This window comes from Erwinia sp. AK-PDG3-5, from assembly GCF_056821705.1.
Map to the genome: position 1 here is coordinate 3,270,081 of NZ_CM165967.1, position 57,671 is coordinate 3,327,751.

52 protein-coding genes, 3 tRNA genes and 3 other RNA genes (1 of these 58 only partly in view) are annotated in these 57,671 nt (G+C 54.4%); 13 read left to right on the top strand and 45 right to left on the bottom strand.

The window, feature by feature from the left end; translation table 11 throughout:
- Positions 1-500: the start of a 3-deoxy-7-phosphoheptulonate synthase AroG gene (gene aroG / locus AC1UKS_RS15130; RefSeq protein WP_482434324.1), read on the bottom strand. 556 nt of this gene lie to the left of the window's left edge; the window shows 500 of its 1,056 coding nt (coding positions 1-500); it begins with the start codon at positions 498-500; the stop codon falls past the left edge of the window.
- A 292-nt stretch (positions 501-792) separates the two neighbouring features.
- Between aroG and AC1UKS_RS15135 the strand changes: the two genes are divergently transcribed.
- The 4 genes from AC1UKS_RS15135 (at position 793) to zitB (ending at position 5,884) form a co-directional block, all read left to right on the top strand.
- Positions 793-1,140 (top strand): YbgS-like family protein, encoded by a 348-nt coding sequence (locus tag AC1UKS_RS15135; protein ID WP_265911764.1) that lies wholly within the window; start codon positions 793-795, stop codon positions 1,138-1,140.
- A gap of 124 nt (positions 1,141-1,264) precedes the next feature.
- Positions 1,265-1,855, top strand: a complete 591-nt coding sequence (locus tag AC1UKS_RS15140; RefSeq protein WP_482434326.1) for a response regulator — start codon at positions 1,265-1,267, stop codon at positions 1,853-1,855.
- A gap of 23 nt (positions 1,856-1,878) precedes the next feature.
- Positions 1,879-4,974 carry a hybrid sensor histidine kinase/response regulator gene (locus AC1UKS_RS15145; protein WP_482437008.1) on the top strand — a complete coding sequence of 1,032 codons (3,096 nt, stop codon included), beginning with the start codon at positions 1,879-1,881 and terminating at the stop codon, positions 4,972-4,974.
- Positions 4,955-5,884, top strand: coding sequence for a CDF family zinc transporter ZitB (gene zitB / locus AC1UKS_RS15150; RefSeq protein ID WP_151037949.1), 930 nt, complete (start codon positions 4,955-4,957; stop codon positions 5,882-5,884). Before AC1UKS_RS15145 ends, zitB begins: the two co-directional genes overlap by 20 nt.
- On the opposite strand, the gene pnuC is transcribed toward zitB, so the two are convergent.
- The 3 genes from pnuC to AC1UKS_RS15165 all read right to left on the bottom strand — a co-directional run bounded on the left by pnuC (position 5,881) and on the right by AC1UKS_RS15165 (position 8,343).
- Positions 5,881-6,600, bottom strand: coding sequence for a nicotinamide riboside transporter PnuC (gene pnuC / locus AC1UKS_RS15155; RefSeq protein ID WP_482434327.1), 720 nt, complete (start codon positions 6,598-6,600; stop codon positions 5,881-5,883). The genes zitB and pnuC overlap by 4 nt on opposite strands.
- 34 nt (positions 6,601-6,634) lie before the next feature.
- The gene (nadA, locus tag AC1UKS_RS15160) at positions 6,635-7,678 is read right to left on the bottom strand and encodes a quinolinate synthase NadA (protein ID WP_265911759.1); all 1,044 of its coding nucleotides are present in this window, start codon (positions 7,676-7,678) and stop codon (positions 6,635-6,637) included.
- Positions 7,679-7,833: 155 nt separating this feature from the next.
- Positions 7,834-8,343: a methylated-DNA--[protein]-cysteine S-methyltransferase gene (locus tag AC1UKS_RS15165; RefSeq protein ID WP_482434330.1), complete on the bottom strand. Its 510-nt coding sequence runs from the start codon at positions 8,341-8,343 to the stop codon at positions 7,834-7,836.
- 178 nt (positions 8,344-8,521) lie between these two features.
- Between AC1UKS_RS15165 and AC1UKS_RS15170 the strand changes: the two genes are divergently transcribed.
- On the top strand, positions 8,522-9,982 hold the full coding sequence (locus tag AC1UKS_RS15170) for an AlkA N-terminal domain-containing protein (RefSeq protein WP_482437009.1): 1,461 nt from the start codon (positions 8,522-8,524) through the stop codon (positions 9,980-9,982).
- Between the two features lie 565 nt (positions 9,983-10,547).
- Here the strand turns inward: AC1UKS_RS15170 and AC1UKS_RS15175 are convergent.
- From AC1UKS_RS15175 to sdhC, 25 genes are all read right to left on the bottom strand, one after another.
- Positions 10,548-10,670: non-coding RNA, RtT sRNA (locus AC1UKS_RS15175), on the bottom strand.
- Between the two features lie 32 nt (positions 10,671-10,702).
- Positions 10,703-10,825: non-coding RNA, RtT sRNA (locus AC1UKS_RS15180), on the bottom strand.
- Between the two features lie 32 nt (positions 10,826-10,857).
- Positions 10,858-10,933: transfer RNA gene (locus AC1UKS_RS15185), tRNA-Lys, on the bottom strand.
- 60 nt (positions 10,934-10,993) lie between these two features.
- A tRNA-Lys gene (locus AC1UKS_RS15190) sits at positions 10,994-11,069 on the bottom strand.
- A 42-nt stretch (positions 11,070-11,111) separates the two neighbouring features.
- A non-coding RNA gene (locus AC1UKS_RS15195) (RtT sRNA) lies at positions 11,112-11,237 on the bottom strand.
- Between the two features lie 13 nt (positions 11,238-11,250).
- Positions 11,251-11,326, bottom strand: a tRNA-Lys gene (locus AC1UKS_RS15200).
- 164 nt (positions 11,327-11,490) lie between these two features.
- Positions 11,491-12,309: a cell division protein CpoB gene (cpoB, locus tag AC1UKS_RS15205; RefSeq protein ID WP_013201337.1), complete on the bottom strand. Its 819-nt coding sequence runs from the start codon at positions 12,307-12,309 to the stop codon at positions 11,491-11,493.
- 9 nt (positions 12,310-12,318) lie between these two features.
- On the bottom strand, positions 12,319-12,837 hold the full coding sequence (gene pal / locus AC1UKS_RS15210) for a peptidoglycan-associated lipoprotein Pal (RefSeq protein ID WP_013201336.1): 519 nt from the start codon (positions 12,835-12,837) through the stop codon (positions 12,319-12,321).
- 44 nt (positions 12,838-12,881) lie between these two features.
- A complete protein-coding gene (tolB, locus tag AC1UKS_RS15215) occupies positions 12,882-14,174 on the bottom strand; it encodes a Tol-Pal system beta propeller repeat protein TolB (protein ID WP_053146064.1) in 1,293 nt (430 codons plus the stop codon).
- A 121-nt stretch (positions 14,175-14,295) separates the two neighbouring features.
- Positions 14,296-15,567: a cell envelope integrity protein TolA gene (tolA, locus tag AC1UKS_RS15220; RefSeq protein ID WP_482434331.1), complete on the bottom strand. Its 1,272-nt coding sequence runs from the start codon at positions 15,565-15,567 to the stop codon at positions 14,296-14,298.
- Between the two features lie 29 nt (positions 15,568-15,596).
- Positions 15,597-16,028 (bottom strand): colicin uptake protein TolR, encoded by a 432-nt coding sequence (gene tolR / locus AC1UKS_RS15225; protein ID WP_013201333.1) that lies wholly within the window; start codon positions 16,026-16,028, stop codon positions 15,597-15,599.
- Positions 16,029-16,042: 14 nt separating this feature from the next.
- Positions 16,043-16,720 (bottom strand): Tol-Pal system protein TolQ, encoded by a 678-nt coding sequence (gene tolQ / locus AC1UKS_RS15230; RefSeq protein ID WP_013201332.1) that lies wholly within the window; start codon positions 16,718-16,720, stop codon positions 16,043-16,045.
- A gap of 5 nt (positions 16,721-16,725) precedes the next feature.
- Positions 16,726-17,130, bottom strand: a complete 405-nt coding sequence (gene ybgC / locus AC1UKS_RS15235) for a tol-pal system-associated acyl-CoA thioesterase (protein ID WP_013201331.1) — start codon at positions 17,128-17,130, stop codon at positions 16,726-16,728.
- Positions 17,131-17,343: 213 nt separating this feature from the next.
- Entirely contained in the window at positions 17,344-17,637 is a 294-nt protein-coding gene (gene ybgE / locus AC1UKS_RS15240; protein ID WP_482434332.1) for a cyd operon protein YbgE, read from the bottom strand.
- On the bottom strand, positions 17,637-17,747 hold the full coding sequence (gene cydX, locus AC1UKS_RS15245; RefSeq protein ID WP_065762065.1) for a cytochrome bd-I oxidase subunit CydX: 111 nt from the start codon (positions 17,745-17,747) through the stop codon (positions 17,637-17,639). Before cydX ends, ybgE begins: the two co-directional genes overlap by 1 nt.
- 15 nt (positions 17,748-17,762) lie before the next feature.
- Positions 17,763-18,902: a cytochrome d ubiquinol oxidase subunit II gene (gene cydB, locus AC1UKS_RS15250; protein ID WP_482434333.1), complete on the bottom strand. Its 1,140-nt coding sequence runs from the start codon at positions 18,900-18,902 to the stop codon at positions 17,763-17,765.
- A complete protein-coding gene (cydA, locus tag AC1UKS_RS15255; protein ID WP_013201328.1) occupies positions 18,899-20,482 on the bottom strand; it encodes a cytochrome ubiquinol oxidase subunit I in 1,584 nt (527 codons plus the stop codon). Before cydA ends, cydB begins: the two co-directional genes overlap by 4 nt.
- 553 nt (positions 20,483-21,035) lie before the next feature.
- Complete coding sequence (gene sucD, locus AC1UKS_RS15260; RefSeq protein ID WP_013201327.1) at positions 21,036-21,908, bottom strand: succinate--CoA ligase subunit alpha; 873 nt, start codon at positions 21,906-21,908, stop codon at positions 21,036-21,038.
- Positions 21,908-23,074: an ADP-forming succinate--CoA ligase subunit beta gene (gene sucC / locus AC1UKS_RS15265; protein WP_013201326.1), complete on the bottom strand. Its 1,167-nt coding sequence runs from the start codon at positions 23,072-23,074 to the stop codon at positions 21,908-21,910. Before sucC ends, sucD begins: the two co-directional genes overlap by 1 nt.
- A 107-nt stretch (positions 23,075-23,181) precedes the next feature.
- Entirely contained in the window at positions 23,182-24,405 is a 1,224-nt protein-coding gene (gene odhB, locus AC1UKS_RS15270) for a 2-oxoglutarate dehydrogenase complex dihydrolipoyllysine-residue succinyltransferase (RefSeq protein WP_013201325.1), read from the bottom strand.
- 14 nt (positions 24,406-24,419) lie between these two features.
- Positions 24,420-27,227: a 2-oxoglutarate dehydrogenase E1 component gene (gene sucA, locus AC1UKS_RS15275; RefSeq protein ID WP_482434335.1), complete on the bottom strand. Its 2,808-nt coding sequence runs from the start codon at positions 27,225-27,227 to the stop codon at positions 24,420-24,422.
- 267 nt (positions 27,228-27,494) lie between these two features.
- Entirely contained in the window at positions 27,495-28,211 is a 717-nt protein-coding gene (locus AC1UKS_RS15280; RefSeq protein ID WP_013201323.1) for a succinate dehydrogenase iron-sulfur subunit, read from the bottom strand.
- Between the two features lie 16 nt (positions 28,212-28,227).
- Positions 28,228-29,994 (bottom strand): succinate dehydrogenase flavoprotein subunit, encoded by a 1,767-nt coding sequence (gene sdhA, locus AC1UKS_RS15285; protein WP_482434337.1) that lies wholly within the window; start codon positions 29,992-29,994, stop codon positions 28,228-28,230.
- Complete coding sequence (gene sdhD / locus AC1UKS_RS15290; RefSeq protein WP_482434339.1) at positions 29,994-30,341, bottom strand: succinate dehydrogenase membrane anchor subunit; 348 nt, start codon at positions 30,339-30,341, stop codon at positions 29,994-29,996. Before sdhD ends, sdhA begins: the two co-directional genes overlap by 1 nt.
- A complete protein-coding gene (gene sdhC, locus AC1UKS_RS15295) occupies positions 30,335-30,724 on the bottom strand; it encodes a succinate dehydrogenase cytochrome b556 subunit (protein WP_013201320.1) in 390 nt (129 codons plus the stop codon). The genes sdhD and sdhC overlap by 7 nt, the downstream gene beginning before the upstream one ends.
- 622 nt (positions 30,725-31,346) lie before the next feature.
- Here sdhC and AC1UKS_RS15300 point away from each other — a divergent pair.
- Positions 31,347-32,627: a citrate synthase gene (locus tag AC1UKS_RS15300; protein ID WP_013201319.1), complete on the top strand. Its 1,281-nt coding sequence runs from the start codon at positions 31,347-31,349 to the stop codon at positions 32,625-32,627.
- A gap of 48 nt (positions 32,628-32,675) precedes the next feature.
- On the opposite strand, the gene nei is transcribed toward AC1UKS_RS15300, so the two are convergent.
- From nei to AC1UKS_RS15340, 8 genes are all read right to left on the bottom strand, one after another.
- On the bottom strand, positions 32,676-33,467 hold the full coding sequence (gene nei, locus AC1UKS_RS15305) for an endonuclease VIII (RefSeq protein ID WP_455864064.1): 792 nt from the start codon (positions 33,465-33,467) through the stop codon (positions 32,676-32,678).
- 17 nt (positions 33,468-33,484) lie between these two features.
- On the bottom strand, positions 33,485-34,150 hold the full coding sequence (gene pcp / locus AC1UKS_RS15310; RefSeq protein WP_265911747.1) for a pyroglutamyl-peptidase I: 666 nt from the start codon (positions 34,148-34,150) through the stop codon (positions 33,485-33,487).
- Positions 34,151-34,157: 7 nt separating this feature from the next.
- Positions 34,158-35,147, bottom strand: coding sequence for a DUF979 domain-containing protein (locus tag AC1UKS_RS15315; RefSeq protein ID WP_013201316.1), 990 nt, complete (start codon positions 35,145-35,147; stop codon positions 34,158-34,160).
- Entirely contained in the window at positions 35,147-35,875 is a 729-nt protein-coding gene (locus tag AC1UKS_RS15320) for a DUF969 domain-containing protein (RefSeq protein WP_482434342.1), read from the bottom strand. The genes AC1UKS_RS15315 and AC1UKS_RS15320 overlap by 1 nt, the downstream gene beginning before the upstream one ends.
- A 76-nt stretch (positions 35,876-35,951) precedes the next feature.
- Positions 35,952-36,689, bottom strand: a complete 738-nt coding sequence (gene pxpA, locus AC1UKS_RS15325; protein ID WP_482434343.1) for a 5-oxoprolinase subunit PxpA — start codon at positions 36,687-36,689, stop codon at positions 35,952-35,954.
- Positions 36,679-37,611, bottom strand: coding sequence for a 5-oxoprolinase subunit PxpC (pxpC, locus tag AC1UKS_RS15330; RefSeq protein WP_482434344.1), 933 nt, complete (start codon positions 37,609-37,611; stop codon positions 36,679-36,681). The genes pxpA and pxpC overlap by 11 nt, the downstream gene beginning before the upstream one ends.
- On the bottom strand, positions 37,605-38,261 hold the full coding sequence (gene pxpB, locus AC1UKS_RS15335) for a 5-oxoprolinase subunit PxpB (protein ID WP_482434346.1): 657 nt from the start codon (positions 38,259-38,261) through the stop codon (positions 37,605-37,607). Before pxpB ends, pxpC begins: the two co-directional genes overlap by 7 nt.
- 121 nt (positions 38,262-38,382) lie before the next feature.
- The gene (locus AC1UKS_RS15340; protein ID WP_482434348.1) at positions 38,383-39,126 is read right to left on the bottom strand and encodes a type 2 GTP cyclohydrolase I; all 744 of its coding nucleotides are present in this window, start codon (positions 39,124-39,126) and stop codon (positions 38,383-38,385) included.
- Positions 39,127-39,441: 315 nt separating this feature from the next.
- Between AC1UKS_RS15340 and AC1UKS_RS15345 the strand changes: the two genes are divergently transcribed.
- Together AC1UKS_RS15345 and AC1UKS_RS15350 are read left to right on the top strand one after the other, a co-directional pair.
- Entirely contained in the window at positions 39,442-40,335 is an 894-nt protein-coding gene (locus AC1UKS_RS15345; protein WP_482434349.1) for an SDR family oxidoreductase, read from the top strand.
- 81 nt (positions 40,336-40,416) lie between these two features.
- The gene (locus AC1UKS_RS15350) at positions 40,417-42,246 is read left to right on the top strand and encodes a glycoside hydrolase family 15 protein (protein ID WP_482434350.1); all 1,830 of its coding nucleotides are present in this window, start codon (positions 40,417-40,419) and stop codon (positions 42,244-42,246) included.
- A gap of 74 nt (positions 42,247-42,320) precedes the next feature.
- Here AC1UKS_RS15350 and phrB read toward each other — a convergent pair whose 3' ends face one another.
- From phrB to AC1UKS_RS15365, 3 genes are all read right to left on the bottom strand, one after another.
- The gene (gene phrB / locus AC1UKS_RS15355) at positions 42,321-43,748 is read right to left on the bottom strand and encodes a deoxyribodipyrimidine photo-lyase (protein WP_482434352.1); all 1,428 of its coding nucleotides are present in this window, start codon (positions 43,746-43,748) and stop codon (positions 42,321-42,323) included.
- 18 nt (positions 43,749-43,766) lie between these two features.
- Positions 43,767-44,723, bottom strand: a complete 957-nt coding sequence (locus AC1UKS_RS15360) for a YbgA family protein (protein WP_013201308.1) — start codon at positions 44,721-44,723, stop codon at positions 43,767-43,769.
- A gap of 111 nt (positions 44,724-44,834) precedes the next feature.
- The gene (locus AC1UKS_RS15365; RefSeq protein WP_482434353.1) at positions 44,835-45,041 is read right to left on the bottom strand and encodes a YbfA family protein; all 207 of its coding nucleotides are present in this window, start codon (positions 45,039-45,041) and stop codon (positions 44,835-44,837) included.
- Between the two features lie 318 nt (positions 45,042-45,359).
- Between AC1UKS_RS15365 and kdpE the strand changes: the two genes are divergently transcribed.
- Positions 45,360-46,043, top strand: coding sequence for a two-component system response regulator KdpE (kdpE, locus tag AC1UKS_RS15370; RefSeq protein WP_482434355.1), 684 nt, complete (start codon positions 45,360-45,362; stop codon positions 46,041-46,043).
- Between the two features lie 69 nt (positions 46,044-46,112).
- On the opposite strand, the gene pgm is transcribed toward kdpE, so the two are convergent.
- On the bottom strand, positions 46,113-47,753 hold the full coding sequence (gene pgm / locus AC1UKS_RS15375; protein ID WP_482434356.1) for a phosphoglucomutase (alpha-D-glucose-1,6-bisphosphate-dependent): 1,641 nt from the start codon (positions 47,751-47,753) through the stop codon (positions 46,113-46,115).
- A gap of 30 nt (positions 47,754-47,783) precedes the next feature.
- Complete coding sequence (gene seqA, locus AC1UKS_RS15380) at positions 47,784-48,338, bottom strand: replication initiation negative regulator SeqA (protein WP_013201304.1); 555 nt, start codon at positions 48,336-48,338, stop codon at positions 47,784-47,786.
- Positions 48,339-48,588: 250 nt separating this feature from the next.
- Between seqA and ybfF the strand changes: the two genes are divergently transcribed.
- From ybfF to fur, 4 genes are all read left to right on the top strand, one after another.
- Positions 48,589-49,353, top strand: a complete 765-nt coding sequence (ybfF, locus tag AC1UKS_RS15385; RefSeq protein WP_265911739.1) for an esterase — start codon at positions 48,589-48,591, stop codon at positions 49,351-49,353.
- A gap of 147 nt (positions 49,354-49,500) precedes the next feature.
- Positions 49,501-49,782 (top strand): LexA regulated protein, encoded by a 282-nt coding sequence (gene ybfE / locus AC1UKS_RS15390; protein WP_265911738.1) that lies wholly within the window; start codon positions 49,501-49,503, stop codon positions 49,780-49,782.
- A gap of 150 nt (positions 49,783-49,932) precedes the next feature.
- A complete protein-coding gene (gene fldA, locus AC1UKS_RS15395; RefSeq protein WP_013201301.1) occupies positions 49,933-50,463 on the top strand; it encodes a flavodoxin FldA in 531 nt (176 codons plus the stop codon).
- Between the two features lie 358 nt (positions 50,464-50,821).
- A complete protein-coding gene (gene fur / locus AC1UKS_RS15400) occupies positions 50,822-51,265 on the top strand; it encodes a ferric iron uptake transcriptional regulator (protein WP_013201300.1) in 444 nt (147 codons plus the stop codon).
- A 60-nt stretch (positions 51,266-51,325) separates the two neighbouring features.
- Here the strand turns inward: fur and AC1UKS_RS15405 are convergent, their stop codons facing one another.
- From AC1UKS_RS15405 to glnS, 3 genes are all read right to left on the bottom strand, one after another.
- Complete coding sequence (locus AC1UKS_RS15405; protein WP_482434358.1) at positions 51,326-53,980, bottom strand: beta-N-acetylhexosaminidase; 2,655 nt, start codon at positions 53,978-53,980, stop codon at positions 51,326-51,328.
- Positions 53,981-54,037: 57 nt separating this feature from the next.
- Entirely contained in the window at positions 54,038-55,441 is a 1,404-nt protein-coding gene (gene chiP / locus AC1UKS_RS15410; RefSeq protein ID WP_482434359.1) for a chitoporin ChiP, read from the bottom strand.
- A gap of 438 nt (positions 55,442-55,879) precedes the next feature.
- Positions 55,880-57,547 carry a glutamine--tRNA ligase gene (glnS, locus tag AC1UKS_RS15415; RefSeq protein ID WP_053146104.1) on the bottom strand — a complete coding sequence of 556 codons (1,668 nt, stop codon included), beginning with the start codon at positions 57,545-57,547 and terminating at the stop codon, positions 55,880-55,882.
- Positions 57,548-57,671 lie beyond the last annotated feature (124 nt).

Here is a 57,671-nt window from a genome sequence, read left to right on the forward strand (position 1 = left end):
GTGGTACGGGCGCCAATGGCTCCCCAGCTCATCAGGTCAGCCATATACTGTGGCGTGATCATATCGAGGAACTCACCGGCGGCAGGCAGGCCGGAATCGTTGATGTCCAGCAGCAGCTTGCGGGCAATGCGCAGGCCGTCGTTGATCTGGTAGCTGTTGTCCATATGCGGATCGTTGATCAGCCCTTTCCAGCCAACGGTGGTACGCGGTTTTTCAAAATACACGCGCATCACCACTTCCAAAGCGTCACTTAACTCTTCACGCAGCGTCACCAAACGCGCGGCATATTCTTTTGCGGCCTGGGTGTCATGAATGGAGCAAGGTCCAATCACCACCAATAAACGATCGTCGGTCTTTTTAAGAATATTATGAATAGCCTGGCGGGAGTCAGAAACGGTTTTCGCCGCCATGTCCGTGGCAGGGTACTTTTCAAGCAGGGCTACAGGGGGAAGAAGTTCTTTTATCTCTTTGATTCTTAAGTCATCATTCTGATAATTCATAATATTTCCAGTATTTTAAAGGCCGTTCTGCACATCAGGCGCATCACGTCCAATTTATCGCGTGCTTACAGTGCTGTAAATCCGCCTTGGTCAACTTCTTGCCATTTAAAGTTGCTGTTTTACGTTCCTGAACTACACTTTTACTTGTTAATACCTAAAAAAAACGCATAAAGATCACCAACTTTATAGGAGTTGATCTTGTGCTGATTGTATTCCGAACTCTTCGAATTATTTATTCAAACCGCATTTTATCGGGTTTGGTTCGGCAATATTCACACCTTAACGGAGCATAATGATGAATAAGTTTGCAATCGTATTCCTGACCGCAGCAATGACCCTCGGCAGCGGCGCGGCAATGGCTGAATCTGGCAACAACGGTACAGCTAACCAGGCAGCAGATGCCGGTGCAGCGGCCGGTGGTGCAGCCCAGAAAATCGCCCCTAATGGCGTGGATAACAGCAAAATCAATAATACCGGTGACGCCACCAGTGGGACGACCCATAAAACCATGAAGCATCACAAAAAAATGAGCGCTGAGCAGATTCACAAAAACAGCGAGTGCAAAGACGGTAAATGTCCGAACATCAACAAAAAAGTCGGACCTGACGCGAATACTAAAACGGATGGCACTACCCAGTAAGTCGCCTGATCACCGTTTTAATGCGTGATTAAAAGGAGAGCTCAGGCTCTCCTTTTTCGTGTCTGTTTGCATACCTGAACCTTTACGCTATTCTTGAAAGCCCTGATTTCCCCCGGATAAATTCATGGTTACGCTGCTGCTGATTGATGACCACCCGCTGGTGCATGTTGCGCTTGAAGCGGCGCTGGCGCGTGCGCCTTTTCCCTTTACCCTGTTGGCAGCCGAAGATGAAAACCGCGCCCATGCGCTGCTGGCCGCACAGCCGGTGGATATCGTGGTACTGGATATCGGGCTGCCGGACAGTGATGGCCTGCAGCTGCTGAAATTTATCCGCCGCCACTTCCCTTCCCTGCCGGTGATCATCTATTCCGCGCAGGAGGAACGTCTGTATCAACGGCTGGCTGAAGCCGCCGGTGCGGCGGGTTATGTTGCGAAACGCCAGCCGATGCCGCAGCTGCTCTCTGCCATTCTGGCGGTACTCGGCGGCCAGCAGGCGTTCCCTGTTAACAACGAGCGTGAAACCACCACGCATATGCTGACCAGCAAAGAGCAGCAGATTTTAGCGCTGCTGGCGCGCGGGCTGTCTAATTTGCAGATTGCTGAACAGCTCAATATCAGTAATAAAACCGTCAGCACCCATAAAAAGAACATCATGGATAAAACCGGGGCCAGCTCGGTGGTTGAACTGGCCGGATTCTGGAAGGCTCAGCAGTGACGCGTCGCCTGTGGCTGGCTGTTATGCTGTTGCTTTGCCTGCCGGTTGCCGCCGCGTTGCGGCCAATCAGCAGCGTGCTGATGCCGCAGGAAATGATGCCGCTGGATCAGTCGTCGCAGTGGCAGGATAAGCCATTACGGGCGGGCATCCTGCGCGACAACAGCACGCCGTGGAATATGGTGGTTGGCCAGGATCTCTACGGTATTAATGCTGACTATCTGGTGGCGCTGACGCAAACCACCGGCATGAAGTTTCAGGTAGAGGATTACCCGGACTGGCAGGCACTGCAGCAGGCACTGCAACACGGTAAGCTGGACATCGCCTTCGGCGTGCCACAGCAAAGGCTGGAAAAAGGCATGAGTGCCACCCAGCCGTGGTTTACCAGCCCGCTGCGCATTTACCGCAGCCGCGAAAATCTGCGGCCGGTGATGTTCAACTCCACTGATGCTCAAATCACCATCAGCAAATCGGCTCTTGCGCTGATCGATCCGGCATTTGCCCGCCAGCATCACTGGCAGGTGGTGGATAACGATCTGCAGGCGCTGTATGCCTTGCTGAATAATAAAAGTGATTATGTGGTCGCCGATGAGACCAGCGCCGGGTTTCTGCTCAATCAGCTGCAACAGGGGCAAATTTATCAACTGGCCTCGCCGCTCGATCCGGGTGAACTGCGTCTGCAGGCCATTACCACCCAGCCAGCATTAACCGAACGGCTGGATATGGCCATCCGTCAGCTCCCGATGGAGGTGATTAACGGCATTCAGGGCCGCTGGAGCAGCCAGTTACCGCGTTATCAGGACACCAACACCGCCCACTTAACCCCGATGGAGCGCAGCTGGATCACGCAACATCCGGTTGTGACCTATGCGGCGATCGGCGATGACTATCCCTGGAGTTACCGGGCGGCCAACGGTCAACCGAGTGGCTACAGCGTCGAGCTGCTGAATATTATCGGTCAGAACACCGGGCTGCGTTTTCAACCCTGGTGGGTGAGCAATGCGCAACAAGCGCAGGCGCTGGTCGATCAGGGACGGGCGATGATTCAGTTGACGCTGCCCCTGACCGGCGACGATGCGATGCGCAGCAATACGCTGCCAATCTGGCGTGCGCTTTGGGGCGTGTATGTGGGGCAGATGTCGCGCCCGGCGACCGGCTGGCAGCAGCTTCAGGGCTTGAAAGTCGGCATCCGTCGCGGGGATATCGCACTGGGGCTGATACCCGCAGGCATCACTGTGGTGCCCTTTGAAGACAGCAAAACGCTGTATGACGCGCTGGCTAACGGACAGATCGATGCGCTGGTAGACAATGTCATTTCGGCCCGCTGGCTGATTCAGTCCCGCTATAGTGACGCGTTACGCCTGGCTTTTGCCGCCAGCGACACCGCCTGGCCAATCACATTGGGCGTCAGCCCGGCGTTCCCGCTGTTAAGAACCCTGTTGAACACCAGCCTGCAGCAAATCCCCACCGATACGCAGCAACGGATGAGAGAGACCTGGAGTAACAACAGTTCGGTGCTTTCGGAAGGCGCTGAAAACAGCATGCGACCCATCTCGTTATTTGTGCTGATCGCCGCGTTATTTGCCATTGTCTTTTTACTTGTGCTGTTGATTCGACGTTATCTGGAACAGCGCCGTGAACGGCTGCAGCGCCGCCAGCTGGAGCTGGAGCGTGAAGAGGCCGAGCGGGCCAATCAGATGAAAAGCCAGTTTCTGGCCACCGTCAGCCACGAGTTGCGCACGCCGATGCAGGCGATTCTGGGTCTGCTGGAAGTGGAAGTGTCCCGCACGCCTGCCAGCAAAAACCTCAACGTGATCCACAGCAGCGCCTCCACACTGCTGACCTTGCTGAACGATCTGCAGGATCACGCCAAGCTGGAGAGCAACAGTTTTACCCTGGTGCCGCAGCCGCTCGATCCGGCCAAATGGCTCAGCCGGCTGGCAGATTTTTATCACCCGTTGATGCGAAATAACGGACCGCTGTTCCGCGTCGAAACCCTTCCGCCGTTACCCGCGCTGATCATGATTGATGGGCAACGGCTGCAGCAGATTGCCAATAACCTGATCAGCAATGCGATCAAATTTACCCGCGAGGGTGAGATTCGCGTCACCCTGGCGACGGAAAACGATCGCCTGCGCTTACAGGTGATCGACAGCGGTAGCGGCATTCCTGCAGAGGAGCAGATAAGGCTGTTTGAGCCCTGGTATCAGACGCCTTCCGGCCGCCAGCTTTCCGTGCAGGGCAGCGGTCTTGGCCTGTCGATTTGCAAAGAGATCGTCGCCAGGATGGGCGGAGAGATCCTACTGGCATCCACACCGCATCAAGGGACCACGCTGACGGTGTTTCTGCCTTTGCAGATCGTCACCAGCGATCCTGCCATTAATGAACCGGCCCCCGTTCGCTCGCCGGGAGGTACGCCAAACGTGCAGCGTGTGGCGGTGGTCGACGATCACCCCACCAATCTGCTGGTGATGCAGCAGCAGCTGGCCTGGTTTGGCATTGAAGCCGACTGCTATCCTGATGGCCGGGCTTTTCTCGCTGCGGGCGGCGTGTATGACCTGCTGTTTATTGACTACAGCATGCCGCACCCGGATGGCATAACGCTGGCAAAAATCATTCGTCGTGGTGAGCGTAACACCGCCCGGCGCTGCCGCATTGTGATGTGTTCGGCCGATGCCGATATCCTGGCCAGCCCACAGGTGGCGGCGCTGACCGATAAGGTGTTGCTGAAACCGGTAACCCTGAACGAAATTGAGCCGCTGCTCACCGCGGGCACCGAGGTCGTATTTGCCGATGTTAGCCAGCGCCTGTGGGATCTGGCCGGTCATGACCACGCCTTCTTCAGCAAATTGCAGAAAACACTGCAGCAGACCCTACGGGAAGACAGCACCAGGCTGGTCACCGCGCTGAAGGAACAAGATTGGGAAAAAGCCGAAAAAGCCGCCCATCGTCTGAAGGGAAGCTGGCAAATGCTAGGCTATGCCGAGGGTGAAAATCGCTGTCAGCACATTATTGGGCAGTGCCGGGCACAGCAACAGCCTGCTACCGAACTGAATCTATTGATATCATTAACAGAAAGTTTACTCACTGAACTGGAATCTTATGGCGCACACCCATTCTGAAGGCACGGGCAACCGTACCCGCCTGCTGGCAGCCTTTCTCGTTACCGCCGTCTTTATGGTGGCTGAAGTGGCCGGCGGCATACTCTCTGGCTCGCTGGCGCTGTTGGCGGACGCCGGACATATGCTTACCGATGCGGCCGCTCTGCTGATGGCCCTGCTGGCGGTACAGTTTGCCCAACGCAAACCCAATGCTCGCCACACCTTTGGCCTGCTTCGTCTGACCACCCTGGCGGCTTTCGTCAACGCCATCGCGCTGGTGGTGATCACCGTGTTGATTGTCTGGGAAGCGATCGTTCGTTTCCGTCATCCGGAACCCGTGGCGGGCGGCTTTATGCTGACCGTTGCCGTGGCGGGTCTGCTGGCCAATCTGCTCTCTTTCTGGCTGTTGCATCGTGGCAGTGAAGAAAAGAACCTCAACGTGCGCGCCGCGGCGCTGCATGTGTTGGGGGATTTGCTGGGTTCTGTCGGCGCCATCGCCGCAGCGTTAATCATCATTTACACCGGCTGGACGCCGATTGACCCGATCCTGTCGATTCTGGTTTCGGTGCTGGTGTTACGCAGTGCCTGGGCGCTGATGAAAGAGAGTATTCATGAGTTGTTGGAAGGCGCGCCTCCTTCACTGGATGTCGACAAGTTGAAGCGGGCGCTGACGCAGGGCATCCCGGAGATCCGCAATGTGCATCATATTCATTTGTGGCAGGTCGGTGAGAAGCCGGTGATGACGCTGCACGTTCACGTCATTCCGCCTTACGATCACGATGCGTTACTGCACCGCATCCACGACTGGCTGCATGACCATTATCAGATTGAACATGCGACGGTGCAGATGGAATATCAGAGTTGTGATGATGGCGACTGTGAACTGAGTTGGGGAAAGGGTGGGCATGAGCATGCCCACCATCATCACTAAGAGGAAAGCGCGCGTGAACCCTGTTCGCGGGCGCTTTTAATCCACAGCCAGCAACCGTTCAGGGCAATCAGCGTCAGGATGGCATATTCCAGCGACATGGCGTAGACGCCCTGGCGCGCGAAGATCATCACGCTAATCACGTTAATAATCACCCACAGCAGCCAGTTCTCGACGTATTTCCGCGTCATCAGGATCATCGCCACAATCGACAACACCATCAGGCAGGAGTCCCAGAACGGGAACGCATCGGGCTGCAATTCCGGCATGGCGACCGACAGACCCACGCCCTGCATTACCGTCACCGCAATTTTCGTCAGCCAGGCAAAGACCGGGTTGATGTACAGCGTCATCAGGCCAATCGCCACCACGCACACCAGCAGCCAGCCAATGGCTTTCGGCAAGCTCATCCAGCGGATTTGCAGCGCCTGTTGGTTATCCGTCGTTTGCCTGCTCCACGCATACCAGCCGTAGATGTTGGCGACAAAGAAGAACAGCTGCAACAGCAGGCTGGCGTAAAGTTGGATCTGGAAGAAAATGACCGCAAACAGCGTGACGTTAATCAGGCCAAAGGCGTAGTTACTGATTTTCTCAAGACTGGCAAGCCAGATACAAAGCAGGCCCGCCACGGTACCAATGGCTTCAATCCACGAAAGATCGTAACCACCGGTCCCAAGGGGGATGTGAACCAGAATATTATGCGTGCTAAAAAAATCCATATTGGCACCTGTGTCCGCAGCAGAAAAGCAACGATTAGCCTTTTAAACTTGCTGCAAAGGTTAGCATACGGTTCAACGAGATCAATGCGCCTTCACGTAGCGCCGCATCGACATGAATTTCATGCTGGCTGCCGCCCTGTTCCAGGCCATCGGCAATGGCCTTCAGGCCATTCATCGCCATCCACGGACAGTGTGCACAGGTGCGGCAGGTTGCGCCCTCGCCCGCTGTTGGCGCTTCCAGCAGCTCTTTGTCCGGGCACGCCTGCTGCATTTTATAAAAGATGCCGCGATCGGTCGCCACAATCATCTGTGGGTTAGGCAGGGTTTTGGCTGCCTGGATCAGCTGGCTGGTCGAGCCAACCGCATCCGCCAGATCCACAATCGCCTGCGGAGATTCCGGGTGAACCAGCACCGCCGCATCTGGATAAAGTGCCTTCATGCGTTGCAAGGCCTGAGTTTTGAACTCGTCATGGACAATACATGCGCCCTGCCAGCACAGGATATCGGCCCCGGTTTGGCGGGTAACGTACTGGCCAAGGTGACGATCCGGTGCCCAGATGATTTTCTCACCCAGGCTATCAAGATGTTCAATCAGTTCTACGGCAATGCTTGAGGTGACCACCCAGTCAGCGCGAGCCTTGACGGCTGCCGAGGTATTGGCATACACCACCACGGTACGGTCGGGATGCTGGTCACAGAAACGGTTGAATTCGTCGATGGGGCAGCCGAGATCGAGGGAACATTCCGCCTGAAGGGTTGGCATCAGGATGGTTTTTTCCGGGCTGAGGATTTTGGCCGTCTCGCCCATAAACCGTACGCCAGCCACCAGCAAGGTGCTGGCAGAGTGCTGGCTGCCAAAGCGGGCCATTTCCAGCGAATCGGCGACGCAGCCGCCGGTCTCTTCTGCCAGCGCCTGAATTTCCGGATCGGTATAGTAATGAGCAACCATCACTGCGTTGCGTTCTTTAAGTAACCGTTTGATTTTCTCCCGATAAATCTGCTTTTCATCCTGGGTGAGACGGGCAGGTTTCGGCGGGAAGGGATAAACAGCGGTTTCGGGATCGAACATCAGGCTCATATCGCGGCTCTCGTTTCTTTAACTTAACCAAATTAGCGGAAAATGGCCTTTCCGCGCCGACCCGTGGTCGGTTTGTTTTATATGCTAAACACGATAGCCGAAATAGTCGCCGGTGTCGCTCAGTTTTTCGCTGAGAACTCAGGATGTGAGCCCGATCACTTCAGGGTGAATTCTGCCTCGCCCTGCTTCGCCGTTTCTATCTTCAGCAGGAAGGCTTTAACCTCAAGACCGCCGGCAAATCCGGTCAGCTTGCCATTCGATCCAATCACCCGATGACAGGGAGCAATAATCGAGATTGGATTTTTACCGTTGGCCGCGCCGACCGCTCTGACCGCCTTCGGGTGGCCAATATCGCGGGCGATATCGGCATAGCTACGCGTTTCCCCAAACGGAATGGCCACCAGCGCCTGCCAGACTTTTTTCTGGAATTCGGTACCGACAAAATCCAGCGTCATGGTGAAGGTGGTGCGCGTCCCGGCAAAATACTCATTCAGCTGACGCTCGGTTTCCACCAGCACCGGATGCGTCGGATCTTCCTGCATAGCCGGTAAACGCACGCGATTTGGGTTGTGATCCTGCCAGAGGATCGCCGTCAGGCCGAGATCGCTGGCAATCAGCGTCAGGGCGCCCACGGGTGAAGGCATTACTTTGCAGAAATAGCTCATCAGTCTTCTTCCTGTATCACGATGTTTTGCTGAGATTACGTCTATTATCCGTGAGAAGAAACGCTACGCTAGCCGTTTTCGGACATCAGGTTGAAATACGTTAGCTGTCCGAAAACGGCTAGCGAGGGCAGCAAATTGCCCTTAACCTGGCATAAAAGCCAGCGAGTCGGGAATGATGATGATTGATAAACAGGTTGCTTACCGGGCACTGACCTCCCGGGATGTGCGTTTTGATGGGGTGTTTTACGTCGGCGTGACGTCTACCGGCATTTATTGTCGGCCTGTCTGTCCGGTTAAGCCGCCGCTTGAGGTGAATTGTCTGTTCTTTGACAGTGCTGAAGCGGCAGAAAAGGCCGCCTTTCGCCCTTGCCTGCGCTGTCGTCCGGAACTGGCGCCGGGGAATGCGCCGGTTGACAGCAGTCACCGGATTGCCGATTTGCTGATCCAGCGGATTGAAGAGGGTTTGGTTGAGGATATCGACAGTCTGGAAGAGATTGCAGCGCAGTTTTCGCTCAGTTCACGTCAGATGCGGCGCATTGTGCAGAAAGAGTTGGGCGTTTCGCCGCTTGAGCTCAGGCAGACCCGTCGTTTACTGCTGGCAAAGCAGCTATTGACCGAAACCACGCTGCCGGTCACTGAGGTGGCATATGCCAGTGGATTTGCCAGTTTGCGCCGCTTCAACGAGGTGTTCAGCCGTCAGTATCGAATGCCGCCGAGCCGGTTACGCAAAGAAGCCAGCGAAACGGGTCATTTTATCAGCAGTGAGACCTCGACGCTGTTGTTGAGCTATCGTCCGCCATTCAACTGGACCGCCCTGTTAGCCTTTCTGCGGCTTCGTGCCATTAAAGGCGTGGAGAGTGTGGATAATCAAAGTTATACGCGTACCGTGCGTCTGGGCGAGCATACCGGATGGGTTCGGGTCACACAGTCTGATAAGAAGCACGGATTACAGGTCGAGTTTACCCATTCGTTGACGCCGGTGTTACCTGCGCTGTTGCGTCGGTTGAAGAATCTTTTTGATCTCGATGCCCACCCCGATCTGATTGCCGCCCATCTTGAGCAGGATCCGCTGTTGCGGGACAGTCTGACGAAAGATGCGGGATTGCGGGTACCTGGCGCATTTGATGGTTTTGAAATGGTGGTCAGGGCCATTCTCGGTCAGCAGATCACCGTGAAAGCTGCCACCACCATTGGTGGTCGTTTTGCAGAGGCCTTTGGCGAGGCGATCAAGACGCCCTTCCCTGAGCTTACTCAGCTGTCACCACAAGCGGCGAGGATAGGGGTGGCGACGCTGGATGAAGTGGCGAGCCTCGGGATCGTCAGCGCACGTTCACGGACGCTGATAGCCATTGCGCAAGCCTACAATCGGGGTGAGCTGAAGTTGGATGCGGGCACCGATCCGGATCGCGCGATCGCATTGTTGGTGGCTCAACCGGGCATCGGGGAGTGGACCGCGCATTATATTGCGATGCGGGCGCTGCGTTGGCCGGACGCATTCCCTGCCGGAGATGTGGTGGTCAGAAAGAATCTGGGTGGCGTAACGGCGAAGGAAGCCGAGCGGTTATCACAGGCCTGGCGCCCGTGGCGAAGTTATGCGGTGATGCATATCTGGAAGAATCTTGCGCCGGGGAAGGCTTGAGGGCTAAAGGGATTGAGGGATTGAGGGATTGAGGTCAAAACCGGAGTTCGGGGGTAAGGCGTCAGCATAGAGCGCCCCAATAACATTTTCGTCGTTGATTGGGCTTGGTGGACGCACAGGTCAAGGGCGAGCGCGGTGGTATGGCGTCAGCATAGAGTGCCTTATCCGAGACGCCGTGAATCCATCCCTGGAGGCTTGGCTGCGGCATCCCTGCCGCAGACACTGGGCTAAGGCACTCTATGCCGCCACCCAATCGCATTGGTGTCGTTGATTGGGCTTGGTGGATGCACAGGTCAAACGCATGTTCATGCAAAGGGTTGTGACCTGTGTGTCCACAATCAAGCAGTCGATACTGAAGCTTAGGGGAAGGGAGAGAAGGTTGATAGCGAGTCTTCGGCGACAGGGATGTCGCCGCTAAGCCCCCAAGGATGGGTTCACGGCGACTTTGCGTTCAACCTTCTCTCCCTGACCGGGATTCCGGGCCACGCAGGCAACCTGCCCTTCAACCTACATTTTTATAAATCGCAGAAAGCAAAAAGGCGCCTTTAGGGCGCCTTCTTAACATTGGTGGGTCGTGCAGGATGACTCGGCTACGCCTCGCCCTTCGGGTCGTTGCTGTCGCAACGCTGTCTCACTGCGTTCGACTCGACCTGCTTCAGGTTCAAATCCTTCACGAATCGCAGAAAGCAAAAAGGCGCCTTTAGGGCGCCTTCTTAACATTGGTGGGTCGTGCAGGATGACTCGGCTACGCCTCGCCCTTCGGGTCGTTGCTGTCGCAACGCTGTCTCACTGCGTTCGACTCGACCTGCTGCAGGTTCAAATCCTTCACGAATCGCAGAAAGCAAAAAGGCGCCTTTAGGGCGCCTTCTTAACATTGGTGGGTCGTGCAGGATTCGAACCTGCGACCAATTGATTAAAAGTCAACTGCTCTACCAACTGAGCTAACGACCCGCTTTCGCGGTAACTCTTCACTTCGATGCCTGCTTAAACACTTGCGCTATTAAGGCTTAATGGTGGGTCGTGCAGGATTCGAACCTGCGACCAATTGATTAAAAGTCAACTGCTCTACCAACTGAGCTAACGACCCGCATCGAGCGGTTACTGCTTGCTACTGGATACTGCTTTAAAGTGGTGGGTCGTGCAGGATAACTCGGCTACGCCTCGGCCTATCGGCCCGTTGCTTATGGCAACGTTGTTTCGCTTCGCTCAACTCGAACCTGCTGCAGGTTCAAATCCCTCACGCTTAACACTTGTTACTACTTTGAAAGTGGTGGGTCGTGCAGGATTCGAACCTGCGACCAATTGATTAAAAGTCAACTGCTCTACCAACTGAGCTAACGACCCACTTTTGCGCTGCCAGAACGTTTTCACATATGTCCCTGCAACGGCGGCATATATTACTGATTTACCGATTCAGCGCAACCACTATTTTCAGATAACTTGTTCAACTGACTACCTTTCGTCCGCAAAGACCAGAAATACGGCAATATCCGGTCAAAGCTGGTCACTTAGAGCGCAGCTGCCCGTTTTGCGGCATTTTTCGCTGCATCACTGTTTGGATAAAGTTTGGACACTTGCTGGTAAACGGCTTTGGCTTTCGCCGTGTCGCCCTTCTCCTGCATGATCACCCCAACCTTATACAACGCATCAGGACTCTTTGGTGATTTCGGGTAGTTTTTGACCACAGTAGCGAAATAATACGCCGCGTCGTCTTTCTTGCCTTTGTTGTAATTCAACTGTCCCAACCAGTAATTGGCATTGGGCTGATAAGTAGAATCCGGATATTTCTTCACAAAAGCCTGAAATGCACTGATTGCCTGTTCGTTCTGTTTCTTTTCAAGAACCAGCGCGACCGCAGCATTGTAATCAGTGTTAGCATCCCCGCTTTGCACAGGTGCCGCAGAGGCCCCTGACGCTGCGCTGTTGCCGTTTGCGGCATTATCGGCTGCAGCACCACCGGCAGCAGCAGCGGCATCACCAGAAGCACCCTGAGCCTGTGCGTTGGCATTGCCACCACCATTGCTTAGCGTATCAATCTGCTGGTACATGCTTTTCTGACGCTCAGTCATCTGATTCATTTGGTACTGATTTTCTTGAATCTGACCACGGAGTGAGTCGACATCGCGCTGTGAGTCGGAGAGCTGTTGCTGAAGTTGCTGAAGAAGTTGCGCCTGAGCATTGGAGATACGCTCAAGAGTTGTGACACGGTCTTCGACCGAGCCTGAGCCAACGTTACTGATTGACGCCTGGGCATTAGCGGCCCAGGGGGCCGCTACGCCAACCAGTAACGACAGACCCAACACGTGAAGTCTGAAGTTACTAATCATGTGATTCTCTTAGTATACCAGTACGGCACGACGGTTTTTAGCATACGCTGATTCGTCATGACCCAGTACAGCTGGCTTCTCTTTACCGTAAGAAACGATAGAGATCTGGTCAGCAGAAACACCTTTACCCTGCAGGTACATTTTAACAGCAGTAGCACGACGTTCGCCCAGGGCGATGTTGTACTCTGGTGTACCGCGCTCATCCGCATGACCTTCAACAGTCACTTTGTAAGATGGGTTGCTACGCAGGAAGTTAGCGTGAGCATCCAGCATCTGTGCGAACTCAGACTGGATGTCATACTTGTCCAGGCCGAAGTAAACGATGTTGTTTTTCTGCAGTTCCTGCATCTGCAGGCGAGCCTGCTCATCAGATGACATGTTGCCGCTGTTCATGCCGCTATTAGCGTTAGCGCCATCGCCCATACCGTTGGTCTGGTCGTTGTTATTGTTTTTGTGTGAGCTACAAGCAGCCACTGCGATTACTGGCAGTGCCAGCATTAAGCCTTTCAGCACTTTGTTCAGTTGCATTTCTACAATCCTATTATTGTTAGCCATACATATTTACATATGCATCACAGATACGGCGACCAGGCAGGGAATTTTACCTGTCCATCAGTTGCCGGAAGACGCGCTTTGAAACGCCCATCAGTCGAAACCAACTGCAATACGGATCCCATACCCTGAGTAGAGCTGTAGATTACCATGGTGCCATTTGGTGCGAGGCTTGGCGTTTCATCCAGGAACGTGTCCGTTAATTGTTGAACGGCTCCCGTTTCCAGATCTTGTCTGGCGACGTGTTGAGCACCGCCGTTGGTGCTAATCATCACCAGTGATTTACCATCAGAGCTCACGTCCGCATCCTGATTCTGTCCGCCTTCCCAGGTCAGACGCTGTGCGGTACCGCCACTTGCACTGATTTTATAAATTTGTGGTCGACCTGCCTGATCCGAAGTGTAAGCCAGGCTCTGGCTGTCCGGGAACCAGGTGGGTTCAGTACTGTTATAACGACCGTCTGTCAGCTGATTGATCTGGCCTGACGCCAGGTCCATCACGTACAGATTCAGGCTACCGGTCTTGGACAGCGCAAAGGCTAACTTCGTCCCGTCTGGGGAGAAGGCCGGTGCACCGTTGTGACGCGGGAAGGAAGCAACCTGTTTGATCGCGCCGTTCGCCAGAGTCTGGACTACCAGGGCTGATTTACCGCTTTCGAAAGTCACGTAAGCCAGCTTGCTACCGTCTTTAGACCAGGCCGGAGACATCAGCGGCTGTGGTGAACGGTGCACGGTGTTCTGGTTGTAACCGTCGTAGTCAGAGACGCGCAGTTCATACGGGAACTGACCGCCGTTGGTCTGCACGACATACGCAATACGGGTGCGGAAAGCCCCTTTAATGCCGGTCAGCTTCTCAAAGGCTTCATCACTGGCAGTATGCGCCGCATAACGTAACCACTGTTTGGTCACCTTATACTGGTTCTGCGCCAGAATGGCACCCGGATTACCCGAGGTATCCACCAGCTGGTAAGAAACCAGGTAGCTGCCGTCGGCGCCAGGCTGAACCTGACCGACAACCACGGCATCGATACCCAGCGCGGTCCAGGCAGCAGGCTGAACTTCAGCTGCTGTGGTTGGCTGCTGAGGCAGACGTGCACGATCTAACGGGTTGAATTTACCACTGTTACGTAAATCAGCGGCAACGATGCCACCGATATCTTCAGGTGCGGCACCCGGGCCGGCCCATTTGAATGGAACCACGCCAATTGGACGCGCGGTGTTCACACCCTGGGTAATTTCAATGCGAACTTCTGCATGCGCTACAGCGACAAACAGCAGTAAAAAACTCATTGCTACACGAAATGCCTGCTTCATCTTTTCTCCCTTACCTGAACGCAACGTCCACGATAATTAGCAGTGTTCAAACGAACCAATAATGCATCTATAGAGTACGGCAAGTTGACCATAGTTCAACTTGCCGGATGTTACCGAATTCTTATGGCTTGAATTCTAACGTTGCATCTTTAACTGCCTGATAAACTTCCGCACTCGGCGGTTTAGGCATTCTTGCCATGCGGGCAGCATTAATTGCCGCCTGACACAGTGCAGCATCGCCCCCAGCCGCGGTGGCGGAAACTAAGGTGCCATCGGACATGATCTTGATGTGAATATCACACGTTCTGCCTTTGAACGTGTCCGAATCATAGAACTTACTCTGGATAGCCGCCTGAACCTGGCCGATATAACTATCAATTGCAGCCCCTGATGCGCCCGCTTTTTTCTGATTACCCTGCCCTGCGGCAGCGCCACCGGATTTACCCTGCTTCGGCGCGTTCTTGCCAGAGCTGAGTCCTCCCAGTAAATCATCAACATCGCTGGTGTCTTTCGCGGCATCAGCGGCAGCTTTTTTCTTGGCGTCGGCAGCGGCTTTGGCTTTCGCCGCGGCGTCTGCTTTCGCTTTTGCAGAAGCCTCTGCTTTGGCTTTCGCCTCTTCAGCGGCTTTCTCTTTCGCTTCTGCGGCTTGTTTCGCGGCAGCAGCTTTCGCTTCTTTAGCCTCTTCCGCCGCTTTGGCTTTCGCGTCAGCGGTGGCTTTCGCCTTCGCATCGGCGGCCGCTTTTACCTTGGCGGCTTCAGCGGCAGCTTCTTTGGCCTCAGCGTCAGCCTGCTTTTTGGCTTCGGCTGCCACTTTTTTGGCTTCAGCTTCGGCTTTTTTCTGTGCGTCTGCAGCCGCCTGTTTAGCGTCTGCTTCCGCTTTTTTCTGTGCTTCAGCGGCCGATTTAGCCTGAGCATCAGCCTGCGCTTTGGCATCGGACTTCGCTTTAGCGGCGGCCATTTCAGCCTGCTTTTGCTCTTCCTGTGCCTGCTTCGCTGCGTCCTGAGCCTGCTTCTGCTCGGCAGCCTGCGCAGCCGCTTGCTGCTTCGCATCCTGCTGGGCTTGCAGACGCTCTTTTTCCAGCTGTTTCAAACGCTGCTGCTCAGCGGCCTGCTTCTGTTGCAGCTCTTCAGCCTGCTGTTGCGCCTGCTTCTTACGCTGATTGTCAGCCCGCTTACTGTCGCTTTGCTGATTCTGTTGCCGATTATACTGATCAACGATCGCACCAGGATCGACCATGACGGCATCGATATCACCACCGCCACCGCCGCTGCTCGCGTCGATGTGTTCGTCAAAAGAGCTCCAGATCAGTACCGCAATGACAAGCACATGCAGGATGACTGAAAAGATAATCGCTCGTTTTAACTTATCGTTTTGCTCGGTTGCCTTCGACACTCTCGATTCCCAAAAACGGTTCGAATGAATTAAATCGGCTGCGTCATTAATCCGACAGACTTAACGCCTGCCTGATGCAGCAAGTTGAGCGCCTTAATGATCTCGTCGTAAGGCACATCTTTCGCCCCACCGATCAGGAATACCGTCTTCGGATTCGCCTCAATACGGCGCTGAGCTTCGGCGACTACCTGCTCAGGTGGCAGCTGCTCCATCCGATCGTGATCGACCACCAGGCTGTACTGTCCCACGCCCGCCACTTCTACGATCACTGGCGGATTATCGTCACTGGAAACGGTTTTTGAATCTGTCGCATCCGGCAGATCCACTTCCACGCTCTGGGTAATGATCGGTGCGGTTGCCATGAAAATCAGCAGCAGCACCAGCAAAACGTCCAGCAGTGGAACAATGTTGATCTCGGACTTCATCTCACGGCGACCGCCGCGACCACGAGTTCTGGCCATGCTAACCTCAGCTCTTACTTGGTGTTCTCGCTGGAGAACGCCTGACGATGCAGAATAGCCGTGAACTCTTCCATAAAGTTATCGTAATTCTGTTCCAGCTTATTCACGCGCTGATTAAGGCGGTTGTAAGCCATAACGGCTGGGATCGCCGCAAACAGACCGATAGCCGTGGCGATCAGCGCTTCTGCAATACCCGGCGCCACCATCTGCAAGGTGGCCTGCTTCACCGCGCCCAGCGCGATAAAGGCATGCATGATGCCCCAGACGGTACCGAACAGACCGATATAAGGACTGATGGAGCCCACGGTTCCCAGGAAGGGAATGTGGTTTTCCAGCGCTTCCATTTCACGGTTCAGCGAGATGCGCATCGCACGCGTTGCGCCTTCAACCACCGCTTCTGGCGCATGGTTATTGGCACGGTGCAGTCGGGCAAACTCTTTGAAGCCCGAATAGAAAATTTGTTCAGAGCCCCCGAGCTCGTCACGACGAGCCTGGCTTTCCTGATACAGGCGAGACAGTTCGATCCCCGACCAGAACTTGTCTTCGAATGCATCAGCATCACGCCCGGCGGCATTCAGGATGCGCGTGCGTTGAATAATGATTGCCCATGAGGCGATAGAAAAACCAATCAAAATCAACATGATAAGTTTGACCAGAAGGCTCGCCTTCAGGAACAAATCAAGAATGTTCATGTCAGTCACTGCTTGAACTCCGCGACAATAGACTTGGGAAGCGCAATGGGCTTCATTAGATGTGGATTGATGCAGGCGATCAGCACTTCCGCTTCGTTCAGCGTCCGTCCTTCTGCATTCACAATACGTTGTGCGAAAGTCATGGTCGTTCTGGTCATGCTTACCACTTCACACTGCACCTCGAGAAGATCGTCAAGGCGGGCAGCTGCAAGGTAATCGACCGTAATCCGACGCACGACAAACGCGACCTGCTGTTCCAGCAAAGCCTGTTGGTTGAAATGGTGCTGGCGCAACATTTCAGTTCGTGCCCGTTCATAAAACGCGACATAGCTGGCATGGTAAACCACACCACCGGCATCGGTGTCTTCGTAGTAGACACGAACCGGCCATCGAAACAGCGTTGTACTCACTCTACATCCCGGTAATGCTTTAAACGCTGCTACTATACGCAAGAGCATACGCCTTTGGAATGGGTTGCCAGAGGGGAAAGAAAATAATTATTGTTTGGAAACAAACCGGAGGAAATACGGACAAATCCTGGACGTTTCTTGACGTAATCTAAGGAAAAAGGCGGTTTTGGCGGTGAGGGAAGGCAGGCGAAGTGAGACTTCGCCTGAGTAAGCTTAGGAAAATAAGAAGGCCAGACCAAAAATCAGCACGATCCAGGCAGGAAGAGGTGAGAAAAATGCCTGCCAGCGCAGTCGACGAGGCCGAAAACCAACCCCATGGATCACCCAGGTGCACACCGCCCACATCATCAATAATCCCTGCCAGATTTCCAGTGAGCTGCTGTTGGCCGCGAACCGTTTCGGATCCCAGAACATACAGCCTGCCAGCAGCAAGGCCATCAGCAATGAAAGAGCCCGTAACGGGCTCTTATCCATCCACTGATAGAGGCGAGTTATCCCCTGCCCCATCAGCGTTTCTCTTTCACTTCGCTATCTTCGATATGCTCAATTGCCAGCGCTGTAATAATGCCGAACGCGCAGGCCAGCAAGGTGCCGAGGATCCAGGCAAAATACCACATTGTTCAGCTCCTCAATTAATAGAGAGAATGGGTGTTGTTTTCAATCTGCTCTTTGGTCAGACGACCGAACATTTTGTAGTAACACCAGGTTGTGTAGGCCAGGATAATTGGTACGAAGATCATCGCGGCAACGGTCATGATTTTCAGCGTCAACAGGCTTGAAGTGCTATCCCACATGGTCAGGCTCATATTTGGCATCGTGCTTGACGGCATGATGAACGGGAACATGGCAACGCCCGCTGTGAGGATCACACAGGCCAGCGTTAAGGAAGAGAAAATAAACGCCCAGGCTCCTTTCTCCAGTCGCGAACACAAAATGGTCAATAGCGGCAGCACCACGCCCAGCGCAGGAATGATCCACAGCTGCGGTGTTTTATTGAAGTTGACCATCCAGGCACCCGCTTCACGCACCACTTCTTTGCCCAATGGGTTTGACGCCGCGTTGTGATCCAGCACGCTGGTGACGGCATAACCGTCGATGCCATACATCACCCAGACGCCCGCCAGCACGAAGCACACCACCATCACCAATGCCGAAATCTGCGCGGCAAGGCGCGAACGCACATGCAGCTCGCCGACGGTGCGCATCTGCAGGTAGGTCGCACCCTGCGTGAGGATCATGGTGAGGCTGACAATCCCGGCCAGCAGCGCAAACGGATTGAGCAACTGGAAGAAGTTGCCGGTATAGAACAGGCGCAGATACTCATCCATATGGAACGGCACGCCCTGCAGCAGATTGCCGAAGGCCACGCCAATCACTAACGGTGGCACAAAGCTGCCGATAAAGATCGCCCAGTCCCACATGCCACGCCAGCGGTTGTCTTCCAGTTTTGAACGGTAGTCAAAGCCGATTGGCCGGAAGAACAGCGAGGCGAGCACCAGAATCATCGCCACATAGAAGCCGGAGAACGCAGCGGCATACACCGTTGGCCAGGCGGCAAACAGCGCCCCACCTGCGGTGATCAGCCAGACCTGGTTACCGTCCCAGTGTGGCGCGATGCTGTTGATCATAATGCGACGTTCAGTATCGGTGCGCCCAAGAATACGGGTCAGCATGCCCACGCCCATATCGAATCCGTCGGCAACGGCGAATCCAATCAGCAACACGCCAATCAGTGCCCACCAGACGAAACGCAACAGTTCATAAGTGATCATTGAAGGACTCCTGTCTGAGCATCACGCGCAGCAATACTGGACTGTTCGAAGTGATAGCGTCCGGTCTTCAGGCTGCTTGGCCCGAGGCGCGCAAACTTGAACATCAGATACATTTCAGCCACCAGGAACAGCGTATACAGACCGCAGATCAGGATCATCGAGAACAGCAGATCGCCCACGGTCAGCGAGGAGTTGGCGACCGCAGTTGGCAGCACTTCACCGATGGCCCACGGCTGACGACCGTATTCAGCGACAAACCAGCCCGATTCGATGGCAATCCACGGCAGCGGAATGCCGTACAACGCGCATTTCAACAGGAAGGTACTCTTACCAATGCGGTTACGGATCACGGTCCAGAAGGATCCACCGATAATCAGCAGCATCAGCACGCCCGCGCCGACCATAATACGGAAGGAGAAGTACAGTGGAGCCACGCGTGGAATTGAGTCTTTAGTGGCCTGTTGGATTTGCGCTTCGCTGGCATCCGCCACGTTTGGCGTGTAGCGCTTCAGCAGCAGCCCGTAACCCAGATCTTTCTTCACATCGTTAAATTCGGTGCGCACAGCAGGATCTTTATTCCCGGAACGCAGTTGCTCCAGCAGGCTGTAGGCCTTCATCCCGTTGCGGATACGCACTTCATGCTGACCCATTAACTCTTTCAGGCCGGTGACTTGCTTGTCCACCGAGCGGGTAGCAATCAGCCCCAGCGCCCACGGAATTTGAATGGCGTATTTATTTTCCTGCGCTTCCTGATCGGGAATCCCAAAAAGCGTGAACGCGGCAGGCGCCGGCTGTGTTTCCCATTCGGCTTCAATCGCGGCGAGTTTGGTTTTCTGCACGTCACCGATTTCGTAACCGGATTCATCACCCAGCACGATCACCGAGAGAATGGCAGCCATACCGAAACTGGCGGCAATGGCAAAGGAGCGTTTCGCAAAGGCGATGTCGCGTCCGCGCAGCAGATAGTAGGCACTGATACCGAGGATGAACATCGCGCCACACGTATAGCCGGCAGCCACGGTGTGCACGAACTTCACCTGCGCGACAGGGTTTAAGATCAGCTCGGAGAAGCTGACCATTTCCATACGCATGGTTTCAAAGTTGAATTCGGAGGCGACCGGATTCTGCATCCAGCCATTCGCCACCAGGATCCACAGTGCGGAGAGGTTTGACCCCAACGCCACCAGCCAGGTCACGGCCATATGCTGAACTTTGCCCAGGCGATCCCAGCCAAAGAAGAACAGCCCGACGAAGGTGGATTCGAGGAAGAATGCCATCAGGCCTTCAATGGCCAACGGTGCGCCAAAGATATCCCCGACATAGTGAGAGTAATAAGACCAGTTGGTTCCGAACTGGAACTCCATGGTCAGCCCGGTTGCCACGCCCAGCGCAAAGTTAATGCCAAATAGCTTGCCCCAGAACTTGGTCATATCTTTATAGATTTGCTTGCCTGAAAGCACATAGACCGTTTCCATGATCGCCAACAGAAACGCCATACCGAGCGTTAATGGAACGAACAGGAAATGGTACATGGCTGTCAGAGCAAACTGTAAGCGCGATAGTTCGACAATATCAAACATCTTGACTCCTTGCTCCACACACGTGGGTGATGACGCGGTAAGCACGGCTGAGTATCCGTGATACCGGTCAGTACCAGTATTTTAATCCAATTAAACACACAGGTTTCCGCATCATCAAGGCGATAAGCCTTGCGGTTTTACCTTGCTGAAAGTAAAGAATTTGTGATACCAGATTTATTTTATTTAACCAGATACGGGTTTTTCTAATATTGCATGAGACGCCCGTATTGATGCAGAGCAATTTAATCGAAAAACCTTTTTCTTAGCCAGCTTTAAGAATTGATTTAGATCGCACTTATTTGATCTTAATTAAAGTTTAGTGGCCTGTTGGTGTGGTAGAGGTGTGAAGTTGTTAATTTATTGTTTTAACTGAACTCTATTTTGAAATAATTAAGTAATAGTTTCTGATAAAAATTAACGCCTCCAGCTTCCCTAATCTTAGTCAGGTTTCTCAGCTTTGCCTGTGCTGCACCCGCTTTGGCATCACTTTTTTTTCAACGCATTAAAAAGGCCACCCGAAGGTGGCCTTTGAGGGTATTCCAGAAAGCGTCAGTTATTTCGGCAGAACCGCTTTAACCGCGTCGCCGATATCGGCCAGGCTACGCACGGTTTTCACGCCTGCAGCTTCCAGCGCGGCAAACTTCTCGTCTGCGGTACCTTTGCCGCCCGCGATGATGGCGCCAGCATGGCCCATACGCTTGCCTTTCGGCGCAGTCACGCCCGCGATGTAACCGACAACCGGCTTAGTGACGTGCTCTTTAATAAAGGCTGCCGCTTCTTCTTCCGCGCTACCGCCGATTTCACCGATCATCACAATTGCTTCGGTCTGTGGATCTTCCTGGAACAGTTTCAGGATATCAATGAAGTTTGAACCTGGGATCGGGTCACCACCGATACCGACGCAGGTAGACTGGCCGTAGCCGATGTCTGTGGTCTGCTTAACGGCTTCATACGTCAGGGTACCGGAACGTGAAACGATGCCGATACGGCCCGGCTGGTGAATGTGACCCGGCATGATGCCGATTTTGCAGGCGCCAGGGGTGATCACACCTGGGCAGTTCGGGCCAATCATACGCACGCCAGCTTCATCCAGCTTCACTTTCACCGTCAGCATATCCAGGGTAGGAATGCCTTCGGTGATGGTGATGATCAGCTTGATGCCCGCTTCGATCGCTTCCAGGATACCGTCTTTACAGAACGGAGCAGGAACGTAGATGACCGAGGCGGTTGCGCCCGTCGCTTCTACCGCTTCACGCACGGTGTTGAACACCGGCAGACCCAGATGCTCGGTGCCGCCTTTACCTGGCGTTACGCCGCCAACCAGCTGCGTGCCATAGGCCAGCGCCTGCTCGGAGTGGAAAGTTCCCTGGCCACCGGTGAAGCCCTGGCAGATTACTTTGGTGTTCTTATCGATCAAAATGGACATTATTTACCCTCCGCTGCGGCAACAACGCGCTGCGCCGCGTCACTCAGGCTGGTTGCTGCAATGATGTTCAGACCGCTGTCTGCCAGTTTTTTGGCACCCAGCTCGGCATTGTTACCTTCCAGACGCACCACCACTGGCACGTTAACACCGACTTCTTCAACCGCGCCGATGATGCCATCAGCAATCAGGTCGCAGCGTACGATGCCGCCGAAAATGTTTACAAATACCGCTTTCACCGCGTCGTCCGACAGGATGATTTTGAATGCTTCGGTTACGCGCTCTTTGGTTGCGCCGCCGCCAACGTCAAGGAAGTTAGCAGGCTGGCCGCCGCTCAGCTTAACGATGTCCATGGTACCCATCGCCAGGCCTGCGCCGTTGACCATACAACCGATGTTGCCTTCCAGTGCCACATAGTTCAGTTCCCACTGTGCAGCCTGCGCTTCACGGGCATCTTCCTGGCTTGGATCGCGCATTTCACGCAGTTCCGGCTGACGGAACAGAGCATTGCCATCCGCAGTCAGTTTGCCGTCGAGGCAGATCAGATCGCCCTGCTTGGTGATTACCAGCGGGTTGATCTCAACCAGTGCCAGATCGCGCTCCAGGAACAGCGTGGCCAGACCCATAAAGATCTTGGTGAACTGGCCAACCTGCTTACCGGTCAGACCCAGTTTGAAGGCCAGCTCGCGGCCCTGATAAGGCTGAGGACCGGTCAATGGATCCAGCGCCATCTGGTGGATCAGGTGCGGGGTTTCTTCCGCCACTTTCTCAATTTCCACGCCGCCTTCGGTCGAGGCCATAAACACCACGCGACGCGTCGCACGGTCAACCACGGCACCCAGGTAGAGTTCCTGGTCGATATCCGTTGCCGCTTCAACCAGGATCTGGTTTACCGGCTGGCCATTGGCGTCAGTCTGATAGGTGGTCAGGCGTTTGCCCAGCCAGTGTTCAGCGAAAGCACGGATCTCTTCCTTGCTCTTCACTACCTTCACACCGCCCGCTTTACCGCGGCCTCCGGCATGAACCTGACATTTCACTACCCACGGACCGGCGCCAATCTTTGAGGCGGCTTCTTCAGCTTCACGTGGAGTGGTGCAGGCATAGCCGGTTGGTGCCGGTAAACCATACCGTGCAAACAACTGTTTTGCCTGATATTCGTGTAAGTTCATGATGTTCTATCCATTCAGGTCGGAAAAAACTTGGCCGAATCTGGCGGTTGCCAGAGTGTCGGCCACACATAGGGTTGGGTGCAGCGCCAGGCCGCACCCGACAGGGATTAAACGTCCAGCAGCAGCCTTGACGGATCTTCCAGCAGCTCTTTGATCGCCACCAGGTAGCTGACGGATTCTTTACCGTCGATCAGGCGGTGATCGTAAGAGAGGGCCAGATACATCATTGGCAGGATCACAACCTGACCATTAACCGCCATAGGACGATCTTTGATCGCATGCATGCCGAGGATGGCACTCTGCGGTGGGTTGATGATCGGCGTGGACATCAGGGAACCGAACACGCCACCGTTGGTGATGGTGAAGTTACCGCCAGTCAGTTCGTCAACGGTCAGTTTCCCGTCACGGCCTTTCACTGCCAGCTCTTTGATTTTCTTCTCGATATCGGCCATACCCAGCGCATCGATATCTTTCAACACTGGCGTGACCAGCCCACGTGGGGTGGAAACAGCGATGCTGACGTCAAAGTAGTTGTGGTAAACAACGTCTTCGCCGTCGATAGACGCATTGACTTCCGGGAAGCGTTTCAGCGCTTCAACAACCGCTTTCAGGTAGAAGGACATGAAGCCCAGACGCACGCCGTGACGTTTTTCAAACGCTTCGCCGTACTGCTTACGCAGGTTCATGATTGGCTGCATGTTGACTTCGTTAAAGGTGGTCAACATCGCGGTGCTGTTTTTCGCTTCCAACAGACGCTCGGCAATGCGCTTACGCAGGCGGGTCATTGGAACGCGCTTCTCGCTGCGGCCTGGCAGAGCGGCGGCTGGCGCAGAAGGTGCGGCAGCAGCAGGCGCTTTCGCGGCGGCTTCCGGTTTTTTCGCCAGGTGTTTTTCAACGTCTTCACGCGTCAAACGTCCACCAACACCGGTGCCTTTGATGGCGGCCGCGTCGAGGTTGTGTTCAGCAATCAGGCGGCGGATAGCCGGGCTGAGCGCGTCGTTGCTCTCTTCTTCCAGAGAAGCGCTCTGACGCTGTGCTGGGGTTGAATCCTGCTCTTCAACTTTGGCAGAGCTTGCTTTGCCGCCGCTGTTCCCTTCTTTCAGACGACCCAGCGCCTGACGAGAGATAACTGTTGCGCCTTCATCTTCCAAAATCGCTTCCAGCACGCCATCGGCGGTGGCCGGAACTTCCAGAATCACTTTGTCGGTTTCGATCTCTACCAGCACTTCGTCGCGCTGGACAGAATCGCCTGGTTTTTTGTGCCAGGTTGCCACGGTGGCATCGGCAACGGATTCAGGCAGGTCGGGAACGATGATCTCTACGCTACTCATTATTTTTCCTTGAATTAATTAACGTTCAGCGCGTCATTTACCAGATCTTGCTGCTGCTGCTGGTGAACGGACATATAGCCAACTGCCGGCGAGGCGGAGGCGGGGCGGCCGGCGTAACGTAATGAAGCCCCAAAAGGAACCACTTCACGGAAGTGGTGCTGGCTGCAGAACCAAGCGCCCTGATTAAGCGGCTCTTCCTGGCACCACACGAAATCATGCACATGGGAATATTGCTGCAGCACATCCTGAACCGCTTTGTGCGGGAACGGATACAGCTGTTCGATACGCACGATAGCGACATCGGTTTGCTCGTTTTTGCGACGCTTGTCCAGCAGATCGTAATAGACCTTACCGGAGCAGAGCACCACACGCTTCACGCCTTTCGGGTCAAGCGCGTCGATCTCGCCGATAGCCGGCTGGAAGCCGCCGGTCGCCAGCTCTTCCAGAGAAGAGACTGCCAGCGGATGACGCAGCAGAGATTTCGGTGACATGACGATCAACGGACGGCGCATACCGCGCAGCGCCTGACGACGCAGCATATGGTAAACCTGAGCCGGCGTTGACGGCACGCACACCTGCATGTTCTGCTCAGCGCAAAGCTGCAGATAACGTTCCAGACGGGCGGAGGAGTGCTCCGGGCCCTGCCCTTCGTAACCGTGCGGCAGCAGCATTACCAGACCGCACATACGGCCCCATTTCTGCTCGCCGGAGCTGATGAACTGGTCGATAACTACCTGAGCACCGTTGGCAAAGTCACCAAACTGCGCTTCCCAGATGGTCAGCGTGCGCGGTTCTGCCGTGGCATAACCGTATTCGAACGCCAGCACCGCTTCTTCAGACAGGACGGAGTCCCAGACTTTGAAGGTGCCCTGACCGTTATGCACGTGCATCAGCGGGGTATAGGTTGAGCCGTTAGACTGGTTGTGGATCACCGCATGGCGGTGAAAGAAGGTGCCACGTCCCATGTCTTCACCGGAAAGACGGCACGGAATGCCTTCATCTACCAGCGTGGCATAGGCCAGGTTCTCGGCAGCGCCCCAGTCGAACGGTTTGTTGCCTGCGGCCATCTCAGCACGATCGTTATAGATCTTCGCCACGCGGGACTGCATTTCAATGGCTTCCGGCACGCTACTGATGCGTTTAGCCAGCTCTTGCAGGCGCTTCAGGTCTAAGGTTTCCTGATAGCTTTCATCCCAGTCATGGTTCAGATACGGCGACCAGGTAAAGGAGTGCAGGCTCATCGGACGCCATTCCGGCACCACGCATTCGCCGGCATCCAGCGCGTCGCGGTAAAGGTTGACCATTTCCGTGGCATCTTCCAGGCTGGCAATCTTCTCGCTTTCGAGACGATCGGCATAGAGTTTGCGCGGGGTCGGGTGCTTTTTGATCTTCTGGTACATCACCGGCTGAGTCGCACTCGGCTCATCCGCTTCGTTATGGCCGTGACGGCGATAACAGACCAGATCGATGAAGACATCACGCTTGAAGGTGTTACGGAAATCCAACGCCAGACGGGTCACAAAGGCCACCGCTTCCGGGTCATCAGCATTTACGTGGAAGATTGGCGCCAGCACCATTTTACCGATATCGGTACAGTACTGGGTTGAACGGGCATCTTTTGGATTGGAGGTGGTGAAACCAATCTGGTTATTGATCACGATGCGCACAGTCCCGCCGACTTCATAGCCGCGAGCCTGAGACATGTTCAGCGTTTCCTGAACCACACCCTGACCAATGATCGCCGCATCACCGTGGATGGTGATTGGCAGAACTTTGTTGCTGCCCGGCTCGTCAAGACGATCCAGCCGCGCACGCACAGAGCCCATCACTACCGGGCTGACGATCTCAAGGTGCGACGGGTTAAACGCCAGCGCCAGGTGAACCATGCCGCCTTCGGTTTCGACGTCGGAAGAGAAGCCCATATGGTACTTCACGTCACCGGTACCGAGATGCTCTTTGTGCTTGCCAGCGAACTCGTCAAACAGGTCCTGCGGCTTTTTACCCAGCACGTTAATCAGCACGTTCAGACGGCCGCGGTGGGCCATGCCCAGCACCACTTCACGCGTGCCGCTTTTGCCTGAATGGTGGATCATCTCATTCAGCATTGGCACCAGTGCATCGCCGCCTTCCAGCGAGAAGCGCTTGGCGCCCGGGAATTTCGCACCGAGGTAACGCTCAAGGCCTTCGGCTGCGGTCAGCTGTTTCAGGAAACCTTTCTTCTCTGCGGTGGAGAACGATGCCTGCCCGGCAACCGATTCGATGCGCTGTTGGATCCAGCGTTTCTCTTCGGTGTTGGTGATGTGCATATACTCAGCACCGATCGAGCCGCAGTAAGTCTGCTTCAGCAAGGCGTAAAGATCCGCCAGCTTCATGGTATCTTTGCCGAAAGCAAATGAACCGACGTTGAAGGTTTCCTGGAAATCCGCTTCGCTCAGGTCGTGGAATTTAGGATCCAGATCCGGCACGGATTCATTCTGCCACAGGCCTAACGGATCGAGGTTTGCCATCTGATGTCCGCGGAAACGGAAGGCGTTGATCAGCTGGAGAACCTTAACCTGCTTGGCATTGGTATCAGGATCGCTTACGGAAGAGGTGTAACGCGTGGCATCTTTCGCCAGACGGCGGAAGTACTCGCGTGTGCTCGAGTGAAATTGTTCCGGTCTGACCCCTTGACCTGGAAGCTGCTGAAAGAGCTCTTTCCAGGCAACATCAACAGAGTCAGGATCGGTTAGATAGTCCTCATAGAGCTGCTCTATGTAGGTCTGGTTCGCGCCGGCCAGCCAGGAGGAGTCCAGCCAGGGTTTCATCGCGCTGTTCTGCATTGTGATCCCTTAAGCATTTTGTGCTTTAGTTCGCCGTGATTATTTAACAGGGCCTTTGCAGGCCCCACGCCGCATAAGCGGCTTGCCCTCGGCTGTGTTCCGCTAATAACGCGGGACGCAGCCTGAAAGTTCATCGATACGAGCGCTGTGCGCGACTGCTGGCGCCCGGGCCCGTAAGGGAACCTTGCAAAGCCAACCCGAAGATAAGCTTGGCAGGGTTTCCTGGTAAAACAACCGGGAACCTGGCGGTTCCCGGATGAGGTGCGCTTATGCGCCTCTTTGCAGCAGCATCGACTTAATGTGGCCGATGGCGCGCGTAGGGTTAAGCCCTTTAGGGCATACGCTCACACAGTTCATGATGCTGTGACACCGGAATACGCTGAAAGCATCGTTCAGATTATCCAGGCGCGCATCCGTTTCGGTATCACGGTCGTCGATCAGGAAGCGGTACGCTGCCAGCAACCCAGCCGGACCGATAAATTTGTCCGGGTTCCACCAGAAAGACGGGCAGGAAGTCGAGCAGCATGCACACAGGATACATTCGTACAGGCCATCCAGTTTTTCACGCTGTTCCGGCTCCTGCAGATGCTCGCGCGCCGGTGGATTTTCCCCATTATTCAACAGGTAAGGCTTAATCTTCTCATACTGAGTGTAGAATTGCCCCATGTCCACCACCAAATCACGGATCACCGGTAAACCCGGTAAAGGACGGATCACAATTTTTTTACTGCCGCCGCCAAGAGCGGAAACAGGTGTGATACAGGCCAGACCGTTTTTACCGTTCATGTTGATGCCATCGGAACCGCAAACGCCCTCGCGGCACGAGCGACGGAAAGCCAGCGTCGGGTCTTTTTCCTTCAGACGCATCAGCGCGTCCAGCAGCATCATGTCGCGCCCTTCTTCGGACTCCAGGCTGTACTCCTGCATGTGCGGAGCATCGTCAACTTCCGGGTTGTAACGATAAATAGAAAATTCGAGTCTCATCGCTTATCTCCGCAAACTAGTAAGTACGTGCTTTCGGCGGGAACGCCGCGCGCAGTTTCGGCTCCATGTTCACCTCACGGCGAGTCATGCTTTCGCTCTGCGGCAGATACACGCTGTGGCATAACCAGTTTGCATCGTCACGTTCTGGGTAGTCGAAGCGGCTGTGTGCGCCACGGCTTTCGGTGCGGTAGTTTGCCGCGACGGCCGTTGCATAGGCCGTTTCCATCAGGTTATCCAGCTCAAGGCACTCAATACGCTGGGTATTGAAGTCGCTTGAACGGTCATCCAGACGGGCGCCTTTCAGGCGTTCACGCAGAACTTTCAGCTCTTCCAGACCTTTTGCCATCGCATCGCCTTCACGGAACACCGAGAAGTTGTTCTGCATACAGGTTTGCAGGGCTTTACGCAGCTCGGCAGGATCCTCACCGGTGGTGTTGTTGTTCCAGCGGTTCATGCGGGCCAGAGACGCTTCGATCTCTTCTTCCGTTGCGTCTTTCAGCTCGCCCTGCTCTTCAATGGATTCCAGCAGGTGCAGACCCGCCGCACGACCAAACACCACCAGATCCAGCAGCGAGTTGCCGCCCAGACGGTTAGAACCATGAACCGATACGCAGGCAATCTCACCCACCGCAAACAGTCCTGGCACCAGGGTATCTTCGCCCTTCTCATTTACCGTCAGCGCCTGACCGGTTACGCGGGTCGGAATACCGCCCATCATATAGTGGCAGGTAGGGATCACCGGGATCGGTTCTTTAACCGGATCGACGTGAGCAAAGGTGCGGGACAGTTCCAGAATACCAGGCAGACGCGCTTCCAGCACTTCGTGACCGAGGTGATCCAGTTTCAGTTTGATGTGCGGGCCCCACGGACCTTCGCAACCACGACCTTCACGGATTTCGATCATCATTGAACGGGCAACCACGTCACGACCGGCAAGGTCTTTGGCGTTTGGCGCATAACGCTCCATAAAGCGCTCACCGTGTTTGTTTAACAGGTAACCACCTTCACCACGACAGCCTTCGGTCACCAGCACACCCGCGCCGGCAATACCGGTTGGGTGGAACTGCCACATTTCCATGTCCTGTACCGGCACGCCGGCACGCAGGGCCATACCGACGCCGTCACCGGTATTGATGTGGGCATTGGTGGTGGACTGGTAAATACGTCCTGCACCGCCGGTCGCCAGAACCGTTGCGCGCGCTTTAAAGTAGACGACTTCGCCATCTTCAATATTCAGTGCGGTACAGCCGACAATGGCGCCGTCCGCATTTTTCACCAGATCCAACGCATACCACTCGGAGAAGATAGTGGTTTTGTTTTTCAGGTTCTGCTGATAAAGGGTATGCAACAACGCATGGCCGGTACGGTCAGCCGCCGCCGCGGTACGCGCCGCCTGCTCACCGCCGAAGTTCTTCGACTGGCCACCAAACGGACGCTGATAAATGCGGCCATCGTCCAGACGGGAGAAAGGCAGGCCCATGTGTTCCAGTTCCAGAATCGCTTCCGGTCCGGTTTTACACATATATTCAATGGCGTCCTGGTCACCGATGTAGTCGGAGCCTTTCACCGTGTCATACATATGCCATTCCCAGTTATCTTCATGGGTGTTACCCAGCGCAACGGTGATACCGCCCTGCGCAGAGACGGTATGGGAACGGGTCGGGAAAACTTTGGACAACAGAGCACAGCTCTGGCCCGATTGGGAAATCTGCAGCGCGGCACGCATGCCTGCACCACCGGCGCCGATTACCACGGCATCAAACTCTCTAACTGGCAAACTCATTACGCACCCCACACAACAACAGTTCCATAAATGGCATAAACCAACAGCGCAACCACCACCACCAGTTGCAGCATCAAGCGGAAAGCAACCGGCTTGATGTAATCCGTCAGTACCTGCCACATCCCAATCCAGCCATGCACCAGAATGGAGAACAGCGTCAGAAGGGTGAAGACTTTGGTAAAGTTGGAGGCAAAGAAGCCACGCCAGATGTCGTACGTCAGTGTCCCTGACATCACCACGAAACCGAGGATGTAGATCACGTATAACGTCATGATCATCGCAGCAGCACGCAGCAGCAGCCAGTCATGAACGCCGTTGCGACCTAATGCAGAAGCGTTGCTTACCATACGAGGACTCCAGCCAGAATTGAAAGCACGACAGTGATACCAAAAGAGATTTGCGCAGAGCGCGTCCCAATTTGCAGCGTTTCACCCAGATATCCGAAGTCCATCAGCATGTGACGAATCCCACCGACGATGTGATACGCCAGTGCGGTTAAAATGCCCCACATGATGAATTTGACAAAGAAGCTGCCCATGACGGCAGAAGCTTGCAGGAAGCCTTCGGGAGATGAGAGTGACAGGCCCAGTAACCAGAGCAGTATACCAACAGCCACAAACGTAATGACGCCAGATACGCGATGGAGAATAGACGCTATTGCAGTAACGGGAAACCGGATCGTGGAGAGATCCAAGTTGACAGGTCTTTGTTTTTTCACGGTTTTGCCCACACAGCCTTTCTTATTTTGCTTCCTCCGGTCCTGAGGGCGGGTCAGACAGCGTTACGGAGATACTGCGCCAGGCACTAAAACAACAACATCCAGTGTCAAAACGACGCGTACGCAACGCTGGGTGGCTCCTACTGCAGGGTATTCCGGAGACCTGGCGGAAGTATAGGGGGTTCACAAACTCATTACAATTCCCCTACAAACTTCTTGGGCATATTTAGGTGGAACAGTGATCCGACTCACATTTTTCACAATTTATACAAATTTAATTATCTGATTTGACAAAACTTCAACATTCCTGTTACAAACGGACGATCAAAAATTCTATGATGCACAAAAGTTATGGGGATACACTTTCCCCTAAGCACAAGTTATGTAACATTGATGATATATACGTACAAAGAATCAGGTATCGGTTACCAACAAGTTACGACCAGACCGGATCTTTAACAACCGCGAAACGCAGTACTGTTGTGCCCACCCGGCCTGCGCACGCCCCGTCTCTCTGTACCCTGCACGATACAAGATGCCACAGAGACGACACTGCGCTTTTTCATGCAGGCGCGGACACAATGAGCATTTCGAGTGTCGAAGATCTATAGATAAGGCGCAAAGGAGACAATAAATGGCTGATAAAAAAGCAACGCTAACCCTACCAGGCGAAGCTCCTATTGAACTTGATGTGTTGCAAGGCACGTTAGGCCAGGACGAGATAGATGTACGTACCCTCGGATCCAAAGGGTATTTCACCTTTGACCCAGGCTTCACCTCTACTGCGTCCTGCGAATCTAAAATCACCTACATCGACGGTGATGAAGGTATCCTGCTCCACCGTGGTTTCCCGATCGACCAACTCGCTGTGCACTCCAACTATCTGGAAGTGTGCTACATCCTGCTGAATGGCGAAGCGCCAACTAAAGAGCAGTTTGAAGAATTCAAAACCATCGTAACCCGCCATACCATGATCCATGAACAGATCCATCATCTGTTCCGTGGCTTCCGTCGTGACTCTCATCCGATGGCGGTAATGTGTGGTGTTACCGGTGCACTGGCCGCGTTTTATCATGATGCGATGGACGTTAACATTGAGCGCCACCGCGAAATTGCGGCATTCCGCCTGCTGTCCAAAATGCCGACCGTTGCGGCGATGTGTTACAAATATTCGATCGGTCAGCCTTTCGTTTACCCACGCAACGACCTGTCTTACGCCGGAAACTTCCTGCATATGATGTTCTCCACGCCGTGTGAAGAGTACGTGGTGAACCCAATTCTGGAACGCGCCATGGATCGTATTTTGATCCTGCATGCCGACCATGAGCAGAACGCCTCCACGTCTACCGTGCGTACCGCCGGTTCTTCTGGCGCTAACCCGTTTGCCTGCATCGCCGCGGGGATCGCTTCCCTGTGGGGACCTGCCCACGGTGGCGCAAACGAAGCGACCCTGCGTATGCTGGAAGAGATCAGCACCGTTGATCACATTCCTGAGTTCGTGAAGCGTGCAAAAGATAAGAACGATTCGTTCCGTCTGATGGGCTTCGGCCACCGCGTTTATAAGAACCACGATCCGCGCGCAACCGTGATGCGTGAGACCTGTCATGAAGTGCTGAACGAATTGGGCATGAAGGACGATCTGTTGGAAGTGGCGATGAAGCTGGAAGATATCGCGCTGAACGACCCGTACTTTATTGAACGTAAACTCTATCCAAACGTCGACTTCTACTCAGGCATTATTCTGAAAGCGATGGGCATTCCGTCTTCCATGTTTACCGTGATCTTCGCGATGGCGCGTACCGTGGGCTGGATTGCACACTGGAAAGAAATGCACGACGACGGCATCAAAATTGCCCGTCCGCGTCAGCTGTATACCGGCTACGACAAGCGTGACTTCAAGTCTGGCACCAAGTAATCCGCCAGACCGCATAAAAAACGCCGCACTCGCGGCGTTTTTTTTTGGTTAATGCTGGCAACCCGGACACCAGTAAAACGGGCGCGACGAAAGCACCGTTTTCTCAATGATGCCACCGCACCGCTCGCACGGCTGGCCTGCCCGATGAAACACTTTAAAGCTGAACAGTGCGCCGTGATGTTTATTCTCTTTACTGACTCCCCGCGTGAGGTACGAAAGCCGCGGAATGGCCAGTAACGCGTCAGCCAATAGCACCAACTGCTCTTCGGTCAGGTCCTGCGCTTTATGCTGCGGCGCCAGGCCTGCCAGCCAGAGTATTTCTACCCGCAGATAGTTGCCTAATCCCGCCAGAAAAGCCTGATCCAACAGTAACGCGCTGAACTGACGTCGTCTGAAGCGGGGTGAGAGCAACCGTGCTTTCACCTGCTCAGCGGTTAACGTCATATCCAGTACGTCCGGCCCCACACGTTGCAGAAAAGGATGTGCCATCAGCGTATCCGCATTGAGCAATTCAATCTCTGATGCGCTGTAGAGGAGAATGGCCTTATCTTCCGCCGCCAGACGCACGCGCAGAATGCGGTTAGTGGCAGGCTCAACGCCGCTTTTCGCCACCCGCCAGACGCCATACAGCTGGTTATGGCTGTAAAGCGTCAGGCCATTGGAAAAGTGCGTCAGCATCGCTTTGCCCCGCGTTTCAATCGCCTCGACCCGCTCACCCAATAACGCCGGTTCGTAGGTTTTGAGCTGGGGAAAAGCAAACCAGACGTCGGTCAGCGTTTTCCCCTTGATCGCTTTCTCCAGCTTGTCCGCCGCGCGGCGGATTTCAGGTCCTTCTGGCATGATTCACCCGTTCAGTCTCAGTGTGTGGCGCCGCCTTCCAGACGAATATCCTTTTCAACGGTCAGCGCAATGCTCAGCGCCATTTCCAGCGCGAGGATCACCGTCGCCGCCGGCATGCTCGCCACGCCAGGATGTTTAACCGCCTGTTCAGGCAGGTAAGGAATATGGATAAACCCACCGCGGATTTTGGTCTTGTTCTTTGCCAGGCTGTTGTATTTTTCCAGGTAATGCATCAGCCCGTACATCACGTGATTGCAGACATAGGTGCCCGCCGTCTGAGAAACGGACGCCGGGATCCCCGCTTCGCGGATCCCTTCAACAATCGCCTTAATCGGCAGCGTGGAGAAGTAGGCCACCGGCCCACCCTCGACAATCGCTTCATCAATCGGCTGATTCCCCAGGTTATCTGGAATGCGGGCATCATCGACGTTGATGCCGACGCGCTCGATGGTCACGTCGGTACGCCCACCCGCCTGGCCTACGGCAATCACCAGATCCGGTTTCAACTCTTCAATGGCGGCATACAACGCGGTCAGGGAGTCGCCAAACGCACAGGGCAGCTGTTTGGCCATCACTTTTGCTCCGCACACCATGCGCTCATGCAGATGGCTGACGGCTTCCCACGACGGGTTCACCAGCTCGCCGCCGAACGGCTCGAAAGCGGTAATCAATACGGTCTTCATTGTGGCCTCACAGGAACATCATGAAATACAGAAGGAAGATATTGGCTATTAACAATAGCACGCCGGTGGGCACCTGAGCCTTGATCACCGCATTGCGGTCAGGCAGTTCGAGCAGCGCCGCCGGGACAATATTGAAGTTGGCCGCCATCGGCGTCATCAGCGTGCCGCAATAGCCGGAGAACATGCCAATCGCCGCCATCACCGCCGGATTGCCATGGTGTTGCAGCACCAGGATCGGAATACCGATGCCGGCAGTAACAATCGGGAATGCAGCAAAGGCATTGCCCATCACCATGGTCAGCAGCGCCATGCCGATGGCATAGGTCGCAACGGCAATAAAGCGGTTATCTACCGCCAGATAGGTTTCGGTCAGATGCGAAATCGCCGTACCGACGCCGGCGCTGGTGAACAGCAGACCTAAGGTGGCAAGGATTTGCGGCAGAATAAATGCCCAACCGATAGCATCCAGCAGGCGACGCGCTTCCTGCACCGACTGGGCCGGGCCTTCATGGGTCAGTTTCAGGGCGATCAGCCAGCCGATCACGCAGCCCACCATCATTGAGAATAACGTCACCAGCGTGGAGTGATTTCCCGGACCAAACAGTCCTTCCTGCAACCCCGGAATATTATTGAAAGCCAACACGCCAATCACCGTCACTACCGGGATGGCTAACGCCGGCAGAAACAGTTTGTTGCGTAAGCGCTGAGCGCTTTGCTCTTTCTGCTCTTCGCTGCGCTGATGGTATGAGCCCAGCTTCACGCCGCCCAGACCGGCAATCAACGCCATTACCACCACCATCACGCCGATTACAATGTGCAGTGAACGTGCGCCAAGCAGCTCAACCGCCCAGTCACCGACGAAAAACACCAGTCCGTACAGTGCCCAAAACAGCCCGGTGGTTAAGCGGCGTGGATTTCCTTTGTCGCGCCAGGACATCACGGCGACCACCAGCAGGATAATTCCCGCCAGCCAGAACAGATATTGTTGCTGGAACATTAGCGGCCTCCCTTCGCTTTCAACGCGGTGTTATTCAGTACAGACAGTTCTTTGGCAATGGTTTTATCCAGGCGGCGTAAGCGCACGGCGTGGATCAGAAACGCGCAGACAGCGGTCGGAATGCCCCAAAGCGCAATATGTAGCGGCTCGGTCTGAATACCGGCGGATTCCTGCATAAAATTATGCATAAAGATGATCGCGCCAAAGGCGACAAAGATATCTTCGCCGAAGAACAGGCCGACGTTATCGGTTGCGGCCGACATCGCGCGGAGGCGATGGCGAACGCTGTCAGGCAACTCGCCATAGCGGTTTTCGGTGGCCCCTTCGGCCATCGGTGCCAACAGCGGACGCACCATTTGCGGATGCCCACCCAGACTGGTCAGGCCCATCGCGGCGGTGATTTCACGCACGAACAGATACACAATCAGCAGGCGTCCGGCTGTGGCGGTTTTGATCTGAGCGATCCAGGCCTGGGCCCGCTGCTTCAGACCGTGACGCTCCAGCAGGCCGATAACGGCCAGCGGCAACAACAGGATCAGCGGCAGGTTACGGGTGTTCAGAAATCCTGAGCCCAGCTTTTCCAGAATGTCGCCCAGCGGCATATGCGCGGCCAGCCCGGTAATCAGTCCGGAGACGATCACCACCAGCACCGGGTTAAACCGGAGTAAAAAACCGATGACGATGGCCACAATCCCTGCCAGTGGCCACAAATTCACTGCACTTTCCATATACATCCTCCCGGTATTGATAAAAAAAATCCCCAACCGAGTTGAGGAATCTGCCGCGTTTCTACGCGTTATTGCCTTAAAGGCTGGTGACCTGAATCTGTTGTTGCTTAAAGGCCTGACGGAGCTGGGCGGCAAAGGCCATTGCGTGTGCGCCATCGCCGTGCAGACAAACGGTGTCAGCATTGACGTTCACCCACTCACCGCTCAGGCTCTTCACCTTGCCCTGCTGGATCATGCTCAGGGTCTGCTCGATGGCCTGTTGGTCGCTGTCAATCAGCGCGCCTGGCTGGCTGCGCGGAACCAGCGATCCGTCGGCCTGATAACCCCGATCGGCGAAAACCTCTTCGCGGGTGGTCAGACCCAGCGCCTTGCCGGCCTTAATGGATTCACTGTTGGCCAGCCCAACCAGCACCAGAGCCGGATCGACCGCTTTCACCGCACGGGCAATCGCGTCTGCCAGTTCAGGCTCCTGAGCGGCCTGGTTGTAAAGCATTCCGTGCGGCTTCACATGCACCAGCTTGCCGCCTTCGCTGCGGGCAATCGCCTGCAGTGCGCCAATCTGGTAAATCATCAGGGCATACACGGTTTCGGCTGGCAGTTGCATGCGCGTGCGGCCGAAATTCTCCCGATCGGGGAAGCTGGGATGTGCGCCGATGGCCACGCCAAATTCCAGCGCCCATAACACGCTTTGACGCATGGTTTGCGCATCGCCGGCATGGAATCCACAGGCGATATTGGCCGATGACACCAGCTGCAATAAGTCACGATCGTTGGCGCAGCCTTCGCCCAGATCGGCATTCAGATCAACTTTCATGTTCCACTCCCCAGGCAATTTGCTCCAGCGCCAGTTGCTGGTCGCGTTTGGCTTTCAGCGCTTCTTCAAGCGTGCAGTAAACAAAATGGATCGGCTCGCCCAGACGGATCTGCGCCAGATGATAAAGATCGGCTTCGATCACGCAGCCAATGCGCGGATAGCCGCCGGTGGTCTGCGCATCCGCCATCAACACAATCGGCTGACCGTTTGGCGGCACCTGAATCACGCCGGGGATCAGGCCGTGCGACAGCATTTCACGCTTTTCGCTGCGTTGCAGCGGCCGGCCCTGCAGGCGGTAACCCATACGGTTACTTTGCGGATTAAGTTTCCACGAGGTCCGCCAGAACGCTTCACGACTCTCATGGTTAAACTCATGGTATTCCGGCCCCATCATCACCCGGATGCGGTTACCGAACAGCAGCTGGCGTACGCCAACCGGTTTCACGAAGTGCCGTTGCGGATCGCGCTGAGGCAGCAAATCGCCATCTTTAATCGGGCCGCCGTTAAAGCCACCAAAACCGGCTTTGGCATCCGTGCTGCAAGAACCTAGCATTGGCTCGACGGCAAACCCGCCATCCAGCGCCAGATAGCTGCGCATGCCACGGTGCGGCATGCTTAACGTCAGCCGCTGTCCCTTTTTCACCGCCGTTCGCCAGCCGGTCCACACCGGCTGACTGTCCAGCTCGGCACTGCATCCCGCGCCGGTCAGCGCGATCCAGCCGTCGCGGGTGAATTCAGCACTGAATTGCCCCAGCGTAATCTCCAGGACCGCGCTGTTTTTGTCATTGCCCACCAGCAGATTGGCAGTTTCCATGGCGGGACGGTCGAGAACCCCGCTCAGACCGACGCCGTACTGCCGCCAACCGGTGCGACCGGCGTCCTGCAGCGTGGTCGCCATTCCTGCGCGAATTATTTTCAGCATAAGCCTGCCTTCTGCGGTACAAACCGCACGCTGTCGCCTGGCCTTAAGAAAGTGGGTGGCTGGTTGGCTGGATTAAACAACGTGATGTCCGTCTGACCAATCAACTGCCAGCCGCCAGGGGCGGAAAACGGATAGACGCCGGTCTGGCTGCCGCCGATACCGACCGATCCGGCGGGCACCGCCACTCTTGGCTCGGCACGCCGTGGCGTATGCAGGCGATCGTCCAGCCCAGCCATATACGGAAATCCAGGCTGGAAGCCGATAAAGTAAACCACGTATTTTCCAGAAGCATGGGCCTCAACAACCTGTTGCGGCGTTAAGCCACTGTGACGGGCAACCTCATCCAGATCCGGCCCGGCGGAACCGCCATAAACCACCGGAATCTCAACCTCGCGTGAGGTCATTTCCAGCTGTTCGCTTTTTTCCCACCAGGACTGTAGCCACTCAATGGCATCCAGCGCCGTCTGTTGCGGATCGCTAAGCAGCACGGTGATGTTATTCATGCCCGGGACCACTTCAATGACTTCAGGTCTTGCCATTAATCGCGACGACAGGCCCCAAATCCGTTGCTGAGTGGCCAGCGTAACCGGCGGCTCAAGTTCAAGTACGACGGCATGTTCGCCTAACAGGTAACAACGAGCTCGTTGCAAAACGCTCCTCCTGACCTGGTATTAAGGCCATCTGAAATCTATATAAGGCAAATAGTTATGCGGAAATGTCGGGGACGTGTCAACTGTGTTGCAGGCGGCCGGGATAGCCGCCTGGCAGAAATCAGGCAGGATTAGGGATATCGATGAAGGTGACGTCCAGATTGTGGTTCTCTGCCAGCCACTCGCCGAGCGCCTGAATGCCACAACGCTCGGTAGCATGGTGCCCGGCGGCGAAGAAGTGCAGGCCCTGTTCGCGCGCGCTGTGGATGGTCTGCTCTGAGACTTCGCCACTGAAAAACGCATCGACGCCGAAGGCTGCCGCCGCATCAATAAAGCCCTGACCGCCACCGGAGCACCAGGCAATACGGCGGATCAGCGCAGGGGCATTATCGCCGCAATGCAGCGGTTGACGTCCCAGCACCTGACTGATGCGCTGGGCAAACTGTTCGCCGGTCAACGGCTCTTTCAGCTCTCCCCATGGCAGCAGTTCTTCAACTTCGCCACGGACTTCAATGCCCAGCAGGTTGGCGAGCCGCGCGTTATTTCCCAACTGAGGATGCGCATCCAGCGGCAGATGCCAGCCGTACATATTGATGTCATTGGCCAGCAGGGTTTTCAGCCGGTTACGCTTCATCCCTTTGATCACCGAGGCTTCGTTCTTCCAGAAATAGCCGTGATGGACCAGCACCGCATCGGCATTCAGCCGCACTGCCTCATCCAGCAGCGCCTGGCAGGCGGTTACACCGGTAACAATTTTCTTCACCTCACTGCGTCCTTCCACCTGCAAGCCGTTCGGGCCGTAATCTTTAAAGGCAGCAGTGTTCAGCAGGTGGTTCACAATCTTTTCAAGCTCTGTATTACGCATATCAATTCCTGAAGTGCGCGTTACCGGGCAAAAAATCACCGCGGCAACGTTGCGTGTGGGATTACCGTCACAATAACAAAGCGTGGCCCCTATCAGCAGTATTTTTTCATCTGCCGACAGCTGCTGATAAAACAGACAATTAACGCATCAACAACGGCGTAGGTTATTTATTTCGCCCGAGTTGTTCATCGGGCTAATGCACGGGAGCGCCCGGACGATTGTTCCGATAAAAAGACTTTTTCCGGCTTAATGTGTGACAAACCTCACATCTGTGCCAGGCTTTAACAACACGTAAATAAGCACAAGGTGAAAAATATGTCACATCAAAATAACAAAAGCATCCTGACCGTTGATTATCCTGCGCCACCATTTGCAGAACAGCCTCAGCCTGTGCCAGGCCTTGCCAGCAAAATGATCCCGATCCCGGATCACGGTGAGAAGTCCTATAAAGGGTCAGGCCGACTGGCCGGACGTAAAGCGCTGATCACCGGCGGCGACTCCGGCATCGGCCGCGCAGTGGCCATTGCCTATGCTCGCGAAGGGGCCGACGTGGCAATCAATTATCTGCCGGAAGAAGAGTCAGATGCGGCTGAAGTTATTCAACTTATCGAGGCTGAAGGACGTAAAGCGATCGCGATTCCTGGCGATATTCGTACCGAGGCGTTCTGTCAGCAATTAGTTAAAGAGGCCACCAGCAAACTCGGCGGTCTGGATATTCTGGTGAATAATGCCGGGCGTCAGCAATTTAATGAATCCATTCGGACATTAAGTACCGAGGATTTTGACGCCACATTCAAAACCAACGTTTATGCCATGTTCTGGATAACTAAAGCGGCGGTTGATTTTCTTCCTCGTGGCGCCTCTATTATTAATACCAGTTCGGTGCAGGCCTTTAAACCAAGCGAAATCCTGCTGGATTATGCTCAGACCAAAGCCAGCATTGTTGCCTTTACTAAATCACTGGCTAAGCAGCTGGGTAAAGAAGGGATCCGCGTCAATGCCGTTGCGCCAGGACCTTACTGGACACCACTGCAGTCAAGTGGCGGCCAGCCGCAGGAAAAAGTGCAGCAGTTTGGTGAGGATTCCCCACTGGGTCGTCCGGGACAGCCGGCGGAAATTGCCCCACTGTATGTAACCCTGGCCTCGACCGAAAGCAGCTATACCTCTGGTCAGGTCTGGTGCTCGGATGGTGGTACCGGCACACTGTAATCTTCCGTTTTAACTCAGCATGTTTAAAGAGATCGCCTGGCGGTCTCTTTTTTTGTCCCCGATTCCTCAAGGAAGTGTTATATGGAAAATGCCGTTTATCATTCCCCGCTCAGAAAGGACGGCTTTGCCCGGCTGGGAGACTATGCCGCGATCGGTGAAGGCAGGTCGGTCGCGCTTATCGCGCCGGATGGATCGATCGATTGGTGGTGTGCGCCAAATATGGACTCACCACCGCTGTTTGATCGTATTTTGGACCCGGCTATCGGCGGTTTTTTTCAGTTGGAACCGGTTGAGCCATACAGGGTTAAACGCTGTTACCGCGACAACAGTAACGTGCTGGAAACCCGTTTTGAAACCGATAGCGGTTCGGTTTTGATTACGGAATCCCTGAACAGCACGCTGGCCGGTCGGCTGCCCTGGAGTGAGCTTGCCCGGCGTATTGAAGGGATCGACGGTAAGGTTAAGCTGCGTCTTCGGCTAAAACTGGGTACCTTCGCCGAAAGCCGTTCTCCCTGGTTAACCGAGACCGAACACGGCACGGTTTTTCATATGGCCGACTTAATGGGGATGCTCAGGACCAGCAAAGATATTGAGTTGATTCAGACCAGTGATGAGTGGATCGAGGGCGAATTTCGCTCTTCACCACACTCTTCTTCTCTGGTCGCGTTGCTGGTAAGCGAAGGCGAGCCTCTTGCCGTTCCACCACTCAATGCCATCGATCGGCGCATCGAAACCAGCCATCTGGCCTGGCAGGACTGGATTAACAGCCTGAGCTACCAGGGGCAATATGCCGATCATGTCAGACGTTCTTCGCTGGCGTTGAAGTTTCTGTGGTACTCCCCAACCGGCGCGCTGGCTGCCGCGGCCACCACCTCACTGCCTGAGGGGCCTGGCGGTAACAAAAATTATGATTACCGCTACGCCTGGGTCAGGGACGCCTGTCTGATTATCAAAGCCTTCGTCTATATTGGCGCCCTGGAAGACTGTAAAGCCGCGTTTTCCTGGCTGACTAAAACCATTATCCGGCACGGCGTGAAGCTGCGGGCCTGCTATACGTTGAACGGCGATATCGTCCCTGAGGAGCGTTATCTTCCGCTACAGGGTTATGCCGACTCCCAACCGGTCAGAGTGGGCAATAATGCCCGCGATCAGGTTCAGCTCAGCATGTATGGCGATATGCTGGCGACCGCAAAACTGTTTATCAGCGCCGGACATGTACTGGATCTCACGACCTCGCGCATGTTGTGTGAACTGGCTAACTGTTGCGCCGATAGCTGGCGTCAGCCCGACTCCGGCATCTGGGAGCTTCCCGAAGAGCAACATTACACCCATTCCAAAATGGCCTGCTGGCTGGCGCTTAATAGCGCGGTTGAGATGGCAGAAGGCCAGTATATCGAATCGACCTGGTGTGAGCGCTGGCGGCGAGAGCGCGACCGCATCGCAGACTGGATTGAAACACACTGCTGGTCTGAGAAAAAACAGGCCTACCTGTTCTTTAAGGACAGCGAGGGTGAACTGGATGCGTCGATGGCGCTGATGTACCACTACGGCAACAACGTGAATCCTGAAAGAATGAAAGCCACTTACCGGGCCATTGCTGAGGAGTTAGGGCAACAGGGAGGAATGGTGTGGCGATACACTGGCGTAGATAAAGAGGAGAGCCCTTTTGTCGCCTGTGGTTTTTGGCTGGCCGAGGCGCTGGCTGCGGTGGGTGAAACGGCCCAGGCAGAACAGGCGATGAATGAGATGTTGAGTACGCTGTGTCATCGCGGCAATGTTGACACATTTAATGAAATGTTCGATGCAGCGTCCGGCGAATGGCGCGGAAATATGCCGCAGGGATTAAGTCATCTTGCCCTGATTTGTGCCGCTCAGGCGTTATCTTGCGGGCGAAGTGCGGATTCCGTGTGACCCCACCTGCCGTTAAATGCCTCCATCTGGAGGCATTTAACGGATGTTCAACTGAATCAGCGGCGCCTTAACGGTTAACTCTGTTTACGCGCCGCTTCAAACGCCTCAAGCGTGCGCATTCGCGCTTTTTTATGATCAACAACCGGCTGAGGATAGTCCAGCGCAACCCCCATATTGTCGGCCCAGATATGCGGTTGATGGATATGTTTAACCGGCACGTCCTTTAACTCCGGCAGCCACTTGCGGATAAACTCACCTTCTTTATCAAAGCGCTCGCCCTGAGTGGTCGGATTAAAGATGCGGAAATACGGTGCGGCATCGTTGCCACTGGACGCCGCCCACTGCCAGCCGCCATTGTTGGCCGCCAGATCGCCATCAATCAGCTGTGACATAAAGTAGCGCTCCCCTTCCCGCCAGTCGATAAGCAGGTCTTTTACCAGAAAGCTGGCGACAATCATCCGCAGACGGTTGTGCATCCAGCCCAACTGATTCATCTGTCGCATCGCCGCATCAACAATCGGGTAGCCGGTTTTACCCTGCTGCCACGCTTCCAGCTGCTTATCAGCCGGCTGCCACTTCACGTTGTCGGTCCAGGCGATAAACGGTTTATACCGACAGAGCTTCGGCCAGGCCACCAGCAGATGCCGGTAAAACTCCCGCCAGATCAGTTCATTCAGCCAGACAAAAACGTTACCGTCGTCCAGACCACGGGGATGTTCCGCCAGCAGCCGATGAAGACACTGACGTGGCGAAAGCACGCCGGTGGCCAGATAGACAGAAAGCCGGCTGGTGCCATCAATTGCCGGAATATTGCGGGTGTCGGGGTATTCAGTGACCGGCTGCTGGCAGAAATGCCGTAACTGATGCAGCGCAGCTTTCTCTCCGGCGGCAAACAGCTCGCTGTCGAACGCTTCGGTCGGATAATCGAAGGGCTTTATCTCCGGCGTTTTGCTTAACGGCGCGCCCTGCCGCGGTTTGGGTGCCGGCACGCACTCGGGTAATCCTTCGTGCAGGCGTTTAACAAACGCCCGGCTGAACGGCGTAAAGACTTTGTACATCTCACGGTTACCGGTCAGTACGCTGCCCGGTGGCAGCAACAGGCTGTCGTCGAATCCCTGAGAAATGATATCGAGATCAAACAGCCTGCGCTCCGCCGCTGCATCGCGCTCACGCTCGTTAACTTCGTACTGATAGTTGTAGAACAGTCGGTCGACGTGATGCTGCTGGCAGAAATCACTCAATGCCTCGACGGAAGCGGCAAAATCATCACACTGCAATGTGTGCAGTGCGATGCCCTTTTCAGCCAGCGAGTGTTGTACATCCAGCAGGTTCTGGTAGATAAAGGCGGCCTGTTTCGGCGCCATTGAATGACTTTTCCACTGCGCTGGCGTGGCTATAAACAGAGCCAGCACGGTGGCATTGGCATCGCGGCAGGCAGCGTGCAATGCGTAATTATCATGGACGCGCAGATCGTTGCGCAGCCAGATCAAATGGGTTGCCATAACACTCCCTGAGAAAAACTAGTGTCCATAGCGCAGGCGTAGCGCTTCCGGATAGGGTTCAAAATAGCGCTGCTGCGCCAGGTACGCATCGGGGTACTCCGCCATGTAATGCTTCAACAGGGTGATCGGTGCCAGCAACGGCTGCATCCCCTGACGATAGTGTTCAATCAGCGAGGTCAGCTCCTGGCGCTGTTTTGATGTCAGCTGAGGACGGAAATAACCCTGAACGTGCATCAGCACGTTGGTGTGATTTCCCCGGGTGGCCTGATTCTTCAGCAAGTCCATCAGACGCTGGCGATACTCAAAGGCATACTCTTCCAGTGACGACCAGTCGGCCATCGCCGCGACAAAACGCCCCATCTCGCGGTATTCCGGCTGAGAGTGCGCCAGCAAAGAGAGCTTATAACGGCTGTGAAAGGCCATTAATTTGCCGCGCGTCAGCCCGCTGCGCCACAGTTCATTAAATTCATGCAGCGTATACACGCGTTCAACAAAGTTTTCCCGCAGAACGGGATCGTGCAGGCGGCCATCTTCTTCGACCGGCAGCCATGGCATTTGCGCCATCAACTCGCGAGTAAAGACCCCTACCCCTTCTTTACGGTTATTGTTGTTGTCGGCCTGATAAACCCGCACGCGCTCCATACCGCAGCTGGGCGATTTAGCACAGACAATGTAGCCACACAGATGATGCAGGGCTGAAACGCGTTTTTCTGCGTAAGACTGCATGGCCTCGGTGACCGGATCCCCTTTGCCATTACTGAAGCAGAGCGCGGGCAGATCGTCACCGTTTTCGGTTAAGCGCAGAGCAGGTCGTGGCGTCGGCAATCCGATCGCCATTTCCGGGCAGGCCGGTTCATAACGGATAAACGGGGCGAGATCTTCGGTGGCGAAAGCGCAGCGCTTATGACCGCCATCAAAACGGACGTTGTCACCGAGCAAACAGGCGCTGATGCCGACGGGAATTTTTTCGCTCATAGTTGTACAACCTCCAGAATCTTGTAGAGGTTTAAGTGTAGCTGAAAGCCACGCAATAATCGCGTGATGGTTGAACAACGGGCAAAAAAAATCCCGCCGGAGCGGGAGAGATCAGTAAAAGTCGCAACCTGCGGCTTCAGACTGGGCCAGCCAGACCGGCTGGCTGCTGGTCTTGGACCAGACGCGGTGCAGATAACTGTAAAACCTGGCACGATCCTGGCGGAATAGCATAACCGGTAAAGCCAAAGTGCCTGCGACCATCACCGCAATGCGACGCAGGACAATCCGGTGTAAAGAGTAATGCTGATAAAGACCCATATGTCCTCCTGTTAGCCAAAATGAAACGAATGTAATCTGCGCAAAATAATAGCGCCTTCTGTGTAATTTTACTACTCATCCGACCACTAAAAACAAAAAAAACGGGTGATATTTTCACCGGCCTGTAATCAAGTTACATAAATGTTAACTTTACCGTCATTAATTAACAATCGAATGACATCCACCTGACGGATTATCCCGTACCGTTTTCGGTCGCCTGTTGTACGGCCAAGAAGGTTTGCAGCAAAGCGGAAGGATATTTGATAAATTGGGCCGCCCTAATGCGGCGCCGCTGCCAAATAACAGGAAGGAAACCCGGTGACAACCGTTCTGATCGTTGAAGATGAAAAAGAGATCCGCCGTTTTCTGCGCATTGCGCTGGAAGGTGAATCCCTGCGGGTGGTCGACGCCGACACCCTGCAACGCGGGCTGATTGAAGCGGCAACCCGTAAACCCGATTTAGTGATCCTCGATCTGGGTTTGCCTGACGGCGATGGCAATCAGTTTATCCGTGAAGTGCGCCAGTGGAGTGCGGTGCCGGTCATCGTGCTCTCCGCACGCAGTGACGAACAGGATAAGATTGCGGCGCTGGATGCCGGCGCCGATGACTTTCTCACCAAGCCTTTTGGTATTGGGGAGTTACTGGCAAGAGTGCGTGTTGCGCTTCGACACCGGGATAAATCCGGCAACGGGACGCAAGCCAGTGAAATCACCTTCAGCGACGTCTGCGTGGATATTGCCGGCCGACGCGTCACCAAAGGCGGTGCGGATCTGCATCTGACGCCCATTGAGTTTCGTCTGCTGGTCAGCCTGTTGAATCACGCCGGAAAAGTCATGACGCAACGTCAACTGCTTAACCAGGTTTGGGGACCCAATGCCGTCGAGCACAGCCATTATCTGCGCATCTATATGGGACATCTGCGGCAGAAGCTGGAAAACGATCCGGCGCAACCTCGCCATTTGATCACCGAAACCGGTGTCGGCTATCGCTTTATGCCGTGAATGGCTGCGGCGCAGGCAATAAAAAAGGCGCTATATAAGCGCCTTTTGATTTTTTCTGAAGCTTCGCGATTAGGCGTTTTTCAGCACTTCGCTAACAATCTCAACCGCTTCTTTCTCGATCTGCTCACGGTGCTCAGCACCGAGGAAGCTCTCGCAGTAGATTTTGTATGCATCTTCAGTGCCCGAAGGACGCGCAGCAAACCAGCCGTTCTCGGTCATCACTTTCAGACCGCCGATAGAAGCACCGTTACCCGGCGCTGCCGTCAGGCGTGCCGTGATCGGATCGCCCGCCAGTGTATCGGCACTGACCATTTCTGGTGACAGTTTAGACAGCGCCGCTTTTTGCGCAGAAGTTGCAGAAGCCTGCAGACGGTTGTAGCTCGGGGCACCAAAGCGCGCGGCCAGATCGTCATAATGCTGCTGTGGATTCTTGCCGGTTACCGCAGTGATTTCTGCCGCCAGCAGGCACATGATAATGCCGTCTTTGTCGGTAGACCACGGCGTGCCGTCAAAGCGCAGGAAGGAAGCACCCGCACTCTCTTCGCCGCCGAAACCAAAGCTGCCATCGTACAGGCCGTCAACAAACCATTTAAAGCCAACCGGCACTTCCACCAGCTTGCGACCAATGTCGTTAACCACGCGGTCGATCATCGCGCTGGAAACCAGCGTTTTGCCGACGGCGACATCCTTGCCCCACTGCGGACGGTTCTGGAACAGGTAGTTGATTGCAACGGCCAGGTAGTGGTTCGGGTTCATCAGGCCAGCAGGCGTGACGATACCGTGGCGGTCATAATCCGGATCGTTGGCAAAGGCCAGATCGAACTTATCACGCAGCGCCAGCAGACCCGCCATCGCGCTCTCAGACGAGCAATCCATACGGATCACGCCATCTTTATCGAGGTGCATAAAGCGGAAGGTTTGATCAACCGAATCGTTCACGATGGTCAGATCAAGGTTGTAGAACTCGGCAATACGCTGCCAGTAAGCAATCCCTGAACCGCCTAACGGATCGACACCAATTTTCAGGCCCGCTTTCTGAATGGCAGGAATGTTAACGATCTGCGCCAGGCCTTCAATGTAAGGCTGGATCAGGTCTTTTTCCTGCAGATGGCCGCTTTCCCAGGCTTTGTCCAGCGCGATGCGCTTAACGCCTTTCAGGCCATCTTTAATCAGAGCATTGGCACGGTCTTCAACCACTTTGGTGACGTTAGTGTCAGCCGGGCCACCATTTGGCGGGTTGTATTTAATGCCGCCATCTTCCGGTGGGTTGTGCGAAGGCGTGATCACAATGCCATCGGCCTGAGGGCCACCGACTTTGTTGTGCTCCAGAATAGCATTGGAGATCGCAGGCGTTGGCGTATAGCCATTGTCCAGCTGCACAATCACATCTACACCGTTCGCGGCCAGCACTTCCAGTACGGAAATGATCGCAGGTTCGGAGAGCGCATGGGTATCTTTGCCGACGAAGCAAGGACCGGTAATGCCGTTCTTTTTGCGTTCTTCTGCAATCGCCTGAGCAATAGCCAGAATGTGCGTCTCGTTAAAGCTCTGACGACCTGCACTGCCGCGATGGCCAGAAGTCCCGAATTTAACCGCATGTTCCGGGTTGCTCAGATCGGGCTGCAGGACATAATACTGTGACGTTAATTGTGCAACGTTAATCAAATCACTCTGCTGGGCGGGTTGCCCTGCACGGGGGTGATTGGCCATTGGCGATTCTCCCTGACGCTTCTTTATCAGTTAGAGGGTGCCGCAAACCTTGTCAGCGAGTTCCGCAGGGAACTGCATTGACTGCATGATGTGTTCCACCATGCTGCGTTTGCGACCTGTGTTGGTGTTGGTGATCACCCAATACGGCGTGCCGGGAATATGTTGCGGCTTGGTATGGGTGCCATTCTGTACCAGGGTCTGCTGATTACCTGCAAAGTAAACGCGCGTGCGGCCAAGCAGTGACTCGGTCGCGGCGGCAAAAGCTTTGGGATCCTGATTATACAAAGTCGACAAAATGAGCATAAAACGGTTAACCGCTTTCTTCTGCTCAGCATATTCATCAGACAGCAGCAGCTCACGCACCGCGCGAACGCGGTCCTGAGGGCGGGATTCCACCTTCACTGGCGCCGCGTCTTTCGCGACGCTCACGGCTGTAGATGCCGTTACCGCTGCGGTAGCAGGCGCTTTTTGCCCGGCCGTAAATTTAAGCATACGACGCAAAATGTCAGAGGCGCTTTCACCAATATGCTGAGTGTGACTGGCGATATAACGGTAGAGCTCTTCGTCGACTTCAATAGTTTTCATCTTGATCCAGTACAATTTATTGCTGATAAGAGCCGGTCTGTACGCTGCCTGAACAAGCCGCACAGGATCGTTCCAGCTCTAACACGAGGATTATAAAGTTAAATCCTGCCGGGGTGTAGCGCCAGCCCCTGATACCAGTAAAAGTCAGAATATGCCGCAAAAAGATTGGCGGGCGCTTTCTGGCCGTCACGGCAGGAAAAAGTGAATCTATGATACCCTAACCCCTCGTTTCAACAGTAAGAACTTTGTTATGAAATTGAATACCCGCTTGCTATCTGAACAATCCGCCCGCCTTGAGGTTCCCGTGGTGTTAATCCACGGCCTTTTTGGCAGCCTTGATAATTTGTCCGTGTTGGCGCGAGGGTTAAAGGACGATCGCCAGCTGGTGCAGATCGACCTGAGAAACCACGGTTTATCGCCACGTGATGACCAGATGGATTATCAGGCGATGGCCCGCGATGTGCTGGAAACGCTGGATGCCGAAGGGATTGACCGGGTCGCGGTCATCGGACATTCGATGGGCGGAAAAGTGGCGATGGCGTTAACCGCGCTGGCGCCAGAACGCATCGAGCAGCTGGTGGTTATCGATATGGCACCGGTCGCTTATCCGACCCGCCATCACGATACGATTTTTGCGGCCCTGAAGGCGGTCACCGCAGCAGGCATTACGCAACGCAGCGATGCCGCAGCGCTGATGCGTGAAACAATAGAAGAAGAAGGCGTGATTCAGTTTCTGCTGAAATCCTTTCAGCAAGGGGAATGGCGGTTTAACGTGCCGGTGCTGTGGCAGTGCTACGATCGGATTATTGGCTGGCAGCCGGTTCCGGCCTGGGAGCATCCCGCGCTGTTTATTCGCGGCGAACGTTCCCCCTACCTGGCCGATGAATATCGTGATGCCCTGCTGGCTCAGTTTCCCAAAGCCCGCGCGCATGTGGTCAACGGTGCCGGACACTGGGTCCATGCCGAGAAACCTGATGCTGTTTTGCGCGCAATCCGCCGTTTTTTTGCGCTGTAAAAACAATTATATCCTGAGATGGCTAAATCATTGTCGTCATGACTTTCGCTGGGGTATGATGGCGCGCTAAAAATCTGTCGCTGCACGAATTTCAGCCGACATCAGGCCTGAACCATCAGAACTCCAGCCTTTCAGTATCACGATTCTATGGCAAAAGAAAACACGGACCGCACCACGATCGATCTGTTCGCAGATGACCGTCGCCCGGGACGACCAAAAACCAATCCGCTGACGCGTGATGAGCAGCTGCGTATCAACAAACGCAACCAGCTCAAGCGCGATAAGGTGCGCGGGCTGAAGCGCGTTGAACTGAAAATGAACAGTGACGCGGTTGATGCTCTGAACCAGCTTGCCGAGCAGCGTAATATGAGCCGCAGCGAGCTGATTGAAGAAATGGTCATGGCGCAGTTGGCCGATCGGGACCGCTGAACAGGCGCTTTCAGCCCCCCCCGGTGAAGCACAAAGCGACAAAAGCAGGCGGATTACTCATTTATCCCCCTGTAGCTGTCTGCTATCATTGCCGGTATCTGTAATAAGCAGCCTTTACCCTATCAATACGTTTCAAGAGGTTAGTAAGTCATGGCAATCGTAGGCATTTTCTTTGGCAGCGATACGGGCAATACAGAAAACATTGCAAAAGTGATCCAAAAGCAGCTCGGTAAAGAGGTGGCTGAAGTTCATGATATCGCTAAAAGCAGCAAAGAAGACCTTGAAGCCTTTGATATTCTGCTGCTCGGTATCCCAACCTGGTACTACGGCGAAGCGCAGTGCGACTGGGATGATTTCTTCCCGACGTTGGAAGAAATTGATTTCAACGGCAAGCTTGTTGCGCTGTTCGGCTGTGGCGATCAGGAAGATTACGCTGAGTACTTCTGTGACGCGATGGGCACCATCCGCGACATTATTGAGCCTAAAGGCGCGGTGATCGTCGGCCACTGGCCAACTGAAGGCTACCATTTTGAAGCCTCGAAAGGGCTGGCGGATGATAAGCACTTCCTCGGTCTGGCTATTGACGAAGATCGTCAGCCAGAACTCACCAGTGAGCGCACCGAGCAGTGGGTCAAACAGATTTATGACGAGCTCCAGCTGAAAGAAATCCTGGAAGCGTAATCAGACCGGCCTGATTGGGAGGTATCTCACATCAGGCCAGTGGTTTTTTCTATAGAAGTAATAGACACATTTTTGTAACTTTCATCTGCAAATCTGTAAAATATCGCCATCGGTCACCCGCTTTCTCAGCGCCTTTCGCTCTAATAGCGACTATGATGAGGCAGAGCGAAATGTTAGCCCAACCGCTTGCTCTCACGGACGTAACGACTCTTCTCCTTACCTCCCTTGATTGAGATGCATCAGCGGTGTTCATTTCGAAATATCAGTTCTATAATGAGACGTTTGGCTTTTCGCGACGACCGATGTTCAGGGCTTTTCAGCCACAAAGTGACTAGCAAAGTAACAGGACAATATCCGCATGACTGACAATAACACCGCATTAAAGAAGGCCGGCCTGAAAGTCACGCTTCCACGACTTAAAATTCTGGAAGTACTTCAGGAACCTGAGGGCCATCACGTCAGTGCGGAAGACTTGTATAAGCGTCTGATTGACATGGGCGAAGAGATTGGTCTGGCGACGGTTTACCGCGTTCTTAACCAATTTGATGATGCCGGGATCGTTACCCGTCATAATTTCGAAGGTGGTAAATCCGTTTTCGAACTGACTCAGCAGCATCACCACGATCATCTGATTTGCCTGGATTGTGGCAAGGTGATCGAGTTCCGTGATGAAAACATCGAAGCTCGCCAGCGTGATATTGCCACGCGCCACGGCATCAAACTCAGTAACCACAGCCTGTACCTTTATGGTCACTGCTCAACCGGTGACTGCCGTGAAGATGAGACGCTGCACGACAAGTAATCTACACTAACAGCAAAAAACCGGTGATCTTTCACCGGTTTTTTTTTGCCTGTAGACCCGTTACAGCGTTTCCGTCCGGCTGACGCGCAGACCATCAGGACTGCGCGTACGCAGCAAAACCTTACCCGCCGCCGCCGGCGGTTGATCCGCCTGCCACTGCTGCCAGGTCGCCCCTTCGTCCAGGCTGTACTCAACGGCTAAGCCCGGTAACTCGGTATTGACCATCAGCTTCCCGTCCTGCACCACCCCACCGGGTATCGGCAAGCGATAGGCAATGCCGGCTTTATCCAGTTTTGCCAACTCATGTTGCCCCAGAAGATTGGCAAACCGCTGCCAGTCCTTCAGCTGAGCCTGCTGGTCAACAAAGCGAGTTTTGCCGCCGGTATACTCTTTGCCGGCTTTATAATCCTGCTCCCAGGCTGCGCGGTGCCAGGCGCGTTCAGCCACGGAAAGAATGCGAGGGAAAAGCTTGTACTCCACCTGCGCGTCGGTACGGGTGGTTTCACTCCACAGTTGAGCGGAGATGCCGTGAGCGCCGGGCCAGGGCTTGTCAGTTTTAGCCGTGAAGGGTTTGCCGTCGCGATCGACGGAAGTCTCGGCGTTTTGTGGCAAGTTATCCGGCGCGAAGTGGAAGATTTTTCGTTCATCGGTAAAGCGTGTTCCCCAGTAGTATCCCCGCTCCAGCGGATTCACCTCGGCAGGAAAATCGAGATACAGGTAATCCGGATTGGAGACGATCACGTCATAACCTTTGCTTGCCCAGTCATTGGCAGAATCAAAACCGCCCCAAAACAGCGTATCCCAGAAGTTGACCGCAACCCTGTCCGTTGCAAAGGCTTTGGCATTTATAGCGTCTTTAATACCATCCTGCCAGGCGTGCATCTTGCCGATACCGTGTGCCTTAACCTGCTTGCTGACGTTTAGGGCAAAGTCGCTCGGCAGATGATCCAGGTCTTCGATCTTTCCTTCTTCAATCATCACCTGGCAGACCTGAGATTTTGCCCACGGCTTATCTTGCTGGCTTAAGTCCAGTAAACCGGTGCCTGCAACGGGAGTGTTCTTATCCGAATAGCCGGATCCTAAGCGAATATTTTTGGCTTCATCCCCGCCGAAATGCCAGGTCTTCAGCGGCTGTCCGGCGGCGTTATGCATCGCCTGAATTTCACCTATCACCTTATCGGTAAAGCGTAACGAAGAGCTCAGGCACGGATTGAGATAGCTGGTGCGATCGTAAAGCTGCACGGAGGTGGTGTTGGAATTGTCGCTGGGATCAAGCAGGCGGAATTCATTGGCTTCTTTTTCCTGACCGGCATTGAACAAGCGATCGTAACGCGCTTCCATCGAGATTACCGCTGCCCGGGCGTGGGCCGGCATATCGATTTCCGGGATGACCTGAATGCCGCGCGCATCAGCATACTTTACAATATCGATATACTGCTGACGGCTGAAATGACCGCTGCCACTGTTATCACTGTTTGGTCCCGATCCCAACTGCGGCAGCAAACAGCGCTTCTCTTCGAGATCATGACAACGCTTGCTGCCAATCTCGGTTAACTCCGGCAGGCCTGGAATTTCAATACGCCAGCCTTCATCGTCGGTCAGATGGAAATGGAAAACGTTGAGTTTCCACGCCGCCATCTGGTCAAGCAAGCGCAGTACCCCCTCTTTGCTGTGGAAGTTGCGCGCCACATCAAGGAACACCGCACGGTATTGGAAACGCGGCGCATCGCTGGCCTTTAACGTCGCCACTTTCAGGCTGCCATCGGCCGGGATCAGCGACAGGATCGACTGTAAACCGTAGAACACGCCGCTCTGGTCATAACCCACCACTTCAGCCTTGTCCTTGCCAATATTCAGCGTGTATCCCCCCGGAACGGCCAACTTTTTATCGAACCCTTTTTGGCTCACCCGGGTGGTAATCGGGTATCCATTGGGCTGCGCTTTGATACCCATCAACGCAAAACGCTGCTGTATGGCGTCGGCTTTCTCTGCCGACAGGCTTGCGAGTTCCAGCTTGACCCCAGCAGAGAGATCCGCATCATCAGAGAACACCGAAACCTTCAACGGGGTGGGAAGGATTTGCCCACGTAAAGTGGACGCGGCCATCGGGGCGACATCGCTGTTTTTAGTAAAGCGGCCCTGGGCATCCATCAACAGGTTCTTATCATCTGCGGTGCGCTTCCACTGTGTGCCAAAAGGCTCCACAAAATCGGTCAGTTCCTCGGTATCCGTGCTGACGAGGATTTTCGGCGTGGCATCGCCAGAGGTCGCATACCAACGCGGCATCACATCGGTAATAAACAGCTGCCAGTATTCATTCACGATCGGGATCTCGATGGTTTCACCCGCCGCAATGCCTTTGAATTTGTCTGTCGGCTCCAGACGGGTTAAATCCCCGACGATATGCACCATGCGAAACTGATCGCTTTCGACCTTTAGCGTTTCATGCACGTTAGACATATAAATCGCCCAGTCTTTGCTGTCGATGGCGGGGCCAGGATTGGTGAAGCTAATGGTTGCGCGGTTACAGGAGGCCCAGTCAGCCCCCAGTCCGGCGCAATCCACGCCATGCTGGGCGGCAAGATTGTCCGTCACTTTGTACTTCACGCCAAACTGGCTGATTTGATCGATTAACTGCTGGTTGGCGGCTGCTCCACCACTGGCTAACGCAGATATCAGCGCAAGCGATATCATACTGGCTCTGAGCTTTTTCATCCTTTATTCCTTGTCCGTAGGTAAGTCGTTTTTCTTCATTTCGCCGCAAGACTCACGTCACAAAATTGTGAAGGGTGCAGTGACGATAAATTTCAGATCCTTTTCATCCTGGAAGATATTGCCGTAGCCGCCGCCCCAGCTGGGAAGGGTGGAATGGTTATTGAATCGGGTGAAGTGCAGCTTGAATAGGGTGTCTTTCGCCCTGCCCTCCTGCACTTTGTAAAGCAGGTCCAGATTCCAGGCAGATTCTTTCAGACGGGTGTGTTGGTTATACATCGGTTTGCTGTTGGGTTTGGCATCCCAGCCGTAAGCATAGGAGGTGCCGATCGAAAGGCCCGGCAGGCCCCAGCCTTTCAGCTCATACAACACGCCGGCAAACAGGGCTTTCTCGCCGTTCGCGTTAAAGTCGGAACGGGAATCCCACCAGACATCCAGCCGACCGTTTGAGGTGGCATAACCCGGCGTCATGCGTTGCAGGAAGAAGCCCTGATTTCCCTCGGCCTTGACCCAGGTGCCTTCAAGACGCAGATCGAAAGGCCCCGCGCTGTAACCCAAGGTCAGCGCCTGCAGCCAGGCCAGGCCGTCATAGACATCATTACTGTTGGCTGCGCCACCGCGCTCTTTGTCCCGGGCACCATAGAATTGCCAGCTGGTGGTAAGCGGATTTTCAGCCAGCGCAAACGCGTAAGAGAGTTTGGTGAAGTACTGGTACATATAACCGGCCGCCTGACCAAAAGCGCCTTCCAACAGCAGGTCGTTTTTGAAGTCGTATTTTGCCCCTATCGAATGTAGATACGGGATGCCCGTTTTTCCATCCGCCTTGCGGAAGTGATAGGTGTTGCGATACCAGGGGGCCTTATACTCATCGCTCCACATATAGGAGAGTGATAGTGCCCCTGCATCAGCAAAATCAATCTGGGTGCCAAGCTCGGCTCCGCGATAAGTGCCCGGTAAAAAACTCCAGTTTGGCGCCAGCAGCGTCTGTCCCTGCGGCTGTAAATAACCGGCCCGCAGCCAGTAATCGTTAAGCTTTACTTTCAATGCCGCCTTATAAAGGCTGGCACCGTTTTTATCTCCGCTCCATTTTTCATCCCAGCGCGTATTGGCATCGCTGAAGCCAATTTCATTTGGCGCTGCCGGGCCTTTATCTGACATTTCCAGCGCGCCAAATAGCGCTAAATCCAGTCCAATAATATCGGCAACATAACCCGATGAAAAATCCATATTACTGTTAAAGGTAGAATGGTGGAGATTTTGCTGATACTGGCCAAACTTATCGCTATCAGGATTGAGATCCTTTCTTTCCCGGTGGCGTTGCCAGTAATAAACGCCGCCCGTTAATGAGGCATCATCAAAAAACCCGGCGGCTGTAGCAGCAGGAATATAGAGCGGAACAGATAACAGCGTACAGCAGGCGAGTGCGCCCGCAATCACGTGACGTGATGAGGTAAAAGCAGACATAGATAACCCCTCTTCCATAAGAGTTATGACCCATTCTGAGCCATGATATCAATTGGTTACAAGCATCCTCTAACCGACGAAACTCAAAGCCGATGATATTTTTCGCGACGCGAATTATCAATAACTATTTAAAAGTGAAAGAAGAAAGTATGAGCGGCGGCACAAAAATGGCAGTTATTAATGAAAGGATATCAATAGCTCGCTAATTTAATTCGGACTTACTCAATTAAGATTAAGATTAAGATTAAGATTAAGATTAAGATTAAATAATATTTCACGAATGTATTCTAATTACAGAAAGACAACATCTCCTTAGCGTATTAATGACTGGCTGACGGTCTTGTTTAGTAAAATTCTTAGATATTGAATCGCGTCTGGTTTTCTTCACAAAAAAAACGCAGCCCGAAGGCTGCGTTCTTGTCTGGCAATCAGAGAGCGTTACTCGCCCGCTTTTGCCCAGGTATCGCGCAGGCCAACGGTGCGGTTGAACACCAGATTGTTGGCACTGGAATAACGGCTGTCAGCACAGAAGTAGCCTTCACGTTCGAACTGATACGGGCTGTTGGCTTCTGCCTTCTGCAGACCAGGCTCGACAAATCCCTGACGGATCAGCAAAGACTCTGGGTTAATTGTGGTCATAAAGTCTTCTGCCGCGCCCGGATTTGGCACGCTGAACAGACGGTCATACAGGCGGAATTCAGCAGGCAGTGCATGTTCTGCAGATACCCAATGGATAACGCCTTTCACTTTACGGCCATCAGCCGGATCTTTGCTTAAGGTCTCGGTATCGCAGGTACAGAACAGGCAGGTAATATTGCCCTCTTCATCCTTCGCGATGCGTTCAGCTTTGATCACGTAGGCGTTGCGCAGGCGAACTTCTTTGCCCAGCACCAGACGCTTATACTGCTTGTTCGCTTCTTCGCGGAAGTCCGCCCGATCGATATAGATCTCGCGGCTGAACGGAACGTCACGCGTACCCATCTCCGGCTTATTCGGATGATTAGGCATGGTGATGATCTCTTCGTGATTCGCCGGCAGGTTTTCAATCACCAGCTTAACCGGATCCAGCACCGCCATCGCACGCGGCGCGTTCTCGTTGAGATCGTCGCGGATACAGGATTCCAGCGAAGCCATTTCCACGATGTTGTCCTGTTTGGTCACGCCAATACGGCGGCAGAACTCGCGGATTGAACCGGCGGTATATCCACGGCGGCGCAGACCGGAAACGGTCAGCATGCGCGGGTCATCCCAGCCTTCAACAATCTTGTCAGTCACCAGACGATTCAGATTACGCTTGGACATAATGGCGTATTCCAGATTCAGGCGAGAGAACTCGTACTGGCGTGGATGCATTGGGATAGTGATGTTATCCAGCACCCAGTCATACAGGCGGCGGTTATCCTGGAACTCCAGCGTGCAGAGTGAATGTGTGATCCCTTCCAGCGCATCGGAAATGCAGTGGGTGAAGTCATACATGGGATAGATGCACCACTTGTTACCGGTCTGATGATGCTCGGCAAACTTAATGCGGTACAGCACCGGATCGCGCATCACGATAAAGCTGGAAGCCATATCGATTTTTGCACGCAGGCAGGCAGTCCCTTCGGCAAACTCACCGTTGCGCATTTTTGCAAACAGCGCCAGGTTCTCTTCAACCGTGCGATCGCGGTACGGGCTATTTTTGCCAGGCGCGGTCAGGGTTCCGCGATATTCACGGATCTGTTCCGGGCTCAGTTCGTCAACATAGGCCAGGCCTTTGTTGATCAACTCAACGGCGTAGTTATGCAGCTGGTCGAAATAGTCAGAGGAGTAGCGAACGTTGCCCGTCCACTCGAAGCCCAACCACTGCACGTCTTGTTTGATCGACTCAACAAACTCCAGGTCTTCTTTGACCGGGTTGGTGTCATCAAAACGCAAGTTGCACTGGCCTTGATAATCTTGCGCAATACCAAAGTTAAGACAGATAGACTTGGCATGGCCAATGTGCAGATAACCATTCGGTTCCGGCGGGAAGCGGGTATGCACGCTGGCATGCTTACCGGTCGCCAGATCTTCGTCGATGATCTGACGAATAAAGTTAGTTGGGCGGGCTTCAGCCTCACTCATCTTAATTTCCTCAGTAATGCTTAGCATAAGAAGTGCGTGAAATAACGGAGTATGATCCACAAAGCCGGGAAGGGAAACAACCGTTTGTTGCGGGATAACGATAAAAAAAGGGCGGGAATTGCTT

What these genes read in the sequence shown, in the direction of transcription:
- sdhD (WP_482434339.1), bottom strand. Translation starts at nt 30,341, where the DNA reads ATGGTAAGCAACGCTTCTGCATTAGGTCGCAACGGCGTTCATGACTGG.
- fur (WP_013201300.1), top strand. Translation starts at nt 50,822, where the DNA reads ATGACTGACAATAACACCGCATTAAAGAAGGCCGGCCTGAAAGTCACG.
- AC1UKS_RS15360 (WP_013201308.1), bottom strand. Translation starts at nt 44,723, where the DNA reads ATGAGCGAAAAAATTCCCGTCGGCATCAGCGCCTGTTTGCTCGGTGAC.
- ybfE (WP_265911738.1), top strand. Translation starts at nt 49,501, where the DNA reads ATGGCAAAAGAAAACACGGACCGCACCACGATCGATCTGTTCGCAGAT.
- AC1UKS_RS15350 (WP_482434350.1), top strand. Translation starts at nt 40,417, where the DNA reads ATGGAAAATGCCGTTTATCATTCCCCGCTCAGAAAGGACGGCTTTGCC.
- AC1UKS_RS15315 (WP_013201316.1), bottom strand. Translation starts at nt 35,147, where the DNA reads ATGTTCCAGCAACAATATCTGTTCTGGCTGGCGGGAATTATCCTGCTG.
- glnS (WP_053146104.1), bottom strand. Translation starts at nt 57,547, where the DNA reads ATGAGTGAGGCTGAAGCCCGCCCAACTAACTTTATTCGTCAGATCATC.
- AC1UKS_RS15170 (WP_482437009.1), top strand. Translation starts at nt 8,522, where the DNA reads ATGATTGATAAACAGGTTGCTTACCGGGCACTGACCTCCCGGGATGTG.
- cydX (WP_065762065.1), bottom strand. Translation starts at nt 17,747, where the DNA reads ATGTGGTATTTTGCCTGGATCCTCGGCACCTTGCTGGCCTGCGCGTTC.
- nadA (WP_265911759.1), bottom strand. Translation starts at nt 7,678, where the DNA reads ATGAGCCTGATGTTCGATCCCGAAACCGCTGTTTATCCCTTCCCGCCG.
- tolB (WP_053146064.1), bottom strand. Translation starts at nt 14,174, where the DNA reads ATGAAGCAGGCATTTCGTGTAGCAATGAGTTTTTTACTGCTGTTTGTC.
- tolR (WP_013201333.1), bottom strand. Translation starts at nt 16,028, where the DNA reads ATGGCCAGAACTCGTGGTCGCGGCGGTCGCCGTGAGATGAAGTCCGAG.
- AC1UKS_RS15280 (WP_013201323.1), bottom strand. Translation starts at nt 28,211, where the DNA reads ATGAGACTCGAATTTTCTATTTATCGTTACAACCCGGAAGTTGACGAT.
- zitB (WP_151037949.1), top strand. Translation starts at nt 4,955, where the DNA reads ATGGCGCACACCCATTCTGAAGGCACGGGCAACCGTACCCGCCTGCTG.
- tolQ (WP_013201332.1), bottom strand. Translation starts at nt 16,720, where the DNA reads ATGAACATTCTTGATTTGTTCCTGAAGGCGAGCCTTCTGGTCAAACTT.
- odhB (WP_013201325.1), bottom strand. Translation starts at nt 24,405, where the DNA reads ATGAGTAGCGTAGAGATCATCGTTCCCGACCTGCCTGAATCCGTTGCC.
- ybfF (WP_265911739.1), top strand. Translation starts at nt 48,589, where the DNA reads ATGAAATTGAATACCCGCTTGCTATCTGAACAATCCGCCCGCCTTGAG.
- pgm (WP_482434356.1), bottom strand. Translation starts at nt 47,753, where the DNA reads ATGGCCAATCACCCCCGTGCAGGGCAACCCGCCCAGCAGAGTGATTTG.
- AC1UKS_RS15405 (WP_482434358.1), bottom strand. Translation starts at nt 53,980, where the DNA reads ATGAAAAAGCTCAGAGCCAGTATGATATCGCTTGCGCTGATATCTGCG.
- cydA (WP_013201328.1), bottom strand. Translation starts at nt 20,482, where the DNA reads ATGTTTGATATTGTCGAACTATCGCGCTTACAGTTTGCTCTGACAGCC.
- AC1UKS_RS15135 (WP_265911764.1), top strand. Translation starts at nt 793, where the DNA reads ATGATGAATAAGTTTGCAATCGTATTCCTGACCGCAGCAATGACCCTC.
- AC1UKS_RS15340 (WP_482434348.1), bottom strand. Translation starts at nt 39,126, where the DNA reads ATGCGTAATACAGAGCTTGAAAAGATTGTGAACCACCTGCTGAACACT.
- nei (WP_455864064.1), bottom strand. Translation starts at nt 33,467, where the DNA reads ATGCCAGAAGGACCTGAAATCCGCCGCGCGGCGGACAAGCTGGAGAAA.
- AC1UKS_RS15345 (WP_482434349.1), top strand. Translation starts at nt 39,442, where the DNA reads ATGTCACATCAAAATAACAAAAGCATCCTGACCGTTGATTATCCTGCG.
- AC1UKS_RS15140 (WP_482434326.1), top strand. Translation starts at nt 1,265, where the DNA reads ATGGTTACGCTGCTGCTGATTGATGACCACCCGCTGGTGCATGTTGCG.
- pnuC (WP_482434327.1), bottom strand. Translation starts at nt 6,600, where the DNA reads ATGGATTTTTTTAGCACGCATAATATTCTGGTTCACATCCCCCTTGGG.
- fldA (WP_013201301.1), top strand. Translation starts at nt 49,933, where the DNA reads ATGGCAATCGTAGGCATTTTCTTTGGCAGCGATACGGGCAATACAGAA.
- ybgE (WP_482434332.1), bottom strand. Translation starts at nt 17,637, where the DNA reads ATGGGGCAGGGGATAACTCGCCTCTATCAGTGGATGGATAAGAGCCCG.
- AC1UKS_RS15300 (WP_013201319.1), top strand. Translation starts at nt 31,347, where the DNA reads ATGGCTGATAAAAAAGCAACGCTAACCCTACCAGGCGAAGCTCCTATT.
- sdhA (WP_482434337.1), bottom strand. Translation starts at nt 29,994, where the DNA reads ATGAGTTTGCCAGTTAGAGAGTTTGATGCCGTGGTAATCGGCGCCGGT.
- AC1UKS_RS15165 (WP_482434330.1), bottom strand. Translation starts at nt 8,343, where the DNA reads ATGAGCTATTTCTGCAAAGTAATGCCTTCACCCGTGGGCGCCCTGACG.
- pxpA (WP_482434343.1), bottom strand. Translation starts at nt 36,689, where the DNA reads ATGAAAGTTGATCTGAATGCCGATCTGGGCGAAGGCTGCGCCAACGAT.
- chiP (WP_482434359.1), bottom strand. Translation starts at nt 55,441, where the DNA reads ATGTCTGCTTTTACCTCATCACGTCACGTGATTGCGGGCGCACTCGCC.
- seqA (WP_013201304.1), bottom strand. Translation starts at nt 48,338, where the DNA reads ATGAAAACTATTGAAGTCGACGAAGAGCTCTACCGTTATATCGCCAGT.
- AC1UKS_RS15320 (WP_482434342.1), bottom strand. Translation starts at nt 35,875, where the DNA reads ATGGAAAGTGCAGTGAATTTGTGGCCACTGGCAGGGATTGTGGCCATC.
- pal (WP_013201336.1), bottom strand. Translation starts at nt 12,837, where the DNA reads ATGCAACTGAACAAAGTGCTGAAAGGCTTAATGCTGGCACTGCCAGTA.
- AC1UKS_RS15145 (WP_482437008.1), top strand. Translation starts at nt 1,879, where the DNA reads ATGCTGTTGCTTTGCCTGCCGGTTGCCGCCGCGTTGCGGCCAATCAGC.
- sucC (WP_013201326.1), bottom strand. Translation starts at nt 23,074, where the DNA reads ATGAACTTACACGAATATCAGGCAAAACAGTTGTTTGCACGGTATGGT.
- cpoB (WP_013201337.1), bottom strand. Translation starts at nt 12,309, where the DNA reads ATGATTAGTAACTTCAGACTTCACGTGTTGGGTCTGTCGTTACTGGTT.
- pcp (WP_265911747.1), bottom strand. Translation starts at nt 34,150, where the DNA reads ATGAAGACCGTATTGATTACCGCTTTCGAGCCGTTCGGCGGCGAGCTG.
- sucD (WP_013201327.1), bottom strand. Translation starts at nt 21,908, where the DNA reads ATGTCCATTTTGATCGATAAGAACACCAAAGTAATCTGCCAGGGCTTC.
- AC1UKS_RS15365 (WP_482434353.1), bottom strand. Translation starts at nt 45,041, where the DNA reads ATGGGTCTTTATCAGCATTACTCTTTACACCGGATTGTCCTGCGTCGC.
- sucA (WP_482434335.1), bottom strand. Translation starts at nt 27,227, where the DNA reads ATGCAGAACAGCGCGATGAAACCCTGGCTGGACTCCTCCTGGCTGGCC.
- pxpC (WP_482434344.1), bottom strand. Translation starts at nt 37,611, where the DNA reads ATGCTGAAAATAATTCGCGCAGGAATGGCGACCACGCTGCAGGACGCC.
- phrB (WP_482434352.1), bottom strand. Translation starts at nt 43,748, where the DNA reads ATGGCAACCCATTTGATCTGGCTGCGCAACGATCTGCGCGTCCATGAT.
- cydB (WP_482434333.1), bottom strand. Translation starts at nt 18,902, where the DNA reads ATGATCACTTATGAACTGTTGCGTTTCGTCTGGTGGGCACTGATTGGC.